Origin of the sequence: Streptococcus sp. SR4, from assembly GCF_000517725.1 — a bacterium.
GTDB classification, from domain to species: Bacteria; Bacillota; Bacilli; order Lactobacillales; family Streptococcaceae; genus Streptococcus; species Streptococcus salivarius_F.
Window position 1 is genome coordinate 1 of sequence record NZ_AZYW01000025.1, and the last position, 55609, is coordinate 55609.

A 55609-nucleotide genomic window follows, 5' to 3' on the forward strand; every position below is an offset into this window, starting at 1 on the left:
AAGTCGGTGTTAGCTTCGGAGAATATATGGGAAATGGTGGTCAATGGATGAATGCCCCTGGTTACCAAACAACTCATAGCCCTACCGAACACTCCGCACTATCTTTTAGCCCAGGACAAGCTGGTGCAGAACCAACCTATGGACACGTTGCCTTTGTAGAACAAGTCAAATCAGATGGCTCAATCCTTATCTCTGAATCAAATGTCAAAGGCCTAGGAGTCGTTAGCTACCGTACTTTTGATGCAGAAACAGCAAAACAATTTACTTATGTTATTGGAAAATAGAAAGGAGTTATTTATGCTAAAGCTTAAATACGTACCAGTTGAAAACTGCAAAGCCGAATGGGGTGATAAGTTAGCATTAATGAAAAGATTTGAAGGATTAAAATTGAAGACCTTAAACAATCTGCTAACTGAGATGAGAATGAATCCCCAATTCAAAGACTATGTGATTAATTCCGGTCACAGAACTGTTTGGATCAACTTCGAGGGTTTCTTAAATTTCTTACGCTATAGGCAAAATAAACGATTTAAGGAGGTGGGATAATGGAGCAAGTTAAAATAGCTAATATTACTCAAAAAACAACAAGACCTGCTGATAAAACTGGATATATTGAAGTAAAATTTAGAACCTACTTCAATAACCCGTTAACGAATAAACGCAGAGAAATTCTATCTGATTGGTATACTATCGCCAATAAAAAGGATATCACAGGAAAAATAAAACTGTCTCCGCAAATTAAAGCTATTATTCATAAAGAACTTCAAGAGAAGGGCAATAAAGTTTATGAAGAGCTGACTAGAACAATTCTTCTAGAAAAATCAGATATCACGCTTGATGAGGTCTGGAATGAATGGCATAATGAACGAGTTGAAAGACAACTAGTTGCTCCTAAAACATTAGCAGGTGAAGATGGTAGATACCGTAACCATATTACTAAGCAAATCCCTAAGGATTCGATTTTAAAAAATATTCCATCTAGTTTAATTAAAAACTTACTTGATAATCTTTATCCTATAGGAAACCATAAAAGACTCGCACAAGGTGTAAAATCCGATTTAACATCAATCTATAAGTTTGCCATTCTTCATGATTACATTTCTCCTGACCAAAATCCAATGCCCTATATAAGTATTGGTAGGAAAGGGCTTTCTGACGAATTAGATTGTTTAAAGAAATCGGATATAGAAGATCAATATCTTGAATCGTGGGAACTCAAAGAAGTATTATCCATTGTTCGTAAGTACAATGAACAGTATGCACGTATTTTTGAATTTCAAGCACTAACCGGAATGCGTATTGGTGAAGTGCTCGGTTTAAAGGAGGAAGCTATTGATTTTAATAAAAATATAGCCTCAGTTATTAGAACTCGTGCTACTCATGGAGGAGCCTCAGAAGATAGCTATGAAGGTAATGTAAAAAACTTACAAAGTTACCGAAATGTCCAATTATCTAAAAGGGCTATCGAAATTCTTAAAGAGGAAATTGAGTTAAATCACCAACATATAAGATTCAATCCTGATTATAAAGATAATGGATGGATTTTCACCTCTAAGAGCATCCATAAACCTGATTACAATGGTACTCCTCTTCATTACAGTGTCTTAAACAACTTCCTCAATTCTTCAGAAAATGGTAAACTAAACCGCAAGGGAAACCCGAGACGGGCAGGAATCGATATTGACAATAAGCTTAGTTTCAAGAAACATATTACAACTCATATCTTCCGACACACGCATATCAGCTTCTTGGCTGAACAAGGAGTACCTTTAGAGGCTATTCAAGATCGTGTTGGACATTCTAGAGGTAGTCGAGTAACAGAAATTTATTTGCATATCACTAAAAAAACAAAGGATCAAATTATACCTATCCTTGATACTCTTACACAATAAGTGTGGCAAATCTGTGGCAAAACATAAGAAAAAGGCTTGTCCACATTGGACAAACCCTTTATTTTCAAGCTTATATAGTCTAATTAAGCTTTGTTTGCTGAACCGAATACGTCGATACGTTCTTCAACAGCTTCTGTAATAGCTTCGAAACCTGGTTTCAAGAATTTACGTGGGTCGAAGAGTTTCTTCTTGTCGTATTCTGCTTCATTTGCTTCGTATTCAGCAACAAATTTACGTGTTGCGTTAGCAAATGCGATTTGACATTCAGTGTTAACGTTAACTTTAGCAACACCAAGTTTGATAGCTGCTTGGATTTGATCGTCAGGAATACCTGATCCACCGTGCAATACGATTGGGAAGTTAGGAACAGCTTCTGTCAATTTTTGCAAGTGGTCAAGGTGAAGTCCGCTCCAGTTTTCTGGGTAAGGACCATGGATGTTACCGATACCTGCTGCAAGGAAGTCGATACCAGTTGCAACCATAGCTTTAGCATCTTCGATTGGTGCCAATTCACCATCACCGATGATACCATCTTCTTCACCACCGATTGTACCAACTTCAGCTTCAACTGATACACCGTTAGCGTGTGCAAATTCAACAACTTTAGCTGCTTTTTCAAGGTTTTCTTCAACTGGAAGGTGTGAACCGTCAAACATAACTGAAGTGTAACCTACACGGATACATTCCAAAGCATCATTGTAGTGACCGTGGTCAAGGTGAATAGCAACTGGTACAGTAATACCCATTGATTCAACCAATTCTTCGATAAGAACTTTACACAATTTGTAACCACCCATGTACTTAGCTGCACCCATAGAAGTTTGGATAAGTACTGGAGCTTGTTTAGCTTCTGCTGCACGCAAGATAGCTTGAGTCCACTCAAGGTTGTTTGTGTTAAATCCACCAACTGCGTAACCATTATCACGAGCTGCTTGGACAAATTTTTCTGCTGAAACGATTGCCATTATAAAGGCCTCCTATATTTTTTTGGGTTTGAACCCGTTTACAAGTTTATTCTATCACAATTAGACTCAAAAAACTAGCTTTTCTACAATTTGTAAGCGTTTTGATTTTTTAATACAAAAAAACCAGTCATCTGACTGGTTACTCTGCGGAAAGAGGGACTTGAACCCTCACGACCTAAAGCGGTCACAGGATCCTTAGTCCTGCGCGTCTGCCAATTCCGCCATTTCCGCTAACAACATTAGTTATTATATCAAGATTGACAACTTGTGTCAATACTTTTTTTGAAAGTTTTTATAACTTTCTCTTGTCTCTTTCGAAACAACTACTATATAATACCATTTATTGTTTACTGACGTCAATACTTTTTTGCCTTTTTTTAAATTTTTTAGCAAAAGTTATCTATTATATCTTTTATCAAAGATTAACCTAAACTCTTATTCAGTTTATCTAATTTCTCTCTAAGGGGAGCTAAGTAGACTTCTTCTCCAAAACCACGCGATTTTAAGCCATCCTCAGCACAAGCCAATAACGATTCTGTCAAAGGTAAAATCATTTTGAGGTCTGTAGCAGAAATATCTTTTTTCGAAAATAAACGACGAATTCTAGGAAAATCATAGTCAAATGCTTCAAAAAAAGGTGAGTCATTCAAAATATTTTCCAGATTTTCCAAATTGACTAAAAGACCAAGGTGAAAGGCTACTGGTGCAAAGGTTAATGAGAAAGGTTGGGTACAAACACTGCGAAACTCAATCGTCCCTCGTGTCGTTAAATCTTGGAATTGATAAGAACGGTGAGTCTTAAAATCTTCCTCACTTGGCTCAATAGTGACTACTTTGCCATGAATAGAGTGTGCTTTGACAGATGACGTACTTAGATAGTCTTTAGCACGTATTGGTTCAAAATAGTAGGTTTCATCACCACGCTTGGCAGTAAAAATGGCTGTCTCAGACAAGTAAGAAAAATAGTCATCTTCGCTCTTAAACACCTTAGGAAATACCCCTGCATTTTCCTCAAACACACCATGCATGGAATTCTCCCAGAAAACATCACGGGAAAGCGCTAAATCCCAATCAGAACCCCAAAATTCAGAGTTTGCCAATAATACTGCCTTGGGTCCCTCTATTTGATTAAAAGCATTTAAAACCCTTAAATAGGACGTTTTTGAAACATCTAACTGTACCTGACTCCCACAGATGAAAGAACCATATTCTGGATAATCATGAAAGAAAGGATCCTTCTTTGCTTTAGATAACTCGAGAAAATCCATAAGCATCTCATAACGAGGAGATTTAACAGATCTGTTGTCATTTTTTACCCAGTTTGGATTCACTCCCCAACCTTGCAACTCATGATTATGATTCTGCAGATAAGGTTGGATTATACCGAGGTAAGTATCCAAACGTTCCTCAACCTCAGAGATTCTTTCAGCCTTTGCAAAAGCAAACTCAATCGTATTGTAGGAGACTTCAAAAAGAATCATATCTCCAGAAGCTTTATCAATAAGCTGAATAGGATTGTTATCAGAATCATACTTATCAGCTTGAAAATCAAAATTATCCAAGAGATAGACTAGTAACTGTTTTGTAAGAGAGACATCTGTAGCATTACCACTCAAATTAACAACTGGGTATTCCAACTCAATCCCCACAAATAATTCCGGTTGCTCCTTAATTGGCTCATAATACCTTTGCTTAAGCAGTTCCTTGGCTGTTGTCAAAATAATGTCCCCCTTTTTGAAATAAGCTTATTTCATTATATCAAAATATTCAGACGATTTATAGCCCAAAAAAACGCCTGCTTACGAAAAATAACAGTATTACCTTTCGTAAACAAGCGTTACATGCTTATTTATTCCCATTTTTATGATGAGTGTTCCCGCTAGGCGTTTGCCCAGCGGTAGACCAGAGCTAGACTAAGAAAAGCTAAGCTATTCCATCATCATAACACTCAACAAAATTGATAAAAATTAAACAAGTTCGATGATTGCCATTGGGGCAGCATCGCCACGACGTGGTTCTGTTTTAAGGATACGAGTGTATCCACCGTTACGTTCAGCATAACGAGGTGCGATTTCTGAGAAAAGTTTTTGAAGAGCAGTTGTTGATGTATATTTATCAGTTGCTTCATCATAGCTTTCAGATGCAATTTCGTTACGTACAAATGCAGCTGCTTGACGACGTGCGTGCAAATCACCACGTTTACCAAGAGTGATCATTTTTTCAACTGTTTTACGGATTTCTTTAGCACGTGCTTCAGTTGTAACGATTGCTTCGTTAATGATAAGATCTGTAGTCAAATCACGAAGAACCGCTTTACGTTGTGAGCTTGTGCGTCCAAGTTTACGGTAAGCCATGTTATCCTCCTATATTATTATTTATCGTTTTTGAGTCCAAGTCCAAGATCAGCCAACTTAACTTTGACTTCTTCAAGAGATTTACGACCTAGGTTACGGACTTTCATCATTTCAGGCTCAGTTTTTTCTGTCAAATCATGAACGGTATTAATACCGGCACGTTTCAAACAGTTATATGAGCGTACAGACAAATCAAGTTCTTCGATGGTACGGTCAAGCACCTTTTCATCGTTCACTTTTTCAGTTTCTTTCATTACATCAGTAGCTTTAGCAACGTCAGTAAGGTCAGTAAACAAGTTCAAGTGTTCAATCAAAACGCGAGCCGAGAGACCGAGGGCATCTTCAGGGATGATTGTTCCGTTTGTCATGATTTCGATTGTCAATTTATCAAAACCATCGTTGCTACCTACACGGGCAGGTTCAACTTGATAATTGACTTTTTTCACTGGTGTGTAGATTGAATCTACAGCCAATGTTCCCACTGGTGCATCATCTTTCTTGTTTTCATCTGCTGGAACATAACCACGGTTTGTAGCTACTGTCATAGTCGCTTTCAAAGAAGCTCCTTCAGCGATAGTGAAAAGATAATGATCAGGGTTAACAATTTCAATGTCGCTATCAGTCAAGATATCTCCAGCAGTAACTTCAGCTGGACCTTGGACATCAAGTTCAATTGTTTTTTCGTCTTCGACGTAAGATTTTACAGCAAGTCCTTTAATATTAAGGATGATTTGCATCACGTCTTCACGGACGCCTGGTACGGTATCAAATTCGTGGAGTACTCCATCAATCTTAATTGATGTTACGGCAGCACCTGGAAGTGATGACAAAAGTACACGACGAAGAGAGTTACCCAAAGTTGTACCATAACCACGTTCTAGTGGTTCGATGACAAATTTGCCGTAATCTTTATTTTCATCAATTTTTGTTATTATTGGTTTTTCAAACTCAATCATTTATTATACTCCCTCGAAACGAACCTTGTGTACTATTGTTATTAAAGATTACACACGACGACGTTTTGGAGGACGACAACCATTATGTGGTACAGGTGTTACATCACGGATTGCTGTTACTTCAAGACCTGCAGCAGCAAGAGCACGGATAGCAGACTCACGACCTGAACCAGGACCTTTAACAGTTACTTCAACTGTTTTAAGACCATGTTCTTGTGCAGATTTAGCAGCAGCTTCTGAAGCCATTTGTGCAGCAAATGGTGTAGATTTACGAGAACCTTTGAAACCAAGAGCACCAGCTGATGACCATGCTACAGCGTTACCATGCACATCTGTAATCATAACAATAGTGTTATTGAAAGTAGCGTGAATGTGAGCAATACCAGATTCGATATTCTTTTTCACACGACGTTTACGTGTTGGTTTAGCCAATGTTTTTACCTCCTATTTTATTTTAATTATTTTTTCTTACCTGCAATCGCAACAGCTTTACCTTTACGAGTGCGGGCATTGTTTTTAGTGTTTTGTCCACGGACAGGAAGTCCACGACGGTGACGGATACCACGGTATGAACCGATTTCCATCAAACGTTTGATGTTAAGGTTAACTTCACGACGAAGGTCACCTTCAACTTTGATTGCATCCACTTCGCGACGGATAGCGTCTTCTTGATCGTTTGTCAAATCTTTAACGCGGATGTCTTCAGAAACGCCTGCAGCAGCCAAGATTTTCTTAGATGTTGCAAGTCCGATACCGTATACGTAAGTAAGTGAAATTACTACACGTTTATCGTTTGGAATGTCAACTCCAGCAATACGAGCCATGATTTCTCCTTTCTATATTATCCTTGACGTTGTTTGTGTTTTGGATTTGTTGGACAAATTACCATAACACGACCGTTACGACGAATAACTTTACAGTATTCGCAAATTGGTTTAACCGATGGTCTTACCTTCATGTTTTAATCCCTCCAATTATTTCGATTATTTAAAGCGGTATGTGATGCGTCCACGTGTCAAATCATAAGGACTCATTTCAACAGTCACACGGTCACCGACCAAAATACGAATGTAGTTTTTACGGATTTTACCAGAAACTGTCGCCAAAATTTGGTGTCCATTTTCCAATTCAACAGTAAACATAGCATTAGGCATAGTTTCTACAACTTTACCTTCAATTTCAATCACGTCTTCTTTTGCCACGCAAAAGTACCCCCTAAAATTTCGATTTGATTTCCTCTGAGCACAGAGGTAACAATTATAAGTCAGACTAAAGTATTATAACATGCTTAAGTCTGATACGCAAGTAAGATTATATAATTATTTAATTGCTGCAATCGCTTTTTTAACATCAGCGAATACATCATCGATATCTTGGTTACCTTGAATATCTGATACAAGACCAAGCTCACGATAATGTGCAATAATTGGCTCACCTTGAGCAATGTTTACGTCAAGACGACGTTTAACAGTTTCAGGTTTGTCATCTTCACGTTGGAAGAATTCATGTTCGCCACAAACATCACATGTTCCTTCAACCTTAGTTGGGTTGAATACTTTATGATATGTTGCACCACATGAGCGACAAATGAAACGACCTGAAAGACGTTCAACCAAACTCTCTGGATTAACTTCAATATTGATTACACCGTCAAGTTTAATACCAAGTGCTTTCAATGTTTCATCCAATGCATGAGCTTGCTCAATAGTACGTGGATAACCATCTAGCAAGAAACCTTTTTCAGCAATATCAGATTCAGCCAAACGCTCTTTAACGATTCCGTTTGTCACTTCATCTGGTACCAATTCACCTTTATCGATGAATGATTTTGCCAAAGTTCCCATTTCTGTTTGGTTAGCCATAGCAGCACGGAACATATCACCAGTTGAGATGTGAGCTACACCAAATTCCTCAACAATTTTTGCAGCTTGAGTCCCTTTACCAGCACCTGGTAGACCCATAATTAAAAGATTCATCTTACGAACTCCTTATTTTTGTTTTCAAATAACTCTATCAAGGTTTTAACACATTGGTAGAGTTATCAAAAAACAAAAGAGAAGGGACAGAAAGTAACCTTTCTTTCCCTCTCAATTGTTCATGAGAAGACTTAGTCTTCAAGATTCATAAATCCAACGTACTGACGTTTCAATAGGTAACCTTCGAGTTGTTTCATACCTTCGATACCAGTTGAAATCAAGATCAAGAGAGATGTACCACCAAGCGCGATCGAGCTTGTAAGGTGCATAAACTGTTGAGCCGCAATTGGAGCCAATGAAATAAACGCGAGAAATACAGCCCCGATTGTTGCCAATCTCTTAAGCAATGAAGACATGTACTTTTCAGTCTCACGACCTGGACGAACACTAGGAATGTAAGATCCATTCTTTTGAAGATTTTCAGCAGTTTTTTCAGGATTTACTTGGACAAATGTGTAGAAGAATGAGAATAAGATAATCAATATCGCGTAAGTAATCATTCCACTAGGTGTATTATACGAGAGTAGTCCTTGTAAGTGTGATAACCATGTAACCTTCGAGAAGAATGGAAGAATAGTACTAGGAATTGTTGTAATCGAGCTAGCAAAGATAACGGGAATAACACCAGCTGGATTTACTTTCAATGGAAGGTAAGAACTCGTTGGAGCCCCCTGAACCAATTTAGTATATTGAATTGGAATTTGATATTCTGCCTGTTGAACAAATGTCGTAAAGAAGACAATCGCCAAACCTACCACAATTAGCAAAGCAACTATGATATATGAACGAGTCAATTCTCCTGAACGAACGTTGACAAAGAAATCCTCGTAAATTGTTGAGAACATTTTTGGAATAGAAGCAATGATCCCTGAAAAGATAATCATTGACACACCATTACCAAAACCTTTATCTGTGATTTGTTCACCAAGCCATGTCACAATTATGCTACCAGCAGTTAGAATTGTCCCAATCAATAGGTAGGTTGAAACATTTGGTGTTTTAACCAATGAAATTGATGAGAGAGTATTAAAACTTGCTGTAATACCAATCGATTGAACAAAGGCTAAAACAAGAGTGATGTAGCGAGTCGCTTGGTTCAATTTACGACGACCAACTTCCCCTTGTTTGCCCCACTCTACAAATTTTGGATAAATATCCATCTGCAAAAGTTGGACAATGATTGATGCTGTAATGTAAGGACTAACCCCCATCGAGAAGATAGAGAAGTTATTCATGGCATTACCAGACACCAAGTTAAGCATGTTCAAGAAAGGTAAATCACTTAATTGTTTCAAACTTTCCGCATTGATACCAGGAACTGTTACATGAGTCCCTACACGAAAAACGAAAATAATGAAGATTGTAAATAAAATCTTATTACGAACGTTTTTGACTTTCAATGCGTCTTTTAATAGTTTAAAGAACATAATGAGTTACCCCTCATTAGATGACTTCGATTGAACCACCTTTAGCAGTGATAGCTGCTTCAGCAGATTTTGAGAATTTAGCTGCTTTAACAGTCAATTTCTTAGTCAATTCGCCGTTACCAAGAACTTTAACGCCTGATTTTTCAGCACGAACGATTCCAGCTTCTTTAAGAACTGCTGGAGTTACTTCTGTACCATCTTCAAAGACGTTCAATTGATCAAGGTTTACAAGTGCGTATTCTTTAGCGTTGATGTTAGTGAATCCACGTTTTGGAAGACGACGGAACAATGGAGTTTGTCCACCTTCAAATCCTGGACGTACGCCACCACCGCTACGAGCTTTTTGACCTTTTTGACCACGGCCTGAAGTTTTACCGTTACCAGATGAAGTACCACGACCTACACGGTTACGGACTTTACGAGAACCTTCAGCAGGTTTCAATTCATGAAGTTTCATTATTATTTTCTCCTCTTTTTGTAAAATGCTAGCGCCTCTAACCAAGTAAGGTAGCTCAATTAGAAACTCGCCTATACATGAAATTCAGTTTAAGTCGCAAGGGAACCCTCACGACTTAAATCAATTTTTATTTAACGTCTTCCACAGTTACCAAGTGAGATACTGCGTTGACCATACCACGGATAGCAGCGTTGTCTTCTTTAACAACTGAGCTATTCAATTTACCAAGTCCAAGAGCAACAACTGTTTTACGTTGTTCTGGTTTGCGTCCGATTGGAGACTTAGTCAAAGTAATTTTAATTTGAGCCATTGTTATCTCCTTTCTTATGCCAAGTCAGATACTGAGATGCCACGAAGAGCCGCAACTTCTTCAGCACGTTTAAGTTGTTTCAATCCTTCAACAGTCGCACGAACGATGTTGATTGGAGTGTTTGAACCGAGTGATTTAGATGTTACATCAGCAACACCCGCCAATTCGATGACGGCACGAACTGCACCACCAGCGGCAACCCCAGCCCCTTCAACAGCTGGTTTCAACAATACTTTCGCTCCACCAAATTCTGAACGAACTTCGTGAGGAATAGTTGTACCAACCATAGGAACTTCGATAAGGTTTTTCTTAGCTGCTTCAACTGCTTTACGGATAGCTTCTGGAACCTCTTGAGATTTACCAGTACCAAATCCTACGCGACCATTACGGTCACCAACAACAACAAGAGCAGCAAAACGCATGTTGCGTCCACCTTTTACAACTTTAGTAACACGGTTGATAGCAACTACGCGTTCTTCAAGTTCTACTGCATTATCTTTAAATGCCATTATTAAGTGTCCTCCCTATTAGAATTTCAATCCGTTTTCACGAGCTGAGTCAGCCAAAGCTTTAACACGTCCGTGATAGAGATATCCACCGCGGTCAAACACCACTTCAGAAATACCTTTAGCTACTGCGCGTTCAGCAACAAGTTTACCGACAACAACGGCTTGTTCTGTTTTAGTTCCTTTAGAAACTTCTTTATCAAGAGTTGATGCACTTGCGAGCGTTACACCCGCTACGTCATCAATAACTTGAGCGTAGATGCCTGTATTAGAACGGAAAATGTTCAAACGTGGGCGATCAGCAGTTCCAGAGAGTTTTCCGCGAACGCGACGGTGGCGTTTTTGGCGGAGTTTGTTTTTATCTGGTTTCGAAATCACAATTTTCACCTCTTAATTATAATGCTTGCTCATGAGAGCTTTTGGTAAAGAGACAATCCAAAAAGAATTGCCAAAAGGATAAAATCCTATTATTTACCAGTTTTACCTTCTTTACGACGTACGTATTCACCAACGTAACGGATACCTTTACCTTTGTAAGGTTCTGGTGAACGAAGGCTACGGATGTAAGCAGCTGTTTGACCAACAACTTCTTTGTTAATACCACTTACAACGATTGAAGTTGCAGATGGTACTTCAAAAGTAATACCTTCTGGAGCTTCAACTTCGTCTTGGTGAGATTTACCAACTGAAAGAACAAGTTTTGTTCCTTGGAGTTGCGCACGATATCCGACACCGCGCATTTCAAGTTCTTTTTTGAAACCTTCAGAAACACCAACAACCATGTTGTTCAAGTTTGCACGTGAAGTACCGTGGATTGTTTTGTTTTCTTTTGAGTCGTTTGGACGGTGAAGTGTAACTTCGTTGCCTTCAACTTTGATTTCAATGTTTTTGTTAAACTCACGAGTGAGTTCGCCTTTAGGGCCTTTAACAGTAACAACGTTATCGTTGTTTGTTACTTCAACACCCGCAGGCAAAGTAATAACTTTATTACCAATACGTGACATAGTATTTAATTCTCCTGTTAGATTATCAAGCCACAAAGTGACTAGTTTTCACGGGGATAAGTCTCATCGAATATAATCAACGAAACTCGCACAAATCATTTGAGATAAGTGCTTAGGATCAGCTTCTTACCAAACGTAAGCGATAACTTCTCCACCAACGTTCTTTTGACGAGCTTCTTTGTCAGTCAAAAGACCTTCTGAAGTAGAGATGATCGCGATTCCGAGTCCGTTAAGAACTTTAGGAACATCTTCACGTTTAGAGTAAACACGAAGACCTGGTTTTGAGATACGTTTCAAGTTAGTGATAACACGTTCACCGTTTTGTCCGTATTTCAAGAATACGCGGATGATACCTTGTTTGTCATCTTCGATAACTTCAACGTTTTTAACGAAACCTTCACGTTTAAGGATTTCAGCGATACCTTTTTTAATGTTTGATGCAGGTACTTCAAGTACTTCGTGTTTAGCTTGGTTAGCGTTACGAATACGTGTCAAGAAATCTGCAATTGGGTCAGTCATAACCATTTTATATTTTCTCCTCTTACTAGTAGTTTGAATAATTCACTTGCTAGTTAATGATTGAGCTAGGCTCAGATTGTGTTTAATATATTCAAATTAGGTAAAACTAACTTGAATATATCATGTTTTTACCAAGAAGCTTTGGTAACACCTGGAATTTGACCTTTGTAAGCCAATTCACGGAAGCAAACACGGCAAAGTTTAAATTTGCGATAAACTGAGTGTGGACGTCCACAACGTTCGCAACGAGTGTAAGCTTGCGTAGAGAACTTCGCAGGGCGTTTGTTCTTAGCAATCATTGATTTTTTAGCCAATTTATTTACCTCCTAGATTATTTTGCAAAAGGCATTCCAAGGCCTTTAAGCAATTCACGACCTTCTTCGTCAGTGTTAGCAGTAGTTACGATAACGATATCCATACCACGTACTTTATCAACATCGTCGAAGTTGATTTCTGGGAAGATAAGTTGTTCTTTAACACCAAGTGTGTAGTTACCACGTCCATCAAATGATTTAGTTGGAACACCATGGAAGTCACGAACACGTGGAAGTGATACTGATACCAATTTATCCAAGAATTCGTACATGCGTTCACCACGAAGGGTAACTTTAGCACCGATCGCTACACCTTCACGAAGACGGAAGCCAGCGATTGATTTCTTAGCTTTAGTAATCAATGGTTTTTGACCTGAAATAAGTGCCAACTCAGCAGCAGCTTTTTCAAGAGTTTTAGCGTTGTTTACAGCTTCACCAACACCCATGTTGATAACGATTTTATCAACTTTTGGCACAGCCATAACTGAAGAATAGTTAAATTTTTCAGTCAAAGCTGGAATTACTTCGTTAGTGTATTTTTCTTTAAGACGGTTAGCCATTTAATACTTTCTCCTTTCCTTCGTGATTAGTCAAGCACTTCGCCTGATTTTTTGTTGTAACGAACTTTTTTGCCGTCAACAACTTTGTAACCTACACGTCCAGCTACACCGTTCTTGTCAAGAACTTGAACGTTTGAAGCGTGGATTGGTGCTTCTTTTTCCACGATAGCACCTTGAGGGTTTTCAGCTGATGGTTTTTGGTGTTTTTTGATGATTGCAACACCTTCAACAACAACTTTGTTTACTTTTGGAAGAGCTTTAAGAACTACTGCTTCAGTTCCTTTGTCTTTACCAGCAATAACGCGAACTTTATCGCCTTTTTTTACAAACATTTGAGTATTTCTCCTATTATTTCTTACGCCCTAATGGGCACCCTGAATATATCAGGGGACTAAGTTTGTGTTAATTCAGATTAAAGTACTTCTGGCGCCAAAGATACGATACGCATGTATCCACCTTCACGCAATTCACGTGCAACAGGGCCAAAGATACGAGTTCCACGAGGAGTTTTGTCATCGCGGATGATTACTGCAGCGTTGTCATCAAACTTGATGTATGAACCGTCTGGACGGCGAGCACCAGTTTTTGTACGAACGATAACAGCTTTAACAACATCACCTTTTTTAACAGCTCCACCTGGTGTAGCTTGTTTAACAGTTGCAACGATAACGTCGCCGATGTTAGCGAATTTACGTCCTGAACCACCAAGAACTTTGATAGTCAAGATTTCACGAGCACCGCTATTATCAGCAACTTTTAAGCGACTTTCTTGTTGAATCATTTCAATTGTCTCCTTTTAGTTTTATTAGATAATAACAGCTTCTTCCACAACTTCTACAAGACGGAAGCGTTTTGTAGCTGAAAGTGGGCGAGTTTCCATGATACGAACGATATCGCCTTCTTTAGCAACGTTGTTTTCATCATGTGCTTTGTATTTTTTAGAATAGTTGATACGTTTACCATAGACTGGGTGGTTACGTTTAGTTTCAACTACAACTGTGATTGTTTTATCCATCTTGTCAGATACTACGCGTCCAACAAGGGTTTTACGTTGATTACGTTCCATTATTAGAATTGCTCCTTTCCCAATCTATTATTTGATTTCAGATTGCACAGTTTTAACACGTGCAATTTGTTTTTTCACTTCGTTCAAACGGGCAGTTTGATCAAGTTGACCTGCTGCAGCTTGGAAACGAAGGTCGAAAAGTTCTTTCTTAAGTTCGTTTTCTTTTTTAGCAAGCTCTTCTTGAGACAAGCCACGAAGCTCAGCAACAAACTTTTTGATTTCTTCAAGTTTCATGTCTTCTCCTTATTCTGCTTCACGTTTCACGAATTTACATTTAACTGGCAATTTATGGCTAGCAAGACGAAGCGCTTCACGTGCAACTTCTTCAGAAACACCTGCGATTTCGAACATTACTTTACCACGTTTAACTGGTGCTACCCAACCTTCAGGTGCCCCTTTACCAGAACCCATACGTACACCGATAGCTTTAGCAGTGTATGATTTGTGTGGGAAGATCTTGATCCAAACCTTACCACCACGTTTCATGTAACGAGTCATGGCAATACGAGCAGCCTCGATTTGACGGTTTGTGATCCAGTGGCTAGTTGTAGCTTGAAGACCGTATTCACCGAATGATACTTCTTTACCACCTTTAGCCTCACCGCGCATTTTTCCACGGAATTCACGACGGTGTTTAACACGTTTAGGTACTAACATTTGTTATTTGCCTCCTTTAGTGTTTTTACGAGCTGGAAGAACTTCTCCACGGTAGATCCAAACTTTAACACCAAGTTTACCGTAAGTTGTGTCAGCTTCTTCCCAAGCGTAATCGATATCAGCGCGAAGTGTGTGAAGCGGAACTGTACCTTCAGAGTATCCTTCTGCACGGGCGATATCTGCACCGTTCAAACGACCTGATACTTGAGTTTTGATTCCTTTAGCTCCAGCACGCATTGCACGTTGGATAGCTTGTTTTTGTGCACGACGGAAAGCAACACGTTGCTCAAGTTGGCGAGCAATTGTTTCACCAACAAGGTGAGCGTCCAAATCAGGTTTCTTGATTTCAACGATGTTGATGTGTACTTGTTTTCCAGTCAATTTGTTAAGTTGAGCGCGAAGAGCGTCAACGTTTGATCCACCTTTACCGATAACCATACCTGGTTTAGCAGTGTGAAGTGAAACAATAACTTTGTTTACAGCACGTTCGATTTCAATAGTTGAAACTGAAGCGTCTGCAAGTTCTTTTTGAATGAATTTGCGGATTGCCAAATCTTCGTGAAGGTAATCTGCGTATTCTTTTTCAGCATACCATTTCGCATCCCAGTCACGGATGATCCCGACACGCATACCAATTGGATGTACTTTTTGACCCACGAGTTTACCTCCTTATTTTTCTGACACAACTACTGTTACGTGAGTTGTGCGTTTGTTGATTGGTGAAGCTGAACCTTTCGCACGTGGACGGAAACGTTTCATTGTTGGTCCTTCGTTTGCGAATGTTTCAGATACTACCAAGTTAGCTTTTTCCAAACCAAAGTTGTTTTCTGCGTTAGCGATAGCAGAGTTAAGAGTTTTCTCAACAATGCGAGCTGCTTTGTTTGGAGTGAATTTCAAGATTGCGATTGCATCAGCAACGTTCTTACCACGGATAAGATCAAGAACAAGACGTGTTTTACGAGGTGAAACACGCACTGTACGAGCCATTGCTTTAGCTGAAGTAATTTCTGCCATTGTGTCCTCCTCCTATTAACGACGTGTTTTCTTATCGTCAGCTGCGTGACCTTTGTAAGTACGAGTTGGTGCAAATTCACCAAGTTTGTGACCTACCATGTCTTCTTGGATGTAAACAGGAACGTGTTTACGTCCATCATAAACTGCGATAGTGTATCCGATGAAACTTGGGAAAATCGTTGAACGACGTGACCAAGTTTTAATTACTTTTTTCTTTTCGTCATTTGCTTGAGCTTCAACTTTTTTCATCAAATGCTCATCGACGAAAGGTCCTTTTTTAAGACTACGTCCCATTTTGTAGTTTTCTCCTTTAAATTAAATGTACCACAGCGGCTTGCACTAAGAAGTGCTACCGAGTTGGCGGATGTTATGTGCTAAGCGACTAAATTATTTTTCGTTACGACGACGAACAATAAGTTTGTCAGATTTAGCTTTCTTGTTACGAGTTTTAAGACCAAGCGCAGGTTTACCCCATGGAGTAGATGGCGCTTTACGTCCAACTGGTGCTTTACCTTCACCACCACCGTGTGGGTGATCGTTAGGGTTCATTACAGAACCACGAACTGTTGGGCGAACACCTTTCCAGCGATTACGGCCGGCTTTACCAAGGTTGATAAGTGATTGTTGTTCGTTACCTACAGTACCGATAGTTGCACGACATGTACCAAGAACCATACGAACTTCGCCTGATTGAAGACGAACAAGTACGTATTTACCTTCTTGACCCAAAACTTGAGCAGATGCACCAGCAGCACGGATAAGTTCAGCACCTTTACCTGGTTGAAGCTCAATGTTGTGGATAACTGTACCAACTGGGATGTTTGCAAGTGGAAGAGCGTTACCAACTTTGATATCCGCATCTGGACCTGAAACGATACGTTGACCTACTTCAAGACCTTTAGGTGCGATGATGTAAGCTTTAACCCCGTCAGTGTAGTGTACAAGAGCGATGTTTGCAGTACGGTTTGGATCATACTCAATTGTTTTAACAACTGCTTCAACGCCATCTTTGTTACGTTTGAAGTCAATCAAACGGTAGTGACGTTTGTGTCCGCCACCTTGGTGACGTACAGTGATACGACCGTTGTTGTTACGACCAGCTTTGTTCTTAAGAGAAACAAGCAATGATTTTTCAGGAGTGCTTGTAGTGATTTCTGCGAAATCCAAAGAAGTCATGTTACGACGGCCATTTGTCGTTGGTTTATAAACTTTAATACCCACGTTAATTTCTCCTTTGATTATTCAGCTTCAGCTGCAAACAACTCGATTGCTTTAGAATCAGCTGTAAGAGTGATGATAGCTTTTTTAGTTTTTGAAGTGAAACCAGTGTAACGTCCAACACGTTTTTGTTTTGGTTTAACAGTTACAGTGTTCACGCTAGCAACTTTAACACCTTCAAATGCAGCTTCAACTGCTTGTTTGATCAAGAGTTTGTGTGCACGTGTATCAACTTCGAAAGTGTATTTTCCTGCTTCAAGAGCAACCATAGATTTCTCAGTGATAACAGGTTTTTTGATTACGTCATACAAATTCATTATGCAAGAACCTCCTCGATTGATGAGATAGCTTCTTTAGTAACAAGAAGTTTATCTGCGTTTACGATGTCAAGTACACTTGCAGTTGCAGGAGTTGCAACAGTTACGTTTGCAAGGTTACGTGCTGAAAGTTCAGCGAATTTGTTTCCTTCTTCAACGATAACAAGTACTTTAGAATCGATGCTAAGAGCTGAAAGAACGTTTGCGAATTCAGCAGTTTTTGGAGCTGCAAATGAAAGAGCTTCAACCGCTACAAATTTATCTTCTGCAACTTTAGCTGAGTAAACAGATTTCAATGCAAGGCGACGAACTTTTTGAGGAAGTTTGTATCCGTAAGAACGTGGAGTTGGTCCGAAGACAACACCACCACCACGCCATTGTGGTGAGCGGATAGAACCTTGACGAGCACGTCCAGTTCCTTTTTGACGCCATGGTTTACGTCCACCACCTGATACTGCTGAACGGTTTTTAACCGCGTGAGTACCTTGGCGAAGGCTAGCACGTTGGCTGATTACGACATCAAATACTACTGATTCGTTTGGTTCGATACCGAAGATAGCGTCGTTAAGTTCAACTGTGCTAACTTCTTTACCAGTTTGGTCAAATAGTTTTACGTTTGCCATTTTTAACTGATTTCTCCTTTCTTATTATTTAGCAGCTTTAACTGCTGATTTGATAGTGATAAGAGATTTCTTAGCACCTGGTACGTTACCTTTGATAAGGATAACGTTTTTCTCTGGGATAACTTGTACAACTTCAAGATTTTGAATTGTCACACGGTTGCCACCCATACGTCCTGCCAAGTGTTTGTTTTTGAAAACACGGTTAGGCGCAACAGGTCCCATTGAACCTGGACGACGGTGGTAACGAGAACCGTGAGCCATAGGTCCGCGTGATTGACCGTGGCGTTTGATAACACCTTGGAAACCTTTACCTTTTGAAGTACCAGTTACATCAACAACATCTCCAGCTTCGAATGTGTCAACAGTGATTTCTGATCCAACTTCCAAGCCTTCAATGTTTTTGAATTCACGAATGAAGCGCTTAGGAGCTGTGTTAGCTTTCGCTACGTGGCCTTTGGCAGGTTTGTTGCTCAATACTTCGCGTTTGTCGTCAAAACCAACTTGAACTGCTTCGTAACCGTCTGTTTCAACAGTTTTAACTTGAAGCACAACGTTTGGAGTAGCTTCGATGACAGTAACAGGGATAAATTCACCTGCTTCAGTGAAGATTTGAGTCATTCCCACTTTTTTCCCTAAGATTCCTTTTGTCATGAGAAAATATTTCCTTTACTTTATTGTTTTTTCAAAAAGTTTTTTATGAGCGTTTTTTATGCTCAAAAAAGTTTTTAACGAGCGTTTTTTATGCTCATTGAATCAAACTTTAAATTAAAGTTTGATTTCTACGTTCACACCACTTGGAAGATCAAGTTTCATCAAAGCGTCAACTGTTTTTTGAGTTGGGTTGATGATGTCGATAAGACGTTTGTGTGTACGCATTTCAAATTGTTCGCGAGAATCTTTATATTTGTGAGTCGCACGAATAATTGTGTAGAGACTACGTTCAGTTGGAAGTGGAACTGGCCCAGCAACTGTCGCACCTGTGCGAGTTGCAGTTTCTACGATTTTTTCAGCCGCTGTATCAAGCGTACGGTGTTCGTAAGCTTTCAAACGGATACGGATTTTTTTGTTTGCCATTTTTTCTCCTCTTTCGTCTATTTAAGATAATAGGCTAGCTCCTCAAGAAAACCAACACGGATTGCGTGGCAGTGCAACCAGGCGTGTCGCAACCTCTTGTATCATAGCTAAGCGCTGTATTTACAGCACCATAATATAATAACAAAAGAACCTACTCATTGCAAGGGATTTTTTAAGTTTTTTTTCTTTTTCTTTATTTTCTTTTTTGCCTAAACAAAAAAATCCATCTTCGATGGATTTTTTATCAACTTTCTTGAGTGTAGTCGTACCCCATGTGTTCATAGGCTTTAACCGTTGCAACACGTCCTGTTCGTGTTCGCATAATAAATCCCTTTTGAATTAGATAGGGTTCGTACATATCTTCTACCGTTTCTCGCTCTTCTGCAATATTAACTGACAAGGTACCTAGACCAACTGGTCCCCCACCATACATTTCAATCATGGTGCGGAGAATTTTTTGGTCGACATAATCTAGTCCTTCATGGTCCACATCCAACATAGTCAACGCCTTGTCTGCAATCTTATCATCAATGATGCCATCACCCATGATTTGTGCATAGTCTCTCACGCGCTTAAGTAGGCGGTTAGCAATACGAGGGGTCCCACGGCTACGACGTGCTAGCTCTAGAGCAGCTTCAGGTGTTATAGTCATGTCAAAGATTTCTGAAGTACGTTCAATAATTTCCTTCAAATCTGGTAGCTCATAATATTCCATATGACCATTAATCCCAAAGCGAGCCCTCAATGGATTTGACAACATACCTGCTCGAGTAGTTGCACCTACTAATGTGAACGGTGGTAACTCTAGATGGACACTACGACTTGTTTCGCCTGCACCAATCATGATATCGATGTAGTAATCTTCCATAGCACTATAAAGAACTTCTTCAACTGCCATAGGCATCCGGTGAATCTCATCAATAAATAAGATATCACCTGGCTCCAAGTCATTGAGTATAGCAACTAAATCACCAGCCTTTTCAATTGCTGGCCCAGACGTCTGCTTTAAATTGACGCCCATCTCATTAGCTATCACAAAAGCCATAGTTGTTTTCCCCAAACCTGGAGGACCAAACAAAAGAGTATGATCTAGGGCTTCATCACGAAGTTTAGCTGCCTCTATAAAAATCTTTAATTGGTCTTTAACCTTATCTTGACCAATGTATTCCTTAAAGTACTGAGGACGAAGGGTACGCTCAACATACTCTTCATCTCCTAGTAAATCATTATCTAATATTCTTGCCATAGGCTTATTTTAGCACAAAACAAAAAATGCAGTCAAAATTTGTCCATAAAAAAGAAGACAAGACTTGTCTTCTCTCTTAATTATTTCTTACCACCCTTAACTGGTGCCTTATCAGCTTTCTCTATAGCTTCTTTAATTGTCTTAGTATAGAGTTTAGCGCCACGGTTAATTGAGTCGCTATCAGATCCAAAGTGAACCCCATCTGTACCATTCCAGATAGAAATATTTTCTTTAGCCACTTGATACCAGTCAGCAACTGTCACAAAGTCATATTTCTCCGCCATCTCTAACTCATACTTACGTAACTGAAGCAAAGATTGAGCCTCGTTACCAGATTTACTTCCATTATATGGTGTTACAAAGATAATATGGTGACCCTTAGGTAAATTCTTGATGATTTTATTAATAACGCCTTTATAGTCGTCAATCTCATTAACACCACCAGCAATGACAACATCCTTAGCAAGAGCATTACTATCCGCGTAATCTTTAAGCAAATCGTTGATTGTTGATAGGTTACGACTGACTACTGCATCTATAGCGACATTATCAATACTTGATTCCAGCTGATCTTTTGATCTAAGAGCTACGGAGTCCCCTAAAACTGTCACTCCCTTATTCACACCAAATGAAGTAGCCTGACTGTTCTCCGCATTTGTACGAGTTAATTTCATTTTAGTCTGAGCTTGCGACAACCCATTAGCTTCTAAATCTTTCTCAAAGTTCCCTACAGCCGGCGCAAAGAGAGAAATAAGCACTGTAATTAAGGTAAGACCACTAAATACATAAAGCACAATATGTCGGTACGGCGTCAAGTCTAAGTCTATTCCAAAGAGACTGGCCTTTCTTCCTGCAATAAATGGCTCTATTATATAGTAGGAAAGTGTCGCAAAAACAATTGACAGAATCGTTGTCAGAATGACTGCAATAATATTATTGGTCAATTGACTAAAGATAATATATAGTGGCCAGTGAAAAAGATAGACACTATAGCTGATCTCTGCCAGATAACTAATAAGAGCAGGCTCTGATTTTCCAGGCAATTTCTCATGAAGGACACGGGCAGAGTAAATCATAACAGCCGTGAACAAACTAGCCAAAACAAAACCAAATAGGTAGGTGATGCGTTCCTCAAAATGAAGGACTAAGCCCAACAATACGAGCAAAGCAAAACTTCCTGCCATATAAAGGACTGTCTTTTTCAGAGTCCAAAGACGTATATTTTTCTTGAACCTAGCGGTCGTTTCATACACACCTGAAAGTGTCGCAAAGAGCGAGCCTAGGAAGAATGGATAGGCATGCGTAATTGATGAGAAATATAAGCGAGAAAAACTATCAACAAAGAAAGCACTAATAAACATTGATAGGAAGCTCATCATAAAGCAGGCAAGAGATACCATAAAGACTAGGCCTCTAAATTGATTTTGGTGTTTGACACGCTTAGCTAGGAACCAAAGCAAGGCACCCCAAAGAATATAATAGTGAACCTCAATAGCCAGACTCCATGTATGGAGGTAAATATGCTGGTTAAACTGGTTCTCGTAATTTCCTCCAGTCAGAATCTCATAATAGTTAGTTACAAAACCGATAACAGAGGTAATTTGACGTCCAATACCTGCAATAAAATCATTTCGAACCAAGAGTGCTAAAGGGGTACAGATAAGCACCATCAACACAAGTGGTGGTACGATCCGGTAGAAGCGTCGTCGCATAAAACCAAGGTAATCAATGCGATGCGTCCGAGATACCTCATCAATCAAAAGTGCTGTAATCAAATACCCTGAGAAGGTAAAGAAGACATCAACACCGATGAAGCCCCCAGGAAGAACACTTGGGAAGAAATGATAGATCAGAACCAAAAATAGTCCTGTCACACGAATATAAGAAAACCAGTTAATTCTCATCCTTTAAAAATCCCCTGTTTAAATTTCCCTTTGTAGGTAACCTTATTTTCAGTAGTCAATTTTCCTTGGCCATCGGCTTGGCCAGACTTGAACTCACCTTGATAAATCCAACCCTCATGAGATTTGAAGGTTCCTTGACCATTAAAGGAACCATTCTTAAATTCTCCTGTGTAGGTATCACCATTGTCATAGGTCAAAGTTCCTTGACCATTCAAACGGTGGTTCTGCATCTGACCTTTATAGGTAATCTTAGTCCCATCAATCTTGATAGAATGTTGCGTTTTTATAGTCACCAAAAACAAGGACAGGGCACATAAAATAATAACCCCTACTGTGATACGCTCAAATTGATTTCGGTCAATATCAATATTTTTAAAATCAAAATCCTTTAGTTGTTTAAAATTCATTGTCTATCCTTAATCCACTGTAACCAGTCTCGACAACCTGCAGTTACCAATTTATATGTTTCTTCAAAGTCACCTGTGTACCATGGGTCCGGCACTCCACCAGGTCTGAAAAGCTTGATTTTATCGTCATAATGCCCTGCAGATATCTGTAGAAGATCCTCAACATTTGACTCATCCATTCCCACAACTAGATCAAAGAACTCAAAATCAGCCTGACTAATCTGCTGTGAGCCCTTGGAAGAGTCAAAAGAAATAGCATATTTCCTTAAAATCTTTTGGGTACCTTGATGAACTGGATTTCCATGCTCCCATGAAGATGTCGCGCGACTTTCGATATGCAAAGACTCTCCTTGGTCCAGCTCTTTCATCACAAATTCTGCCATTGGGCTACGACAAATATTCCCCAGACAAACAAATACAATCTTCTTCATTATTCACCTCTTGCCCAAAGCTATTAAGAGATATGCTCACTTATTTTCTTTGTCAAAATTACGAACACACTTTTAAATCATGAAAGTAGGTTCTCATTAATTTTTATTTAATCAATCCATATTATACCGAAAAACTAATCAAATAGAAAGGTTTCTCTCCTAATCATATCGAAAAATTAGTAACCTTTTTTAATAGTTGCAACATTCATATTAATCCATAAGTTTAAGGCGTGAGAAAAGAGAACCTAGTTTCCTAGATTCTCCTTTTGTTGGCTTTAGATATTTGACCAAACACTTTCAAGAATGTTTGTTTGTTCACGTCCTGGTCCTACAGAGAAAGTAGAGATACGTACACCTACCAATTCACCAACACGACGAACATAATTACGAGCATTTTCAGGAAGCTCATCTAAACTACGGCAACCTGTGATGTCTTCTTCCCAACCTGGCAATTCTTCATAGATTGGTTTACAGCGTTTCAATTGCTCAAGACTAGCTGGGTAGTAATCAATACGCTCACCATCAAGATCATAAGCTACACAAATTTTTACAGTGTCAAGACCTGAGAGAACATCGATACAGTTCAAGCTGAGGTTTGTGATACCTGATACACGACGGCTATGGCGCATCACCACTGAGTCAAACCATCCTACACGACGTGGACGTCCAGTTGTTGTTCCATATTCATGACCAACTTCACGGATGCGTTCACCCACTTCATCAAATAACTCAGTTGGGAAAGGACCATCACCAACACGACTCGTATAGGCCTTACATACACCAACGACCTTGTTGATTTTAGATGGACCAACACCTGAACCGATTGTAACACCACCCGCAACTGGGTTTGATGACGTTACAAATGGGTAAGTACCTTGGTCAATATCAAGCATAACCCCTTGAGCTCCTTCAAAGAGGACACGTTTGCCTGCATCAAGAGCGTCGTTCAAGATTACAGATGTATCTGTGACATATTGCTTAATTTGTTGTCCATAAGCATAGTACTCTTCAAAAATCTCTTCGAATGATAATTCTTCAGATTCATACATCTTACTGAAAAGACGGTTTTTCTCAGCTAAGTTTGTTTTCAAACGATCAGCAAAGATTTCTTTGTCCAAAAGGTCTGCAATACGGATACCTACACGCGCAGCCTTATCCATATAGGCAGGACCAATACCTTTGTTAGTTGTACCAATCTTATTATCACCTTTAGCAGCTTCTTGCAGTTGATCAAGTTTAATATGGTACGGCAAGATAACGTGCGCACGGTCAGAAATACGAAGGCTCTCTGTTGACACACCTTCGGCATGAAGATATTCCAACTCTTTGACAAGTGATTTAGGATTGACCACTACACCGTTCCCGATAACAGAGATTTTCTCTGGGAAGAAAATACCTGATGGAATCAAGTGCAATTTAAATTTCTTACCATCGATAACAATCGTGTGACCTGCATTGTCTCCACCTTGATAACGTGCGATCACTTCGGCATCTTGACTTAGGAAATCTGTAATTTTCCCTTTACCTTCATCACCCCACTGGGTACCCACAACAACTACTGATGTCATATTATTTTGATAACGGACAGCTCCACCTTTACGAGGCTGTCCCCACCTTTCTTGAAAAACTTCACGGTGGGAATTTCACCCACAAGTTTCGCGTTACAGTTTATTATAGCAGAAAAAAGGCTATTTGTTCAACGTTGAAAGCGCTTCTTACGAAATATTCTGACAGTTATGTCTCGGTTTGCGACTGGTTGCTTACTGTGTATTTTATGTAAAACTACCAGCTATTTTATGACTAAATAATTCTACTAGCTATTTAACCTGCTTCATATAATGATTTAACTGCCTTTGATTCTTTAAAATAATTGTCTTGTCAGAATAATTTTTAATAACTACATTATATTGCTCGACATATTTTTTAGAACGTCCGTCTAATAAAATCCATTTCACAAATGCAAAATCAAATTTTTCATTACAGTCTTCTGCCATGCTAGGACGTGTCTTTCCCCTATATGTTAAATAGCGCCTAAATGCCCGATAGAGACAATTAACTCTGTTAAAGTTGAAATAGACAATACAGTCAGCTTCCCTCATGCGTTCTTCATAAAGACAGGCCGAGTAATTCCCTTCAATAATCCAATCACGTTGTAGCATAAATGTTGATATATCGTCAGTCATTTCATCAACTGTTCGCTCTTGCCAATTTGATGTGAAATGAATTTTATCTAAATGAAGAACCTCACAATTGTAGTGTTGACCTAAAAAGTTTGCCAAAGTAGACTTTCCAGAGCCGCTATAGCCAATGATTGCAATTTTCAATACAGGTCTCCTTTTTCAATTCTGTTTCCTGACTAATATCATAACACAAAGCATATATCTTAGAAGGAATTATCATTTGGAACAACTCTCGTTTGGACAAACAAGCACGTAAAGTTCTGTTTAAAGTGAGTTCTTTCTTAGAAAAATAAAAAAAAAGAGACCTACAATCAAGTCTCTTTTCGATATTAAACTGCCCCCTACATGAATTTGTAAGAACTTTTCATATTGAAAATAAACAAAAATATTGAAATATAGCTGATTTTAGGGAAATACTTTTAGGTATTTTCAATGTCAGGATTTAAAAATGGGGCAAAAGTGGGGCAAAAACGAATGACTCACTTTTGGTTTGAAAACCTATAATAACTAATGATTATGCCATACTAGATATATAGTGTTGTTATAAATAAATGTCAGTGCGAGTTCAAATCGGAGGATAAAATGGAAAAACAAATTAATGAAAAAAATAAAGCCTTGGTTTCCAAAGCTTTTTTAATGTTATAAACTCATTAAAACAACCCCCAGTTAGAATTGGAATATTTTTTATTCTGTGTCACATAAAAATAAATAAAATGAGTGGCTATAGCTAGAGCTAAAATGGTTGTTATACTCACTACTATTATAGGATTAGAAGCAAAGATTAAAGAGAGAATCAAGGCAGCCAGATAGAGTGTCGCTTGGACACAGTAGTAACTTTTCGAATAGCTAAGATAGTGTTTGTTACAGGGCCCATTTACTAGGACAGCAGCTTGAAAGAGGCCAAATCCGATATAAGAGAAGCTGGTTGCAAAGAGACGATTAACTTCAGGATTCTGAAGAAAGCCAATCGATACAGTCATCATAATAAGTCCAATGAAAATAGGATAGTGACTGTAAATTAGAAATAGTCCCTTTTGATCAGATTTTTCATCAATAGCATGGTCGAATTGACCAAAATAAAACAAGAACAGAGAAAGCATAATAATGAAATAAAGAACCGAATAAATCGAGAAATTCTCGATTGTAAAGAAGTTAGCTAGCTCCATAATCATCTCTCCAAACATAATAATGACAAGAAGGGAGATGCGCTCGATTAAATGGGGGAGATTTACCTGGTAATGCTTATCTTTACTAAGCAAGATAATTGGCATAATAAATGTTAGCAGAATACTAGCAAATAAGATAGGGACTCCAACGTAAATAGGAAGAGGAGCTGCTAGATAGACTCCTAAACTTCCTAGACCTGTTATCCATAGAAAACCTTTGATACTTTCCCGATTAACATTATCGGTTGATTTTCTAAAAAATTCAACCAAATATTGTAAAAATAAGGTAAAGGTTAATGTACCAATAGCCCAACAGAGATAATGAAAATATTGTTGCCAATCAGGTCCAATCATATTGGCTATAAAGAGTAAAAGTCCCATTTTGATAAACATGATTACCATGTTAAATAAAGAGTTCTTTCCATAGCGATTGGTATAGACGGTTTGAATCATCCAGGAATCGGTGAGAATCAAGACAGCTATGAAAAAATCAAAGAAAGAATTCCAAGTCAAAATACCGTTATGAAGATGGTCAATTAAAGTAGTTACTTTTGAAATTGCAAAAACAAAAACTAGGTCATAAAAAAGTTCTGAAAATTCTACACGTTTATGTTTAATAAGAGTTGTCATCTTAAGTCCTTTCTATTCTAGAAGTACAATTTATTGTAACAGAAAATGGTAATGAGAGAAAAGGAGATGCTTAAATAACTTCATGTGACGCGAATTGTCAAAACCTTGGAGCACATTTACCTCATGTACCAACTCACAGGCAGAGTGTTTGATGATTGATAATGAAGAATAAGATTTTACAATAGAAAAGCGAGGATATCCTCGCTTTTTTTATTTAATCTAATAGCTCCTTATTTTCAATTAAGAGCTCTAGTGGAGATTTATCTCTTGCTTCAATAAAACCAGGTTCATATTGGGTATGAAGTGTTCTTTTCTGAGAAGTTGGATCAATATACAACTCTTTTCCATCTTCTGTGTATAGTTGGTTGCCTCTTGTTAGGTAAAGTAAATCCTCTAAGTACTGTCCATCAGTATGTAGGAAATGCTCGATGTATTTGACAGCTTTTAAGATTTCACTTACTTTATCAGAGTATTCATTAGATTCAAGAACACTCTTTTCTAACTCAATCTCTTTACTCGTTCCAAAGAGTTGGGTTGGAGTTGCATTAAAATATTCCGCTATCTTATCCAAATTTGCAAAGGTAGGATAGCTTTTTTGTTTTTCGTAATCAGAGATGGACTGTTTACCGATTCCTAATTACCTCAGTCTCTTCAGTCTGTTAATTTTTTTTCGAAAATTTCTCTTTAATATTAGCTTTCAATTTATCAAATTTTTCACGACGAGCTTCTTTTTTATCCGCAATTAAGCGAGCTTTAGCTTGATGCTCTAAATCTTCTTGAATTTTGAGAGCTGACTCTATTTCTGCCGCAACAGTAGCGACATCCCACCTAGCAATGTCAACCTGATACTTTTCAAAAATAGCATTTAAAACAGATTCATCATTTTCTTGTACAAGTGCAATAATAGCTACTTCGCCATTAGTCAACTTTTTACTAACGGTTGTAATTAATGCCGAATTGATCAATTCTTTGTCTGAACCAACGGAGGCGCCAATTGCTCCACCAGTAGCAAAACCAAAGAGAACACCTAGTGGTCCACCTAAAATTCCGATTAAACTACCAATTAATCCGCCTTCGAAATAATCATCTCCTAGGGAATTCATCAAGTCAAAGCTATCTTTGACGTTAATAACACCATTTTCAGCTTTTACAATTGAAGCCTGAGCTAATTTTGTATTTTCAGTTTGAACAAACTGTTTTAATTCTGAAAAGGCCTGAAAGGCTTCACTTTCAATATGAAAAATTGAGACAACAACATTTTCCATGGGCTTACACTCCTTTATTACTTTATAGAGATAGAATAAAATCTCCTATATTGTATAATAGTACAAAATACTGCTATACAAGGCGAATTGTAGCATACAATAATCTTTTATGTAATATACAATATATTACATAAAAGATTAAAGTTTTATTACAAAACTTATATTCTATAAATTAGGCAATTTTAAAATTTTGATTAAAAAGAAAGATTTAGATAGAGCTGTTGGTAGACTTAGGAAATTTTAAGAACATGCATTAGTTAAATTAAATGGTTCTTTTCAATTAAGTTTTAACTTCTATCTGGTAAGTAAAAGGAAAAATAATACCCGTGGTGCTAGTTAAACTCAAAATACAAGAAAAGCCTAAAAGGACTATACTGTAAATGATAAAACAAAACAGGAGGATAGTCCAAATGAGCCACTTACATTAGTCCTGTGAAATACAGAACTAAATCCTTCACTTAAATTACTTGTCTAACTTTTTGGGGTAAGTACCAACAGTGCTTTTTTTTTGTTGAAATCGCAAAGAATCTAAGCTTTCTTTTTGCAGATAACATTCGCTCTTTTATTTTCAGTATGATTGAGTCGATGCCCCGTTCTCGACCGGTTATTATTGCAACTTATCGAATGCTAGAGCACTATGCCATCACTTTTTGGAAGAATACTTAGAGCAATTCTACGTAGAATGGAATGCGAAAAAGTGATAATTAAAGAGACGAAAAAGCTGAGAATATGATTTCCCAGCTTTTTTGAATGCGATAGAAATAGCAACTAGACTATTTACGAAAGGCCTCAATAATGTAGGTGAAGCCAGTAACTAAAAATGAAAAGGCAATGACATAAACGACAAAGACACCTGTAGCCACTGGATTGAACAGAATCACTAGACCTAGTAAAAATACAAGCAAGGCTACCCACGTGATATTGCTACCAATAATAGGGAAAATCAATCCTAGACGTTTGCCTTTAAAGAAAGCAATAATGGCTTCTACAATTAACCAAATTCCTACAATGGTCGGAATGACGACCGGCAGGGTCACAAAGCCATAAGCAACGAGGTAAAGAGCTAAGAGAAGACTAACAAACCCTTGGAAAAGATAAACAGGTGAGCGAAGCTCTTTTGGTGCAGAGAAATAGCCTAAAATAGCTGCTATAGAAGAAACCAGTAAATCAAATGCAATCCACCAGCTGTAAGCAACAAGATTAGCTACTGGGTTTGTAAATAGGAAAAGTCCTAAAAGGACAAAAACAACTCCTGCAAGGAATAGCAGTAAACGATTAGAAAATTTCATTTCAATCCCCCCTATCTATATAGTATAGTCTGATAATAAAACTATTATATTTATTTTTATAGAAAATGTCAATAAAATAAATAAACAATTTGGAAGTTTCAGTCTGACTTACAAAAAGAAAAGGAGTTTCCACTCCTTTTCACAGATTGAAGACAAAGTCCTTATAAAAGTGTCTTCTAAAGATTTTAACTTCAATCTGAAGCGAGGTTATCCTCGCTTTTTCTATTTATCAAACAATTCCTTATTTTCAATCAAGAGTTCTAGTGGAGATTTTTCTCTTGCTACAATAAAACCAGGTTCATATTGAGTATGAAATGTTCTTTTCTGAGAAGTTGGATCAATATACAACTCATCTCCATCTTCTGTGTATAGTTGGTTGCCTTTTGTTAGATAAAGTAAATCCTCTAAGTGCTGTCCATAAGTATGTAGGAAATGTTCGATGTATTTGACAGCTTTTAAGATCTCACTTACTTTGTCAGAGTATTCATTCGATTCAAGAACACTCTTTTCTAACTCAATTTCTTTACTAGTTCCAAATAGTTGGGTTGGAGTTGCATTAAAATATTCTGCTATCTTATCCAAATTTGCAAAGGTAGGATAGCTTTTTTGTTTTTCGTAGTCAGAGATGGATTGTTTACCGATTCCTAAATCTTCCGCAAGTTGAGTTTGACTTACTCCTTTTTCTATGCGTAGGCGTGCCAAATTGGGTCCAAAATTTTGAATAATAAAGGTCATGGGAAACTCCTAATTTTATTTTTAACTTATTTTATCACCTATAAACTTACAAATCAAGTTTTTAGTTGACTATCCAAAATAATTTTTATAAAATATATTTATAACTTATAAACAAGTTATAAACTATACAAAATGGTTCGTAAGTTTAAGGACAGTGAGTGAGGAGGAAGTTGAGGGCGAGACTATGACTTATGACTATTCGAAGCCTTGGAGCTAGAAATTGTGTGGACAAGGTCAAGGGACGAGCCTGACGGGAAGTCAGGCGAAGTCCTGCAGACTGTCGTCCATACAATTTCTAGCCAAGCAAAAGCTGGCTATTCTAACAGCCAGCAAAAAGGGACACTTAGGACAACGTCCAAAGAACGACGGAACGAGCAAACGTTGATTTGACGGTGTTTCTGAGGCCTAAAAAATCTAAAAGAAGGGGGGACAATTTTGTTGGTTTCTATACAAGATTTAAGAAGCATTCAAGAACGATGTGATGTAGGAGAATTAGTACAGAGGTTAGATGTCAGTATCGATAGACTAACGGTTATCTGGGATACAGACACTGGTTCTCTAAGACGGATTTTCAAAAATCTGAAACAGGCAATAAGTACAAGAGTTGATTCATTTGAAATATATGATAATGTTCGAGATGATGTCTTTACTTTAGCTAAAGTTTTTAATGAGTATGATTCGATCAATATTATATTTTTTCAATTATCCATTTATGGAGGTGAACAATTAATTCGAATTGATTTCAATCCTAATACTTTAAAAGAATTTGATGGAATGAAAGTATGGAGGCAATTAATGTATTTTGCCAGATTGAATTCATTGATGGTACGTTTGTCTCGTTTTGATTTAGCATTTGACATTTTCAACAGGCCTGATATCGTTAATTTGCAACATATTAAAGGTGGTGTTACCCATAAGGTCTTCTATGGTCGAGGGGGCGAATTAGAGACGAAATATTGGGGTTCTAACGGTAGTAATGTACAAGTTAGGTTATATGATAAGAATAAAGAAATCATTGCTCACAAGCGCGAAGAGAAGCTAGATTTGGCTGTAAATCCGTTTTGGTGGAGACTGGAGTTCCAACTCAGAACCAAAGCGATTGGTGAGGAGATGGTCCAAGATATTATGAATCGACTTGATAATTTCGGATTTTATAAGCTAGAACATATTCGAGTAGAGCAAAGAGCATTTACAATTATCTTTCTCAACAATCCTGAACTGTTATCATTGGCTTTTCCAAATTTAAAATCAGACAGCATCAAAAAGAAAAAAACAAGAGTCCGCAAACTATTGAGAGAAGAAACGAACCAATTTGCGGAAGAATTAAAAGAAGTATTAATACAGAATCTCCCTAAATTAAATACAGAATTACAACTACTTGTAGGCGAGTTTCTGAATTTAGAAAATAAATAAGGAGGATAACTATGGACAATAATTTAATTAGTAACAAAGAATTAATTGAAATGGGCTATCGCCCTCATACAGCGAATGATATCATTCATCAGGCAAGAGAATTACTTGTATCACGAGGCTATACATTTTATAATCGCAAACGTTTGATGGTTGTTCCAAAAAGTGTTGTAAATGAGATTCTAGGAACAGAGGTGGCGTAATATGGCAAGTGTTCGTTATCGAAAGCGAGGAGATAGCAACTTATGGACCTATGAAATTCGTAACGAAGGAAAGACTGTTGCTCATAATAGCGGTTTTAAAACAAAAAAGCTTGCAGAGTCAGAAGCTGAACCGATTCTGCAAGAACTTCGTTTAGGGAAAAGAATTTCTAGAGATATTTCTCTTGTAGATCTATATCAAGAATGGCTTGAACTAAAAATTCTACCGAGTAGCAGGTCGGAAGAGACAAAGAAAAAATATCTTCTCCGTAAAAACACAATTGAAAGATTATTTGGAAATAAAAAAGTCACTCAAATTCGTGCGAGTGAATACCAAAGAATAATGAATAAGTATGGGCAAACAGTTGGTAGAAATTTTCTTGGTAGATTGAATACTGGAATCCATCAGAGCATCCAAATGGCAATTGCCGACAAAGTTCTAATAGATGATTTTACACAACATGTCGAGTTATTTTCATCCAAAGAACAACAGATGACCGAAGAGAAATATTTGCATACAGAAAAGGACTATCTGGATTTACTTTTAGCAGTAAAGAGAAAATTTGATTACCAACGATCAATTGTTCCTTATATCGTCTATTTTCTATTAAAAACAGGGATGAGGTTTGGAGAGTTAATAGCGTTAACTTGGAATGAAGTTGACTTTGACAGAGGACTGTTAAAAACATATAGAAGGTTTAATACCCTTTCTCATAAATTTGTCCCTCCAAAAAACAAAACGTCTATTCGTATGGTACCGATAGACGAAGAATGTATTAAGATATTACAAGTCCTAAAAATTGAACAAGAGAAGGCTAATAAAGAGCTAGGTATCAAGAACAGGTATAAAATGATTTTTCAGCATTATGGATATATTCATATGGTACCAGATATTGCTAGTGTCAATAAAGCTTTGAGTGTTCTTTTAAATGAATTAGATATTTATCCAATTATCACGACAAAAGGAGCACGTCATACCTATGGAAGTTACCTCTGGCACAAAGGATTTGACCTTGGGGTTATTGCAAAAATTCTAGGGCATAGAGATATTTCAATGTTAGTAGAAGTATATGGACACACTTTAGAGGAGAAAATTTTTGAGGAATTTAATCAAATCAAAGATGTCTGGAAAGATTGCTCATAAAAAAATATGGGGCAAATGATGGGGCAAATCAGTTATAGACAAGCAAAAAAGCCTTTTAAATCAAGGCTTTTTCTTCTGTATTTCTATGCCCCCTACAGGGCTCGAACCTGTGACCCATGGATTAAGAGTCCACTGCTCTACCAACTGAGCTAAGGAGGCTGGATGCTGTATTGGTACCGATGATCCACCGTTTGTATTGAACCCGCGACGTAAAAAAGCAGGTGGGCGACTCGCTACTAACTTCAGTTGCTTCTGGGTGAGCCAGCCTGCACACTGTTAATAGACCTCTGTCTCCCGATAATACAAAAATTAGTCGGTCAACACTTATATGTGGATTCGTATACCACAGCAATTTCTATGTTTTTATAATACCACTTTTGAAAATTATTGCAAGAGGAAAAATCAATTTTATTGCAATCGTTTTCGTTGATTCCTCTCGTATTACCTAGATAACTTATCGATCCGTTCTTTATTAGCTCCAAGAGCTCTTTCATATTTCCCGGTTTCATTGGGTTGGAAATAATTCACACCTCTTAATTTATCCGGAAGATATTGTTGTTTGACCCACTTTTCAGGATAAGCATGGGGATACTTGTAATCTTGTGCATTGCCCAGTTCCTTGCTTCCAGCATAGTGTCCATCTCTCAAATGACGAGGAATAGGTAAATTCCCTGATTTTCTAAGGTCTGCCAAGGCAGCATCCATAGCCATATAAGCCGAATTCGACTTAGGAGATAAAGCTAAGTCAACAACTACATTGGCAATCAAAATACGCGCCTCTGGGAAACCTACTTTCTGTGCAGCTTCCAAAGCTGTAACCGTGTGAACTTGCGCATCAGGATTAGCTAAACCAATATCCTCGTACGCAATCACAGTCAAGCGTCGTGCTAGACTAGGGAGATCTCCTGCTTCAACCAAACGTGCTGCATAGTGAAGACTGGCATTAACATCAGAGCCTCGAATAGATTTTTGCAAAGCAGAAAGTACATCATAGTGTCCATCACCGTCTTTATCCATGGTGATATAGCTACGTTGTAAACTATTTTCCACTGTATCTAAAGTAATATGGCGAAGCCCATCTTCTGAAGCTGGCGTCGACATGACAGCTAAATCTAAGGAATTATAAGCCGAACGTAAATCACCATTAGTAGCCGTAGCAATAAAATCTAGAGCATCCTCATCTAACTGGACATCAAAGTCAAAGCCACGCTCCTTGTCCTCTAGAACACCTAGTATAGCTTCCTTAATATCCTCGTTAGAGAGTGGTTCCAACTCAAATATTTGTACACGACTACGGATGGCTGGTGTGACAGAAAAAAACGGATTCTCCGTTGTAGCCCCAATCATGATAATATTACCATTCTCTAAGAGTGGCAATAAAAAGTCTTGTTTAGCTTTATCCAAACGATGAATCTCATCTAGAAGCAGAACTAAGCCACCTGAAAATTTAGCCTCTTCCGCAATTTCCTGTAGGCGTTTCTTGCTATCAACAGTAGCATTAAAGGTTCTAAAAGCAAATTTTGTTGTTCCTGCAATAGCACTAGCTATTGAGGTCTTCCCGATTCCTGGTGGCCCGTAGAGAATCATTGACGACAGCATATTCGCTTCTACCATACGGCGAATAATTTTACCTTCACCAACCAAATGCTTCTGACCAATCACCTCTGAAATTGTACGTGGACGCATGCGTAGAGCAAGATTATCTGGCATCTTCTCTCCTTTTTTAACTGATTTTTTCTTATTATAATAAGCATATACTATTTTGTTATAAAAAGAAATTATAAATAGTTCTTGTCAAACCTAAATTCTTATGATAGAATGTTTTGGTATGTGGTGCTAGCACATCCGTAATAAATTCTACCTAGGAGGAAAACACGAAATGGCTAAAGTATGTTACTTTACAGGACGTAAAACTGTTTCTGGAAACAACCGTTCACACGCTATGAACAAAACTAAACGTGCCGTTAAACCTAACCTTCAAAAAGTTACTATCCTTGTTGATGGTAAACCTAAAAAAGTTTGGGCTTCAGCTCGTGCGCTTAAATCTGGTAAAGTTGAACGCGTTTAATCTTATTGGATATTAAGAGAGATGGCTTCAGTCGTCTCTTTTTTTGTTCATCGTCTTTCCCTTTTGGCTATACTTATGTTATAATAAAGAACTAACAGATAATTCTTATAGAAAGAAGGTGTCAGTATGGGATTTACAGATGAAACTGTTCGTTTCAACCTAGACGACGGTAGCAAAGATGAAATCAGTAATACTTTGACAAATGTCTACCGTTCGTTAGCTGAGAAAGGTTATAATCCTATCAACCAAATCGTCGGTTATGTTCTGAGCGGTGACCCTGCTTATGTTCCGCGTTATAATGACGCCCGTAACCAGATTCGTAAATACGAACGTGATGAAATCGTTGAAGAACTCGTTCGCTATTATCTTAAAGGAAATGGAATTGACCTCTAATGCGAGTAATGGGACTTGATGTTGGCTCAAAAACAGTAGGAGTTGCGATTAGTGATCCCCTCGGTTTTACAGCCCAAGGCGTTGAAATTATTAAAATTGACGAGGAGGCTGAAGAGTTTGGTTTCGACCGACTAGGCGAGCTCGTTAAAGAATATAAGGTAGAAAAATTTGTTGTTGGTCTTCCTAAAAATATGAATAACACTGAAGGACCACGTGTTGAGGCAAGCAAAGCCTATGGTTACAAAATCAAGGAAATCTTTGGAATTCCTGTAGATTACCAAGACGAACGCTTGACAACTGTTCAAGCCGAGCGTATGTTGGTTGAACAAGCAGATATCAGCCGTGGTAAACGTAAAAAAGTTATTGATAAATTAGCTGCCCAACTTATTCTACAAAACTACCTCGATCGAATGTTTTAAGAAAGTGTAATAGAGACCTAATAGTCAAGTGACAATCTAGTAAACTGCCAAGCAATATACTAGATTTCCTCACTATTCAGTGCTCTCTACAAAAAGGAGAACAATATGTCACACAATCACGACCACAACCATGATCATGAAGTCATCACTTTAGTAGACGAACAAGGAAATGAAACACTTTTTGAAATCTTGTTGACTATTGATGGACGCGAAGAATTTGGTAAAAACTATGTTCTTTTGGTACCAGCTGGTGCTGAAGAAGATGCTAATGGAGAAATTGAAATCCAAGCATACTCATTCACTGAAAATGAAGACGGTACTGAAGGCGACCTTCAACCAATCCCTGAAGATTCAGATGCTGAATGGGATATGATTGAAGAAGTTTTCAATAGCTTCATCGATGAAAACTAAAAAATAATCAATGCCATAGGCAAAGAAATGACTTGTTAAAAAGAGATTGGGATATTGTATCTCAGTCTCTTTTTTAGATATTTTTTTCTTAAATGTAAGAAATTAGAGGAAAATTGACTAAATGGTATTATCTGATATACTTTAAATAAGACAATTAGGGGATAAGACCCTTTTATTTATAACTATCCAAATGTCAACAAAGGAGTTTAATTGTGAGTCCATACAACGAAGACAATACTTTAGATTCAAGTGGCTACCAAGGTTATCATCGAAGCCACCATCAATCTCATATACAAGATAATCAATCCGAAAAGATTGAAGTGACAATTCAGGGACATACAGAAGAATCAAATTCGTCTCAAATAGAGAAAAAAACTAAGATTTCACTTCCATGGAAGCATAGAGGCCATATCCTGATTCTCAGTTTGATTTTGAGTATTTTTAGTATATCAGTTCCCTGCTTTACAGACTTTGCCAATAATATACAGTCTCAAAACCTTTACATTGCAAAAATGTTTGCCAATGGTAGCTTACCCTACTCTGACTTTTTTGCGACAGGCGGCTTCTTTTATTACTTACTAGTTTCTCTGGCTTTCCGTTTAGGATCAACTCTTTGGCTGATTCCTATTCAATTCCTTACCTACTATCTTTCTGGAAGTTACCTTTACAAGACTGTCATGCACATGACAAACAAGAAGGAAATTGCCACTCTAATTAGTATTATTTTCTATGTCACTAATGGAACACTTGGTTTTGGTGGTCTCTACCCTATCCAATTTGCTATGCCTTTTGTCCTAGGTGCCATCTTCTTCTTAACTCGTTACTTTGCGGGTCACAGTCGTGATGAAGCCTTTATTCTTTACGGCTTCGCTGGCACTGCGGGAGCTCTTTTTGAAGCTCGAACTCTTATTTTCTGGATATTGTCACTTGTGACAATCTTCGTTTACAACCTTGTCAACAAACACTTTGCTCGTGGTTTTTATCAAGTTCTTTGTATTATTTTTGGTAACATTCTAGTATTGTATCTATGTCTTTACTTTATCCTAAATTTACAAATTACATCGGACTATATTAACCAAGTTTTGGTTTACAACTTTACACAACTTGCTGTAGAAAAAAATGACTTTCTACTTACGTTAGCTTACCAAAGTTTTGCTGTCATCGGCTCTGGATTACTTGTTGGTGCACTTACTACAAGCAACCACCTTCTTGGCGATGCTAAAGATAAGAGCATCAAGTGGGTACTACTCCTTAGTTTTATCTTTACAGTAGTTTACAGCTTGTTCTCTCAAAGTTTTGGACTTTACAGTATTCTCAACATCGTACCTTATGGTCTAGTCTTGACAGCACTTTCTTTAGATGATGCTATTAAAAAGAGAGCAGAGCGAACTTCTCACCGACGTCGTAATGGTAACCAGATTCACACACTTAAAGTTTTTGGTATATTCCTTAGTCGTAATTACTTCTTACCTATTGCAGTCTTTGCATTTGCTTTCGCGATGCCAATCATTATGTTCCTATTTAATTTAGGAAATAATACTGAACGTAGTACTGTTGCAAATTACCTCGCTAAAAATACTAAGAAGGATGAAACTATCTACGTTTACGATTCATCAGCAAAAATTTATTTGGAAAGCGGTCGTAAAGCAGCCTCACAATTTGTTCTTCCAGAACTTAACACAGCTAAATCTAGTCATCAGAAAGCTCTCTCAGATACTATTATCCAAGATTCAGCACAATATATCGTTGTCCAACAAGATACACAACTACCTTCTGATGTTAAATCTACACTTTCAAAAAACTATAAAAAAGCCCCTGTAAAAGGCGTTGAACGATACACTGTTTACGTCCTAAAATAGGTCGAAAAATCAATATATAGTGGTTGAGATAAAAATATACCACAATATATTGATTTTTTTTTGCCTAGTGCTATAATTAGTAGCGAGGTGATTTTTAGATGATTACATTAGAAAAAGAAAAGGTTACAATCAACCCTGATATCAAAGTCATCAAACGTGATGGTCGTATGGTTGTCTTTGATTCAAGTAAAATATATGAGGCTATCCTAAAAGCAAGTGAGGCTATTACACCTATCACACCCTTGATTGAAGCAAAGTTGGAGGGAATTGCCAACCGTATTGTTGCTGAAATCAATGACCGCTTCACTCAAAATATCAAAATATATGAAATCCAAAGCATAGTAGAGCACGAGTTACTCGAAGCTAACGAATATGCTATCGCTCAAGAATATATCAACTATCGTACCAAACGTGATTTTGAACGTTCTCAGGCTACTGACATCAATTTCACCATTAGTAAACTTGTTAATAAAGACCAGGCTGTTGTTCATGAAAATGCTAATAAAGATAGCGATCTTTACAATACACAACGTGATTTAACCGCAGGAATTGTCGGAAAATCTGTAGGACTTAAGATGCTTCCTCCACACGTGGCAAATGCTCATCAAAAGGGAGATATCCATTTCCACGATTTAGACTACAGCCCTTACACACCTATGACCAACTGTTGTTTGATTGACTTCAAAGGCATGTTGGCAAATGGTTTTAAAATTGGTAACGCTGAAGTTGAAAGTCCTAAATCCATTCAAACTGCAACAGCACAAATTTCACAAATCATCGCAAATGTTGCCTCTAGTCAATATGGTGGCTGTACTGCAGACCGTATCGATGAGTTTTTAGCTCCTTACGCAGAACTTAACTACAAAAAACACTTAGCTGATGCTAAAGAGTGGGTAGCTGAAGAAAAACGTGAAGACTATGCACGCGCCAAAACGCGTAAAGATATCTACGATGCTATGCAATCTCTTGAATACGAGATTAATACGCTTTTCACTTCGAATGGACAAACTCCCTTTACCTCTCTCGGTTTCGGTTTAGGGACAAACTGGTTTGAGCGTGAAATCCAAAAGGCTATCCTACAAGTTCGTATTTTAGGACTTGGCTCCGAACACCGTACAGCCATTTTCCCTAAACTCATTTTTACCTTAAAACGTGGACTTAACTTAGAGCCTAGCTCACCTAACTACGATATTAAGCAACTAGCTCTTGAATGTGCAACAAAGCGTATGTATCCAGATGTCTTATCATATGACAAAATCGTTGAATTGACAGGTTCCTTTAAGGCTCCTATGGGATGTCGTTCCTTCCTCCAGGGGTGGAACGATGAAAATGGTGTTGAAGTTAATTCTGGACGAATGAATCTGGGTGTTGTAACCCTTAATCTTCCTAGAATTGCCCTAGAATCTAAGGGAGACCAAGACAAATTTTGGGAAATTTTTGAAGAAAGAATGGGAATTGCCAAAGATGCACTCGTCTACCGAGTTGAACGTGTCAAAGAAGCTACACCTGCTAATGCACCTATCCTTTATCAGTATGGGGCATTTGGCCAACGTTTAGGTAAATTCGACAATGTAGATCAACTCTTCAAACATCGTCGTGCAACTGTATCACTTGGCTATATTGGGCTTTATGAAGTAGCATCTGTTTTTTATGGTAGTGACTGGGAGACTAATCCAGAAGCCAAAGCGTTCACGTTAGATATCGTTAAATCTATGAAAAATGCTTGTGAAAGTTGGTCTGACGAATATGATTATCATTTCTCTGTTTATTCAACACCATCAGAGAGTTTGACGGATCGTTTCTGTCGTTTGGATACTGAAAAGTTCGGTGTCGTGACTGATATCACAGATAAAGAGTATTACACCAACTCTTTCCACTACGATGTTCGTAAAAATCCAACACCATTTGAAAAATTAGAATTCGAAAAAGCATACCCAGAAGCTGGCGCAACTGGTGGATTCATCCATTACTGCGAATATCCAGTCCTCCAGCAAAATCCAAAGGCACTCGAGGCTGTCTGGGACTTTGCTTATGACCGTGTCGGTTACCTCGGAACGAATACTCCAATTGATAAATGCTACAAGTGTGACTTTGAAGGGGACTTCACCCCAACAGAACGTGGATTCATGTGTCCTAACTGTGGCAACACAGATCCTAAAACAGTTGATGTTGTCAAACGTACTTGCGGCTATCTAGGAAACCCACAGGCACGCCCAATGGTTAAAGGACGCCACAAAGAAATCTCTGCTCGGGTCAAACACATGAACGGTTCAACCATAAAATATGAAGGTAAACACCTTTAATAAGACCTAGAATACATTATAATAAACTAGAAGCAGCTGGATGATACCTTCCAACTGCTTTGCTTATTTCATTTTTAGAAAGGAATATAATGGGAAAATATCAATTAGATTATAAAGGTATGCAACAAGTGGAACGTTACCACGAAAAAAATGCAACCGTCAAAAACGATAAAAAAGCACGTGTCCAAGCCCTTTTGAAAAAAGCTGGAAAGAAGAAATAATATGATCTTACGCCGACCGAGTCAAACAGATAAAGAAGCTATCTTAGAGATGATGGCTGAATTTGAAAGGGAGCAATCTGCTCATGATGGTGGATTTTGGAACCCCGACAATTTTGTTTATGAAGAGTGGCTGGAAGAAAATATTCAAGCGGAAGCGGGACTCAATATTCCTGAAAACTGGGTTCCTGCTATCCAGCTGGTTAGTTTTGACGAAGCGGATCATGCTCTTGGTTTCCTCAACCTTCGTCTCCGATTAAATGACTACTTACTAGAAAAAGGGGGCCATATTGGCTACTCTATCCGTCCATCCAAACGAGGAAAGGGTTATGCGAAAGAATCACTCCGTCAAGGCTTACAAGTAGCTAAAGACAAGAATATTCATCGTGCTCTGCTCACTTGTAGTATCAAGAATCCTGCTAGTCGAGCTGTTATATTAGCCAACGGTGGCCAGTTGGAGGACATTCGCCATGAAACTGAGCGCTATTGGATAGATTTGGAGTAGAATCATGACATGGAATACACCAAAACCACAGGAATGGAAGTCTAAAGAACTTAGCCAAGGACGTATTATTGACTACAAAGCTTTTAATTTCGTTGATGGTGAAGGCGTGCGTAACTCCCTTTACGTCTCTGGTTGCATGTTTCATTGCGAGGGATGCTATAACGCTGCCACCTGGTCCTTTAAGGCAGGAATTCCCTATACTAAAGAACTTGAAGAACAAATCATGAGGGATCTAGCTCAACCTTACGTACAAGGTCTCACGCTACTTGGTGGTGAACCCTTCCTAAACACAGGAATTCTCATTCCCCTAGTCAAACGCATTCGTGAGGAACTCCCGGAAAAAGATATCTGGTCTTGGACTGGTTATACTTGGGAGGAGTTGATGCTTGAAACTCCTGATAAACTAGAACTTCTTCAACTCGTTGACATTCTCGTTGACGGCCGCTTTGACATCACTAAAAAGAACCTTATGCTCCAGTTTCGAGGATCATCTAATCAACGTATTATTGATGTCAAAAAATCTCTTAATCAAGGAGAAGTCGTTATTTGGGACAAGCTAAATGACGGTCAAACGAACTATGAACAAGTCGATCGTAAAGATATGCTATAAAAAAAGTCTGAGCTTATAACTCAGACTTTTTTATGCAATTTTAACAAAAACTAGCTCATTATTAGAGGATAAATCCTCACGATAATTAAACTCATCAAAAGACAATTTTCGTAAATCATTAATCGTTTGACAATTCTCCTCCATAACAGCTGTCAAAAAAGCCCCTCTTGCCTTTTTGGAAATCGTAGAGTGAGTCTTAAGAACCCCATTGCGGTCTTCCATAAAACTAACCGTGAATAACTGCTTACGAAGAGTTGGACTAAAAACATCCTCGAATTCACTCGAAAGCAAAGAAACAACTGGAACTTGACTCTCCTCTAAAAATTGGTCATATTCGGCACGCCAATAGTTTTTTAAGGACTGACCATCAACCTTTATCTTCGTATGAAAGTCATGACGATGTTCTTGAATAGGGTAAAAAGCGGGAATGATTCCATAAAAAGAAGATGTGATAAATACTTGTTGGTCTAAGAATTCTTTTTCACATGTGGATAAGTCACTACGTTTGATGTGACGATACATCAGTCCATTAAAAAGCTCGATAGCCGGATAGGTTTTCGCTTCTCCCGATAAAATCGCAGCCCAGCGCTGCTTTTCTTTCTCAGCCTGCTCAGGCTTTATTTTATAAGCTGTGGATAATTCATCTGTGGACAATTTTGCCATTTCAGTTAGGATAGCCGCACTCTTTTCGGATAATTTTTGAGACGAAACTTCCTTACTGGCCTTCATTTCTTTTGCGGTTGGAATTAAAAATCTAATCATACTGATATTGTAAAGTCAAGCAGGCATTTCGTCAAGAATTCTCTCCAACAAAAAAGAAGCTAACGTTCGTCAACTTCCTTTTTTTGTTAGTCATCTAAATCAACAAAACGACCTAGAATATGTACATTTTCTGCGATGGAGACAAAGGCTTTGGGATCTGCCTTTCTCATATAATGCTTGAAGTCAGTATACTCTTCACGCGTAATAATCGCCAGTAATACTGCTTTCTTTTCGTGATTATAAGTCCCTTCCGCATCATTAATCAGCGTTACTCCACGGTGGAGTTTCTTCTGAATCATCCTTACAACTGGGTCAGGATTACTTGTGACAATCATAGCCTGCATTTTCTTTTGTTTTGTGAAAATCGCATCTGTAACTCGACTAGAAACAAAAATAGTCACCATTGAATAAAGAGCATATTTCCAACCAAAAAGAATGCCCGCAAAAACCATGATAATTCCATTGACAATCAAGGAGATATTACCAACATCACGGCCTGTTTTCTTACGAATAGTGAGGCTAACGATATCCGTCCCTCCACTAGAGATACGTGATTTTAAACCGAAACCAATTCCCGTTCCCATGACCAAACCACCAAAGATAGCATTGATCAAAGGATCCTCTGTCAAGGTTACATGTGGCATCACCTGAATAAAAAGGGAGCTCATCGTTACTGTAATAAAGGTAAAGATTGTAAATTTATGGCCAATCTTATACCAAGCCATAATCAAGAGAGGGATATTAATCGCATAGAAAGTCAATGATACTGGTATCTCAAAGCCTAAAGTTCTAACACTCAATGCCGATAAAACCTGTGCCAAACCTGTCGCTCCACTGGAGTAAACATGTCCAGGTTGAAAAAAGAAATTAACGGCGATTGACGATAAGAGCCCGTAAAGTAAAGAAGCTGAAACTTTTTCAGTATATTTTTCACGGGAAATACTACGTGCAGCCTGCAAAACGCCCATTTTCTTCGCAGACTTTTTCGCTACAAATTTAACATGTTTATGAAGAGGTGCTTTATTCATTTTCTAAATCTACATGAAGGGCAAGTTCTTCTAACTGTTTATCAGCCACAAGACTTGGAGCCTGAGTCATAGGATCTGATGCCTTATTATTTTTAGGGAAGGCAATCACTTCACGGATATTATCTTTACCTGCAAGAAGCATGACGAAGCGGTCAAGACCGATAGCCAAACCACCATGTGGTGGGAAACCATAGTCCATAGCTTCAAGAAGGAATCCAAATTGCTCATAGGCTGATTCTTCAGAGAAACCAAGAGCTTTCAACATACGTTCCTGTAGGTCTTTATGATTGATACGTAGACTACCTCCACCAAGCTCATAACCATTCAAGACAATATCATAAGCTACAGCACGTACCTTGGAAAGATCTCCTTCAAGCTCTGCTGCAGAATCTTCTGTTGGCAAAGTAAATGGGTGGTGAGCAGACATATAGCGCCCTTCTTCTTCAGACCACTCAAACATTGGCCAATCGACAACCCAAAGGAAGTTAAACTTAGTGTTGTCAATCATGTCAAGTTCTTTAGCAATTTGATTACGCAAAGCACCAAGTGTGCTATTAGCGATTTCAAGTGTATCTGCTACAAAAAGAACTAGATCATTCTCTTCAAGGTGTAAAGCATCTGTCAACTTATCTTCAATACTTGTCAAGAATTTAGCAACTGGACCTGCTAGAGCTCCGTCAGTCATCTTAACCCAAGCAAGACCTTTTGCGCCAAATTGTTTGGCAAACTCTGTCAACTTGTCAATACTTTTACGTGAGTATTTGTCTGCATTTCCTTTGACAACAATTGCCTTAACAGCTGGTGCCTCAGCAAATACTTTGAAGTCTACACCCTTGACAACTTCTGTCAAGTCTTGTAAAAGCATGTCAAAGCGTGTATCTGGCTTGTCAGAACCATAGTTATTCATGGCATCATCATAAGACATGCGGGGGAATGGTAATGTAACTTCAATCCCTTTAGTTTCTTTCATAACCTTAGCAATCAATCCCTCTGTAATATCTTGGATTTCTTGCTCATTAAGGAATGACGTTTCCAAGTCAACTTGTGTAAACTCAGGTTGACGGTCTCCACGCAAATCTTCATCACGGAAACACTTAACAATTTGATAATAACGGTCAAAACCAGCATTCATCAATAATTGTTTAGTGATTTGAGGACTTTGCGGAAGAGCATAAAAGTGACCTTGGCTAACACGGCTTGGAACCAAGTAATCACGAGCACCTTCTGGTGTAGATTTTGTCAACATTGGTGTTTCAACATCGATAAATTCCAAGTCATCAAGATAATTACGGATGGCGTGAGTTACTTTTGCACGGAGCTTAAAGTTTTCCAACATCTCTGGACGACGAAGATCCAAATAGCGGTAACGCATACGTGTATCATCACTAGCCTCAACACCATCTTTGATTTCAAATGGTGTTGTTTTGGCAGTATTAAGGACTTTAAGGTCTTCAACTTTAAGTTCGACAGCACCTGTAGGCAAGTTATCATTAGCTTGTTCACGCGCTTCAACAGTTCCTGTTACTTCAATAACAAATTCGCTACGCAAGCTTTCAGCTGTTTCAACAACATTAGCATCCGCATTTTCAGGGTTAACAACCAACTGCATCAAACCTTCACGGTCACGAAGATCGATGAAAATCAAACCTCCGAGGTTACGACGGCGAGATACCCAACCTTTCAAAGTAATAGTAGTTCCGATGTGTTCACTACGAACACGTCCGGCATACATAGAACGTTCCATAAATACACTTCTTTCGTTAATTTTTTAGTCTTAACTATTATAGCAAAAAGCCCATCAAAACCCCACCCATTTCAGGTTAGAATTTTAATAGACTTTCTTTTTTATAAAACTATTTGCCAAATTGTTTCAACAAATCACTAGTATCCACGTAATCCTCAGCAAACTCTTCAAAATCTTCAAAACGATAATCGGCTGTTTCTAAGTCAAGTAAACTATTCCAACGGAATCCGTAAACATCTTCAATGATAACACTAAGTTCATCAGTTTCCTCGTCTACCTGCCATCCCAAATAACGTTCCTGGGTTTCAAAACTCAAGACCACATCTTGACAATCCTGACGCCAAACTTGACCAAGTAATTGCTGACACATCGCATGATCACTTGCAGGCTCATCATTAAACCAAGTAATATCATGTTTATCAAGAAAGGCAATCAACTGCCAAAACTGTTGTTGGAAACGAATGGGCATACTGCGATCAAAAGCCAAACTGAACTTTTCACTCCGTTTGAGCATATCAACTATACTAACCATACGCCCCCTACTTTTCTAACTGTTCGAGGACTGCAGCAAAGTTTTTAGTTAGCTCTTCGAAACTTACAGTAACTTCCTCACGAGTAGCATTATTTTTGACATTAACCTGACCTGACTCCACTTCACTCTCACCTAATGTGATAACCGTCTTGGCCTTGAAGGTATCTGCTGACTTAAATTGTGCCTTAATCTTACGTCCAAGATAATCACGTTCAGCCTTAAATCCTTGATAGCGGATAGCTTGAACTAACTCAAGAGCTTTGCCATTGGCACCTGAACCAAGTACTGCAATGTAAACATCCAGATTTTCTTCCACCGGAAGCTCAATACCTTGTTTATCAAGAACCAAAAGCAAGCGTTCTAAACCAAGTCCAAAACCAAAACCAGCTGTTTCTGGACCACCGAAGTATTCAACCAAACTATCGTAACGACCGCCTGCACAAATTGTCAATTCAGACTTATCAATAGTGGTAATAAATTCAAAAATCGTGTGGTTGTAGTAATCAAGACCACGTACCATATTAGTATCAATCACGTAAGGAATGTTAAGACTATCAAGCATGGTACGTACTTCGTCAAAGTGCGCTTGACTTTCTTCATCTAAATAATCAAGGATAGATGGAGCATTTTCAACGGCAACCTTATCTTCTTTTTCTTTTGAATCGAGTACTCGCAAAGGATTTTCATCCAAACGACGTTGACTATCTTTTGACAAACTTTCACGCATTGGTGTCAAATAGTCAATCAAGGCCTGACGATAAGCCAGACGACTCTCAGTATTTCCAAGGCTATTCAAATGAAGGGTAACATCCTTAATGCCAAGCGTATTAAAGAGTTGGTAGGCCATAGCAATGGTTTCAACATCTGTTGCAGGATTTTTTGATCCAAAGCACTCTACACCTAGTTGGTGGAACTCGCGCAAGCGTCCTGCTTGAGGACGTTCATAACGGAACATTGATCCAATATAATAAACTTTAACAGGTTTTTGGACCTCTGGCGCAAAGAGTTTGTTTTCTACATAAGAGCGTACAACCGGTGCTGTTCCTTCTGGACGAAGTGTAATATGACGGTCTCCCTTATCATGAAAATCATACATTTCCTTAGTAACGATGTCAGTTGTATCACCTACTGAACGTGAAATGACCTCGTAATGTTCAAACATAGGTGTACGAATTTCACCATAATTGTATTTCTTAAATGTTTCACGTGCAACATTTTCTACGTACTGCCATTTGGCACTATCCGCAGGTAAAATATCCTGCGTTCCCTTAGGTTTTTGAAGTTTCATAATGATGATACAGGCCTCAGATAGACCTGCCCTCCTTTTCCGTTATTACAGATATAATCACTCTATTCTATCATAATTTATATAGCTTTTGGGAAATGGTGGAGGATTTTTCAACGTCAGAAAGAAACAGACCTCTCGGCCTGCCACAATCATTAATCTTCCTTATAAAGAATGAAGGTCACAATGAAAGATACCACAACAGAAATTACAAGACCTGCAATAGCTGTGTAAAAATATTTAAGTGTATCTTCACCAATATACGCAGCAATCGTCAAGAGACCTGGGGAACCACCCGCAAAATTTCTCGCACCTAAAATACCAAGGAAGAAGCCACCTACTCCCCCGGCAACAATAGATCCTATAAGGGCTGCTTTATTTTGTAAAGTTACCCCATAAAGAGCCGGTTCCGTAATTCCACAAATCGCAGTAATCCCAGCAGATGAAGCCAGAGCTTTTTTATTGGTATCCTTAGTTTTTAAAGCAATAGCAAGGGCTGCTCCACCCTGAGCCACATTTGAAGCCAAAGCACCTGGCTGTGCAATCGTATCATAACCAATAGTCATACGGTTATTGATTCCAATGGATACTAAGCCATAGTGAGTTCCTGTTGTAACCATTAACGGGAAGGTTGCTCCTACAATTGTCGGAACAACCCATGGGCCAAAGTTTTCCAACCACTTAAAGAAGTCACCCAACCAGTTACCAATGACAGCACCAATTGGACCTAAAATCTAAAGTGTTACGATTGCAGTAATTAAGGTCGTAATCATAGGAACCAAGAAAAACTTCACAGCTTTTGGTGAAATTTTAATCGTAAAGCGCTCCACGTAACTCATAAACCAAACTGCCAAAATAACAGGGATAACCGTTGATGAGTAAGAAGTTAATGTAAGAGGAATACTAAAGAAAGAGACGCCATGACCTGATTCCTTGGCAGTTGTCACAATCTGAGTAAAAGTTGGGTGTAATAAAATAGCACCAATCAACATCCCCAATTGAGCATTCGTCTTAAACTGTCGAGCTGCTGAGGCACCTAAAAATACAGGTAAGAAATAAAATCCAGCATCGCCAATAAAATTAAGAACTTGATAGTTAACATCATCTACAGCTACTACCTTAAAGACAACCAAAAGGGACAAAACGGCCTTGATCATCCCTGCTGCTGTAATTACTGGTAAGATTGGGGTGAAAATCCCAGAAATAAGAGCTAAAAAGCTTTGAAGAGGAGTTCTATCTTGTTTTTCCGATGATTCCTTAGATACTTCATCCAGATCCAATAAACCTTCTAAAGCGCGGTATACATTTGGTACATCACTCCCAACAACAACTTGATACTGGCCACCACTCTTAGCCAAACTCACCACACCATCGATAGCTTTAACAGCCTCATCATCAGCTTTAGAATCATCTGCTAAGGTAAAACGTAAACGTGTAGCACAGTGTGTTAGATTCTGAACGTTCTCCTTTCCTCCTACAGCTTCTAAAATCTTCTGACCTGTCTCTTTATAATTCATGACACTTCCTTTCTATATTCATAAAAAGAGAGAACAGGCTGAGCCCGTCCTCTGCATTTTTTCTATTATGACCAAACTTTATCAGTAATTGTTTTAATCAATTTCAATTTATTCCACTCATCTTGCTCAGTCAAGATATTACCTTCTTCAGTTGAGGCAAAACCACATTGAGTTGAGATACCAAGGTTCTTAAGTGGTACAAGTTCAGCCGCTTCATGGATACGAGCAATAACAGCATCTACATCTTCCAAAGCTGGATCCTTAGAAGTAATCACACCAAGTACCAATTCAACATGATCACGGTTATTCCAAATCGTTGGAAGTGGTGCGAAGCTACCTGAACGCGCATCATCGTATTCCAAGAAGAAGATATCATAGTTCAATTGACCAAGATATTTAGCGACTGAATCATAGCCACCTTCAAAAAGATAAGTTGACTTAAAGTTCCCACGACAAATGTGAGTAGCCAAAGTCAAATCTTCTGGAAGACCTTCCAAAGCTTTATTGATAGTATATACATCATCCTCAGCAATTTTTGCCAACTCAGCTGTTTTCTCAGGATTATTTTTTTCATTCTCAAACTGTTGAATCAAATAACCCCAAGTCGTATCATCCAATTGTACATAACGTGCACCCAAATCGTAGAAATGTTGGATGGTATCATGGTAAGCTTTAGCCAAATCATCAAGGAAATCTGTCCATGAATCATAGTAATCAGCATAAAGATCACTACGGTGGTCACGGTTAATGATGAGTGATGGACTTGGAATAGTTACTTTTGGAGTAATTCCTTCAGGAGTCACTGATTTAAGATATTCAAAGTCACGATAGAAAGGATGATTAGGATTTTCAGCAATTTTACCATTGATACGAACGTTAGTTGTACGTGTCTTAGCTCCATGGAATTTATATGAATCCTCTTGTTGGTAAGCTTCAAAACCAGTTAGGTTCCATAGGAAGTCAAGGTGCCACCAAGAACGACCAAATTCACCATCAGAAACGACTTGAAGGCCATTTTCTACCTCATGATGAACCAATTCCTTAACCAATTCATCTTGTACTTTCAACAATTCCTCTTGCGAAATCTCACCATTGGCAAATTTTTCACGTGCTTCTTTTAAAGCTTGTGGACGAAGGTAAGAACCAACATGATCAAAATGATAATGAACTTTACTCATAGTTATTTACTCCTTTTTATTCTTTCATTTAATGTAATAATAAGCCTATTCTAGCACTTGCTGTTATAGCTGTGAAATATGTATTTACTATCAAATTGTATAGTTTTTAACTATATGTTTTCTTGAGAAGTTTTTTGTCAAGTAACTTTACTTTACAAAAAAGATATGTTATTCTGTTATAGTTGATTTAAAATCAAGAACATAAATATTAATTCGGAGGAAATAAAGAAATGGCAGTACCTGCACGTCACACTTCAAAAGCGAAGAAAAACAAACGTCGTACACACTACAAATTGACTGCTCCATCAGTACAATTTGACGAAACAACTGGAGATTACTCACGTTCACACCGTGTATCACTTAAAGGATACTACAAAGGACGTAAAATCGCTAAAGCTAACGCAGCTAAATAATAGAAGGGAGATACCATGCGCGTAAATATTACACTTGAACACAAAGAATCTGGTGAACGCTTGTACCTTACTTCAAAAAACAAACGTAACACTCCAGACCGTCTTCAATTGAAAAAATACTCACCAAAATTGCGTAAACACGTAATCTTTACTGAGGTAAAATAAGGATTCAATACGAATCAATACAAAAGAAAAACGCTGATTTCAAGCGTTTTTTCTTTTTGTCAATTGCAGTTTATTGCACTGTATTTCAATTCAAACTCTACCTTTTTCTCTACCTTTTTATCGTAAAATCTGATTGGACACGGTTTGTGTCCAAGTTATTTATAAATAGCTTTATATCAACCTTTAGCAAGGTTGTACAACTTATTCATAAAAAATAAATAGATCTGATTGAAGACAAAGTCCTCAGAAGTTATACTTCTGGGGACTTTTCTTGCTTCGAAGGAGTATAATAAAAGAAAAGGTATTTGATGAGGTACTCCTATGTTTCACAAAGATAATCCTGAATATAATCGTCGTCAAATAGGTTTCTATACACTTGATGAACTTGTGCCTAAAGACCATTTTCTAAGAAAAGTTGAAGAAACGATTGATTTTTCTTTTATTTATGATGTTGTTGAGGATAGTTATTCTTCAGATAATGGTCGCCCTAGTCTAGCCCCTGTTTTGTTAGTTAAGATTCCTTTGATTCAATGTTTTTATGGCATTCGTTCTATGCACCAAACCATCAAGGATATCGAGGTGAATACGGCTTATCGTTGGTTTCTTGGCTTATCTCTGGATGATAAGGTACCACATTTTACAACTTACGGTAAGAACTATAGCTGACGCTTTCAAAATAAAGAATTGTTAGCACACATTTTTAGTCATGTGCTTCATCACGTTTTGGAGGCGGGGCTCATTGATCCCTCAGAAATCTTCATCGATGGGACACATATCAAGGCAGCTGCTAATAATCATAAGTACAAAAATGTTGTTGTTGATCAAAAAGCTAAATTCATGAGTGAACAACTGGATGTTGAGATTAATTTAGACAGGAAGAAGCATGCAAAAAAGTTCTTAAAGCCCGCCAAAAAAGGCGAAGCTAAATCTAAGAAACAATCAACGACTGATCCAGATAGTGGTTGGTTTCACAAGGGAGAACACAAGGAAGTCTTCGCTTATAATGCTCAGGTAGCTTGTGATAAACATGGTTGGGCCTTGGCTTATACAGTTGAAGCAGGTAACATCCATGATAGTCAGGCCTTTCCTGTTCTTTTCGCCAAGTTAGAACCCTTCTCCCCTGAATTCATTATTGCGGATTCAGGCTACAAAACACCTAGTATTGCCAAGTTTCTTTTAGAAAAAGAGATTACGCCAGTATTCCCTTACACTAGGCCAAGAGTAAGAGAGGCTTTCTACGTCCTAAAGACTTTGTCTATGACGAGCATTTTGACTGCTATCTTTGTCCAGAGAACCAGGTATTAACTTACCGTACAACGACACGTGAAGGTTATAGAGAATATAAAAGTAATCCCGAAATTTGTAAGACCTGTCCCTTGTTAGCGATTTGTACTGAAAGTCGCCAGCACCAAAAAGTTGTTGTGCGTCATATTTGGAAAGATGCCTTAGAAATCTGTGAAGATATCCGTCATCAAAGTGGGATGAAGGAACGGTACCAACACCGGAAAGAAACGATAGAACGTTTATTCGGAACAGCTAAAGAATATCATAACTTGCGTTATACCAGAGAAAAAGGAAAGTCCAAAATGGAAGATAAGGTTGGGCTTACTTTGGCATGTCTAAATATCAAAAAATTGGTAAAAATGATGGTAGGGAAGACCTGTTATTTTATCCAAATACCTCAATATTATTGGATTATGGGAGAATTAAGTGTGAATATAAAAAAAGACAAACATCAAAAACGATGTTTGTCTTCATTCTGAATCAGAATTTTAATAGGAATTCTGATTTTTTTATGCAAATCCATTTAAAAGCCAAAGGGTGTTTAATTATTATTTATTAAAATATAGATAAATATCATTTGATTAGTATTTGTTAAGTAGGAGTGCTTAATTCAAACGACCTCATTATAATGCTTATCACATACATTAAAATAATAAAAAATTGAAAGAAGGTTGAAAAATAAAAATAACATGCTATAATTATAGCGTCTATATGAATAGGGAACATGGGTAGTAGTAACTCGAAGCCAACCTGTTTGTAATATTTTGACTCTTTTGGGGAGAGTTGAATGATTACTTGTTGGTACTTGGTGCTATGTGATATGGTATTGGGATAGGGTTATCATACCGATGTTTTGATTTGTAAGATGGGGATAGAGCGTAAGTAAAGGGGACGCTCTTTAAAATGGGGAGAAGTTTTTATGAAATATATGTAAATTAGCAATACTGCTGGATTCAAAAACACTTTTATTAGCAAAGCGTTTTTTCTCCTGCAGTTTTTTTATTTATTAAATAGTGTATTTTTAAATTCGGGGGAGAAGACTAGAAAATCTCAAAACAATTGATATCCTTGGATGATATGACTTAGTTTTCTTGTCTTACTTCTTGAATTTTATACGTAATGATAGTCTTTTTATTGAGACCTTTTTCTTTATCTACTTTACATCATTTGCAAAACAAGACCAATAGCGAGGGCATTCCCTTTAATGCTTTTGGAGAAAGGATAACTCATTTTCCTTTTTATTGGGGATAATAAAGTGATAATGTAGAGTCTTATTTGTCAATATTATATTGATTTCGTATAGGTCATAGGGGGGGATCTTATGGGAAAATTAAATATTATGGTTGTCTTTGGGACAAGACCAGAGGCAATTAAGATGGCGCCGTTAATTCTTGAGTTGAAAAAAACATCAAGAAACCATTAATACTATTACAGTAGTCACAGCTCAACACCGTCAAATGCTTGACCAGGTTTTGGAGACTTTTGAAATAGTTCCTGATTATGATTTGGATATCATGGGAAAAAAATCAATCACTTCAGGAAATTACTTCTAAAATTTTGGCTAATTTTGATCCAGTTGTTAAGAAAGAACAACCTGATTTGGTTTTAGTTCATAGTGATACTACAACAACTTTTGCTGCTGGATTGGTTGCATTTTACAATAAAGTAAGTATTGGTCACGTTGAGGCTGGGCTTAGAACTTATGACAAATATTCACCATATCCAGAGGAAATGAATCGTCAGGTGACGGTTGTGACTAATTCTATCCATCATGCTGTTAAGCTGGTAGATCTCGGTATTAGTACTAGGATTATTGGTGGTAAGGTTAAACATTCAACAGATGCCTCTATTGGAAGTACAGCTCTGGAACAAATCAGACAACTGAATTTTGATTGTGCTTTCATTGGTGCTAATGGAGTTGATGCCAATTATTTCACAACGCCAGATATGGAAGAGGCGGTCATTAAACGAACAGTGATAGCTAATGCGCAAAAAGCCTATGTTCTAGCTGATGCTTCTAAACTTTCTCAACCTATGCTAAGGTAGCCGAGGTTGAGAAAGTAACCATAATCACAAATGCTTCGGAAGAAGGGCTCCTTAAATAATTAAAAGAGAAAACGAGGGTTATTGAAGTATGATTTATACTGTGACGCTAAACCCATCAATCGACTTCATTGTTCGTATCGACAAGGTAGAGATTGGTGAAGTTAACCGTATAGAGAGTGATGATAAATTCGCTGGCGGTAAGGGTATTAATGTCAGCCGTATTCTACAACGTTTAGGAATTGACAATACTGCTACGGGCTTCATCGGTGGTTTTACAGGACGTTTTGTTACAGACAGTTTGGATGCTGAAGGTATTAAAACTACTTAGAATGGTGAGACTGTAATGGTATTAGGAAAAGTAAGTGATTTTTTAATCAAGCATCAAAGATTGTTAACATACTTAAGTATTTTTGCTGCGTTAATGTTATTAATGCGCTTAGTGTATGATGATGTTTTGATTGACCATGATAATCCCATCGTTTTAGCAATCTTTATAGGAATACTAGTTCTTTGGACCCTAGCATCTTACCTTAATCGAAGACAGCATATGCTATCCCACTTTATCTTACAGAGTTCGAAACTTATTAACGTCTATGCTGTAGACTTAGATTATCGTTTTATTGCGGTTAATAAGAATGATATTCGGCTCATGGAAGAAATCTTTTATTTCACTCCCAAAATTGGTGACTTTCCAATGAATTATCTTAATAGTGAAGATGCTGCGCGTTTAAAAGCAAATGTTGATCGTGCGAAAAAGGGTGAAACATTTATATTTATGGATACTATTAAGACAGGCGACAAAACGCTTTACTGGCAAAATATGTATTCTCCCATTTATAACAATCGCCAAAAAGTGATTGGTGTTTTTTGTTTTGTTCTTGATGTTACAGAGCAGAGACTTCATGAACTTGAAATACAGAGGATGGCATACGAAGATGTTTTAACACGGGTTCATAATCGACGATATATTGAGCTTGCTTTTGAGGAATGTCTGACACGTAAAGAAGAACAAATTACGGTTATTATATCTGATTTGGATAAATTCAAGGAAGCAAATGATACCTTTGGACATGCTACGGGAGATAAGATTCTAATTGAATTTGGTGATATTTTAACGAAGATAATGCCTGAAAGTGCTGTAATAGCAAGGTTAGGTGGAGATGAATTTGCGGTTTTACTCCCTGGAGTTTCTGAAAATCAAGCTGAATTTTTAATAAAACTTGTTCAAGCAGAAATGACTCTCAAAGATATGGGGATTACAGCATCTTTAGGTGCTTATACGGACTCTTATCAATCAGATAAAAGCTTCGTTGATTTTTTTGCAATAGCTGATAAGAAAATGTACGAAAATAAAAGTCAGAAAGGAGAACGTCGATGATGTTTCAAGATGTTGTTATTGTCATTCCTGCCTATGAACCTGATGACCGTTTGTTGGAACTTTTGAAAAATATTCGGGATAAGGAAAATCAAATGTTTGACATTATTCTAGTCGATGACGGTAGTGGAGCTGATTTTGCACCGTTATTTGCAATAGCGCAGAGTAACTATGCTTGTCATTTGCAAAGACACGCTGATAATAAAGGAAAAGGTCGTGCTTTAAAAACGGCTATTTCATATATTTTGGACAATTTTCCTAATGCCAAAGGAATTGTG

Annotated in this window: 69 protein-coding genes, 2 tRNA genes, 1 other RNA gene and 5 pseudogenes (1 of these 77 cut by a window edge); 24 read left to right on the forward strand and 53 right to left on the reverse strand. The window is 38.0% G+C overall.

From position 1 onward, the window contains the following. The 3 genes from HMPREF1519_RS02805 to HMPREF1519_RS10655 form a co-directional block, all read left to right on the forward strand. Positions 1-284 (forward strand): CHAP domain-containing protein (locus HMPREF1519_RS02805; RefSeq protein WP_156024869.1); only part of this gene is annotated, 284 nt, incomplete at its 5' end. A 13-nt stretch (positions 285-297) separates the two neighbouring features. Then, positions 298-546: a hypothetical protein gene (locus tag HMPREF1519_RS02810; protein ID WP_037611155.1), complete on the forward strand. Its 249-nt coding sequence runs from the start codon at positions 298-300 to the stop codon at positions 544-546. Beyond that, the gene (locus tag HMPREF1519_RS10655) at positions 546-1892 is read left to right on the forward strand and encodes a tyrosine-type recombinase/integrase (RefSeq protein WP_051413950.1); all 1347 of its coding nucleotides are present in this window, start codon (positions 546-548) and stop codon (positions 1890-1892) included. The genes HMPREF1519_RS02810 and HMPREF1519_RS10655 overlap by 1 nt, the downstream gene beginning before the upstream one ends. A gap of 83 nt (positions 1893-1975) precedes the next feature. Here the strand turns inward: HMPREF1519_RS10655 and HMPREF1519_RS02820 are convergent, their stop codons facing one another. From HMPREF1519_RS02820 to HMPREF1519_RS03025, 43 genes are all read right to left on the reverse strand, one after another. Further along, entirely contained in the window at positions 1976-2857 is an 882-nt protein-coding gene (locus HMPREF1519_RS02820; protein ID WP_002887043.1) for a class II fructose-bisphosphate aldolase, read from the reverse strand. Between the two features lie 145 nt (positions 2858-3002). Next, a tRNA-Leu gene (locus HMPREF1519_RS02825) sits at positions 3003-3088 on the reverse strand. Positions 3089-3279: 191 nt separating this feature from the next. Continuing rightward, a complete protein-coding gene (locus tag HMPREF1519_RS02830) occupies positions 3280-4575 on the reverse strand; it encodes a hypothetical protein (protein WP_021144708.1) in 1296 nt (431 codons plus the stop codon). Positions 4576-4824: 249 nt separating this feature from the next. Further along, positions 4825-5211, reverse strand: a complete 387-nt coding sequence (rplQ, locus tag HMPREF1519_RS02835; RefSeq protein WP_002885709.1) for a 50S ribosomal protein L17 — start codon at positions 5209-5211, stop codon at positions 4825-4827. Between the two features lie 17 nt (positions 5212-5228). Further along, positions 5229-6167: a DNA-directed RNA polymerase subunit alpha gene (locus HMPREF1519_RS02840; protein ID WP_002887046.1), complete on the reverse strand. Its 939-nt coding sequence runs from the start codon at positions 6165-6167 to the stop codon at positions 5229-5231. A gap of 48 nt (positions 6168-6215) precedes the next feature. Next, positions 6216-6599, reverse strand: coding sequence for a 30S ribosomal protein S11 (rpsK, locus tag HMPREF1519_RS02845; protein ID WP_002885718.1), 384 nt, complete (start codon positions 6597-6599; stop codon positions 6216-6218). Between the two features lie 26 nt (positions 6600-6625). Further along, positions 6626-6991 (reverse strand): 30S ribosomal protein S13, encoded by a 366-nt coding sequence (rpsM, locus tag HMPREF1519_RS02850; protein ID WP_002885820.1) that lies wholly within the window; start codon positions 6989-6991, stop codon positions 6626-6628. 17 nt (positions 6992-7008) lie between these two features. Continuing rightward, positions 7009-7125: a 50S ribosomal protein L36 gene (gene rpmJ / locus HMPREF1519_RS10245; RefSeq protein WP_000868345.1), complete on the reverse strand. Its 117-nt coding sequence runs from the start codon at positions 7123-7125 to the stop codon at positions 7009-7011. A 25-nt stretch (positions 7126-7150) separates the two neighbouring features. Continuing rightward, positions 7151-7369, reverse strand: coding sequence for a translation initiation factor IF-1 (gene infA / locus HMPREF1519_RS02855; RefSeq protein ID WP_001040189.1), 219 nt, complete (start codon positions 7367-7369; stop codon positions 7151-7153). Positions 7370-7486: 117 nt separating this feature from the next. After that, positions 7487-8143, reverse strand: a complete 657-nt coding sequence (locus HMPREF1519_RS02860; protein WP_002885632.1) for an adenylate kinase — start codon at positions 8141-8143, stop codon at positions 7487-7489. A 131-nt stretch (positions 8144-8274) separates the two neighbouring features. After that, complete coding sequence (secY, locus tag HMPREF1519_RS02865) at positions 8275-9570, reverse strand: preprotein translocase subunit SecY (protein WP_002892081.1); 1296 nt, start codon at positions 9568-9570, stop codon at positions 8275-8277. 16 nt (positions 9571-9586) lie between these two features. Beyond that, positions 9587-10027, reverse strand: a complete 441-nt coding sequence (gene rplO, locus HMPREF1519_RS02870) for a 50S ribosomal protein L15 (protein ID WP_002885849.1) — start codon at positions 10025-10027, stop codon at positions 9587-9589. A gap of 127 nt (positions 10028-10154) precedes the next feature. Further along, the gene (rpmD, locus tag HMPREF1519_RS02875) at positions 10155-10337 is read right to left on the reverse strand and encodes a 50S ribosomal protein L30 (protein WP_002885773.1); all 183 of its coding nucleotides are present in this window, start codon (positions 10335-10337) and stop codon (positions 10155-10157) included. 14 nt (positions 10338-10351) lie between these two features. Next, the gene (gene rpsE / locus HMPREF1519_RS02880; protein ID WP_002885626.1) at positions 10352-10846 is read right to left on the reverse strand and encodes a 30S ribosomal protein S5; all 495 of its coding nucleotides are present in this window, start codon (positions 10844-10846) and stop codon (positions 10352-10354) included. 18 nt (positions 10847-10864) lie between these two features. Continuing rightward, positions 10865-11221 (reverse strand): 50S ribosomal protein L18, encoded by a 357-nt coding sequence (gene rplR / locus HMPREF1519_RS02885; protein WP_002885810.1) that lies wholly within the window; start codon positions 11219-11221, stop codon positions 10865-10867. 89 nt (positions 11222-11310) lie between these two features. Beyond that, positions 11311-11847 carry a 50S ribosomal protein L6 gene (rplF, locus tag HMPREF1519_RS02890; protein WP_002887056.1) on the reverse strand — a complete coding sequence of 179 codons (537 nt, stop codon included), beginning with the start codon at positions 11845-11847 and terminating at the stop codon, positions 11311-11313. A gap of 126 nt (positions 11848-11973) precedes the next feature. Then, positions 11974-12372 (reverse strand): 30S ribosomal protein S8, encoded by a 399-nt coding sequence (gene rpsH / locus HMPREF1519_RS02895; RefSeq protein WP_002885642.1) that lies wholly within the window; start codon positions 12370-12372, stop codon positions 11974-11976. Positions 12373-12494: 122 nt separating this feature from the next. After that, positions 12495-12680 carry a type Z 30S ribosomal protein S14 gene (locus HMPREF1519_RS02900; protein WP_001085699.1) on the reverse strand — a complete coding sequence of 62 codons (186 nt, stop codon included), beginning with the start codon at positions 12678-12680 and terminating at the stop codon, positions 12495-12497. A gap of 17 nt (positions 12681-12697) precedes the next feature. Continuing rightward, entirely contained in the window at positions 12698-13240 is a 543-nt protein-coding gene (rplE, locus tag HMPREF1519_RS02905) for a 50S ribosomal protein L5 (RefSeq protein WP_002887058.1), read from the reverse strand. A gap of 26 nt (positions 13241-13266) precedes the next feature. Then, a complete protein-coding gene (gene rplX / locus HMPREF1519_RS02910) occupies positions 13267-13572 on the reverse strand; it encodes a 50S ribosomal protein L24 (protein WP_002885874.1) in 306 nt (101 codons plus the stop codon). A gap of 80 nt (positions 13573-13652) precedes the next feature. Next, the gene (rplN, locus tag HMPREF1519_RS02915; protein ID WP_002885711.1) at positions 13653-14021 is read right to left on the reverse strand and encodes a 50S ribosomal protein L14; all 369 of its coding nucleotides are present in this window, start codon (positions 14019-14021) and stop codon (positions 13653-13655) included. 24 nt (positions 14022-14045) lie between these two features. Continuing rightward, entirely contained in the window at positions 14046-14306 is a 261-nt protein-coding gene (gene rpsQ, locus HMPREF1519_RS02920; protein ID WP_002885836.1) for a 30S ribosomal protein S17, read from the reverse strand. A gap of 27 nt (positions 14307-14333) precedes the next feature. Beyond that, positions 14334-14540: a 50S ribosomal protein L29 gene (gene rpmC / locus HMPREF1519_RS02925; protein WP_002885754.1), complete on the reverse strand. Its 207-nt coding sequence runs from the start codon at positions 14538-14540 to the stop codon at positions 14334-14336. Positions 14541-14549: 9 nt separating this feature from the next. Next, positions 14550-14963, reverse strand: a complete 414-nt coding sequence (gene rplP / locus HMPREF1519_RS02930; RefSeq protein ID WP_000960950.1) for a 50S ribosomal protein L16 — start codon at positions 14961-14963, stop codon at positions 14550-14552. 3 nt (positions 14964-14966) lie between these two features. Then, a complete protein-coding gene (rpsC, locus tag HMPREF1519_RS02935; protein WP_002885727.1) occupies positions 14967-15620 on the reverse strand; it encodes a 30S ribosomal protein S3 in 654 nt (217 codons plus the stop codon). A 12-nt stretch (positions 15621-15632) separates the two neighbouring features. Beyond that, complete coding sequence (rplV, locus tag HMPREF1519_RS02940; protein ID WP_002887063.1) at positions 15633-15977, reverse strand: 50S ribosomal protein L22; 345 nt, start codon at positions 15975-15977, stop codon at positions 15633-15635. 15 nt (positions 15978-15992) lie between these two features. Beyond that, entirely contained in the window at positions 15993-16271 is a 279-nt protein-coding gene (gene rpsS, locus HMPREF1519_RS02945) for a 30S ribosomal protein S19 (protein ID WP_000533765.1), read from the reverse strand. 93 nt (positions 16272-16364) lie between these two features. Further along, positions 16365-17198, reverse strand: a complete 834-nt coding sequence (gene rplB / locus HMPREF1519_RS02950) for a 50S ribosomal protein L2 (RefSeq protein ID WP_002885867.1) — start codon at positions 17196-17198, stop codon at positions 16365-16367. Positions 17199-17215: 17 nt separating this feature from the next. Then, on the reverse strand, positions 17216-17512 hold the full coding sequence (locus tag HMPREF1519_RS02955; RefSeq protein ID WP_002885771.1) for a 50S ribosomal protein L23: 297 nt from the start codon (positions 17510-17512) through the stop codon (positions 17216-17218). After that, the gene (gene rplD / locus HMPREF1519_RS02960) at positions 17512-18135 is read right to left on the reverse strand and encodes a 50S ribosomal protein L4 (RefSeq protein ID WP_002885795.1); all 624 of its coding nucleotides are present in this window, start codon (positions 18133-18135) and stop codon (positions 17512-17514) included. The genes HMPREF1519_RS02955 and rplD overlap by 1 nt, the downstream gene beginning before the upstream one ends. A 24-nt stretch (positions 18136-18159) precedes the next feature. Beyond that, the gene (gene rplC, locus HMPREF1519_RS02965; RefSeq protein WP_002885755.1) at positions 18160-18786 is read right to left on the reverse strand and encodes a 50S ribosomal protein L3; all 627 of its coding nucleotides are present in this window, start codon (positions 18784-18786) and stop codon (positions 18160-18162) included. Positions 18787-18900: 114 nt separating this feature from the next. Beyond that, positions 18901-19209: a 30S ribosomal protein S10 gene (gene rpsJ / locus HMPREF1519_RS02970; protein ID WP_002885653.1), complete on the reverse strand. Its 309-nt coding sequence runs from the start codon at positions 19207-19209 to the stop codon at positions 18901-18903. Between the two features lie 244 nt (positions 19210-19453). Continuing rightward, positions 19454-20455 carry a Holliday junction branch migration DNA helicase RuvB gene (gene ruvB, locus HMPREF1519_RS02975; protein ID WP_002887068.1) on the reverse strand — a complete coding sequence of 334 codons (1002 nt, stop codon included), beginning with the start codon at positions 20453-20455 and terminating at the stop codon, positions 19454-19456. Positions 20456-20535: 80 nt separating this feature from the next. Continuing rightward, positions 20536-22359 carry an acyltransferase family protein gene (locus HMPREF1519_RS02980; protein ID WP_037611156.1) on the reverse strand — a complete coding sequence of 608 codons (1824 nt, stop codon included), beginning with the start codon at positions 22357-22359 and terminating at the stop codon, positions 20536-20538. Then, the gene (locus HMPREF1519_RS02985; RefSeq protein ID WP_002885750.1) at positions 22356-22766 is read right to left on the reverse strand and encodes a membrane protein; all 411 of its coding nucleotides are present in this window, start codon (positions 22764-22766) and stop codon (positions 22356-22358) included. The genes HMPREF1519_RS02980 and HMPREF1519_RS02985 overlap by 4 nt, the downstream gene beginning before the upstream one ends. Beyond that, the gene (locus HMPREF1519_RS02990) at positions 22763-23197 is read right to left on the reverse strand and encodes a low molecular weight protein-tyrosine-phosphatase (RefSeq protein WP_022496078.1); all 435 of its coding nucleotides are present in this window, start codon (positions 23195-23197) and stop codon (positions 22763-22765) included. Before HMPREF1519_RS02990 ends, HMPREF1519_RS02985 begins: the two co-directional genes overlap by 4 nt. A 275-nt stretch (positions 23198-23472) precedes the next feature. Continuing rightward, the gene (locus HMPREF1519_RS02995) at positions 23473-24765 is read right to left on the reverse strand and encodes an adenylosuccinate synthase (protein ID WP_037601293.1); all 1293 of its coding nucleotides are present in this window, start codon (positions 24763-24765) and stop codon (positions 23473-23475) included. Positions 24766-25014: 249 nt separating this feature from the next. Beyond that, a complete protein-coding gene (locus HMPREF1519_RS03000) occupies positions 25015-25521 on the reverse strand; it encodes a DNA topology modulation protein (RefSeq protein ID WP_022495839.1) in 507 nt (168 codons plus the stop codon). Positions 25522-26027: 506 nt separating this feature from the next. Next, the gene (locus HMPREF1519_RS03005; RefSeq protein WP_037611157.1) at positions 26028-27173 is read right to left on the reverse strand and encodes a low temperature requirement protein A; all 1146 of its coding nucleotides are present in this window, start codon (positions 27171-27173) and stop codon (positions 26028-26030) included. 214 nt (positions 27174-27387) lie between these two features. Then, positions 27388-27804, reverse strand: coding sequence for a helix-turn-helix domain-containing protein (locus HMPREF1519_RS03010; protein WP_071788307.1), 417 nt, complete (start codon positions 27802-27804; stop codon positions 27388-27390). A gap of 28 nt (positions 27805-27832) precedes the next feature. Next, positions 27833-28438, reverse strand: a complete 606-nt coding sequence (locus HMPREF1519_RS03015) for a DUF1269 domain-containing protein (RefSeq protein ID WP_037611158.1) — start codon at positions 28436-28438, stop codon at positions 27833-27835. Between the two features lie 773 nt (positions 28439-29211). Then, positions 29212-29727 (reverse strand): DUF308 domain-containing protein, encoded by a 516-nt coding sequence (locus tag HMPREF1519_RS03020; protein WP_037611159.1) that lies wholly within the window; start codon positions 29725-29727, stop codon positions 29212-29214. A 222-nt stretch (positions 29728-29949) separates the two neighbouring features. Then, positions 29950-30462 (reverse strand): helix-turn-helix domain-containing protein, encoded by a 513-nt coding sequence (locus HMPREF1519_RS03025; RefSeq protein ID WP_024052628.1) that lies wholly within the window; start codon positions 30460-30462, stop codon positions 29950-29952. A gap of 207 nt (positions 30463-30669) precedes the next feature. Between HMPREF1519_RS03025 and HMPREF1519_RS10760 the strand changes: the two genes are divergently transcribed. Genes HMPREF1519_RS10760 through HMPREF1519_RS03040 form a run of 4 tightly spaced genes read left to right on the forward strand, consistent with a single transcriptional unit; the run spans position 30670 to position 33216 of the window. Continuing rightward, on the forward strand, positions 30670-30852 hold the full coding sequence (locus tag HMPREF1519_RS10760; RefSeq protein WP_082901105.1) for a hypothetical protein: 183 nt from the start codon (positions 30670-30672) through the stop codon (positions 30850-30852). A gap of 45 nt (positions 30853-30897) precedes the next feature. Then, entirely contained in the window at positions 30898-31875 is a 978-nt protein-coding gene (locus tag HMPREF1519_RS03030) for a replication initiation protein (protein ID WP_037611160.1), read from the forward strand. A gap of 11 nt (positions 31876-31886) precedes the next feature. Next, positions 31887-32075 (forward strand): DUF3173 domain-containing protein, encoded by a 189-nt coding sequence (locus HMPREF1519_RS03035; protein WP_000369785.1) that lies wholly within the window; start codon positions 31887-31889, stop codon positions 32073-32075. A gap of 1 nt (position 32076) precedes the next feature. Then, the gene (locus HMPREF1519_RS03040) at positions 32077-33216 is read left to right on the forward strand and encodes a tyrosine-type recombinase/integrase (protein ID WP_003091984.1); all 1140 of its coding nucleotides are present in this window, start codon (positions 32077-32079) and stop codon (positions 33214-33216) included. 86 nt (positions 33217-33302) lie between these two features. Here HMPREF1519_RS03040 and HMPREF1519_RS03045 read toward each other — a convergent pair. The 3 genes from HMPREF1519_RS03045 to HMPREF1519_RS03050 all read right to left on the reverse strand — a co-directional run bounded on the left by HMPREF1519_RS03045 (position 33303) and on the right by HMPREF1519_RS03050 (position 34926). Then, positions 33303-33375, reverse strand: a tRNA-Lys gene (locus HMPREF1519_RS03045). A 1-nt stretch (position 33376) separates the two neighbouring features. Beyond that, positions 33377-33571, reverse strand: a non-coding RNA gene (gene ssrS / locus HMPREF1519_RS10255) — 6S RNA. Positions 33572-33657: 86 nt separating this feature from the next. Then, a complete protein-coding gene (locus tag HMPREF1519_RS03050) occupies positions 33658-34926 on the reverse strand; it encodes a replication-associated recombination protein A (RefSeq protein ID WP_002885641.1) in 1269 nt (422 codons plus the stop codon). Between the two features lie 169 nt (positions 34927-35095). Here HMPREF1519_RS03050 and rpmB point away from each other — a divergent pair, with 169 nt between their 5' ends. The 9 genes from rpmB (at position 35096) to nrdG (ending at position 42002) form a co-directional block, all read left to right on the forward strand. Continuing rightward, entirely contained in the window at positions 35096-35284 is a 189-nt protein-coding gene (gene rpmB / locus HMPREF1519_RS03055; RefSeq protein WP_002885786.1) for a 50S ribosomal protein L28, read from the forward strand. Between the two features lie 126 nt (positions 35285-35410). After that, positions 35411-35677, forward strand: coding sequence for an IreB family regulatory phosphoprotein (locus HMPREF1519_RS03060; protein WP_002885737.1), 267 nt, complete (start codon positions 35411-35413; stop codon positions 35675-35677). Then, the gene (ruvX, locus tag HMPREF1519_RS03065; protein WP_022496180.1) at positions 35677-36096 is read left to right on the forward strand and encodes a Holliday junction resolvase RuvX; all 420 of its coding nucleotides are present in this window, start codon (positions 35677-35679) and stop codon (positions 36094-36096) included. Before HMPREF1519_RS03060 ends, ruvX begins: the two co-directional genes overlap by 1 nt. 105 nt (positions 36097-36201) lie before the next feature. Then, positions 36202-36507 carry a DUF1292 domain-containing protein gene (locus HMPREF1519_RS03070; RefSeq protein ID WP_002887079.1) on the forward strand — a complete coding sequence of 102 codons (306 nt, stop codon included), beginning with the start codon at positions 36202-36204 and terminating at the stop codon, positions 36505-36507. A 212-nt stretch (positions 36508-36719) separates the two neighbouring features. Further along, complete coding sequence (locus HMPREF1519_RS03075) at positions 36720-38366, forward strand: hypothetical protein (RefSeq protein WP_022496179.1); 1647 nt, start codon at positions 36720-36722, stop codon at positions 38364-38366. A 98-nt stretch (positions 38367-38464) separates the two neighbouring features. Beyond that, positions 38465-40669, forward strand: a complete 2205-nt coding sequence (nrdD, locus tag HMPREF1519_RS03080) for an anaerobic ribonucleoside-triphosphate reductase (RefSeq protein WP_022496178.1) — start codon at positions 38465-38467, stop codon at positions 40667-40669. Between the two features lie 89 nt (positions 40670-40758). Continuing rightward, entirely contained in the window at positions 40759-40890 is a 132-nt protein-coding gene (locus HMPREF1519_RS10740) for a hypothetical protein (protein WP_002885877.1), read from the forward strand. A 1-nt stretch (position 40891) separates the two neighbouring features. Then, complete coding sequence (locus HMPREF1519_RS03085; RefSeq protein WP_022496177.1) at positions 40892-41392, forward strand: GNAT family N-acetyltransferase; 501 nt, start codon at positions 40892-40894, stop codon at positions 41390-41392. Positions 41393-41396: 4 nt separating this feature from the next. Next, a complete protein-coding gene (gene nrdG / locus HMPREF1519_RS03090) occupies positions 41397-42002 on the forward strand; it encodes an anaerobic ribonucleoside-triphosphate reductase activating protein (RefSeq protein ID WP_022496176.1) in 606 nt (201 codons plus the stop codon). Positions 42003-42032: 30 nt separating this feature from the next. On the opposite strand, the gene yaaA is transcribed toward nrdG, so the two are convergent. From yaaA to HMPREF1519_RS03125, 7 genes and pseudogenes are all read right to left on the reverse strand, one after another. Further along, a complete protein-coding gene (gene yaaA, locus HMPREF1519_RS03095; RefSeq protein ID WP_002885850.1) occupies positions 42033-42764 on the reverse strand; it encodes a peroxide stress protein YaaA in 732 nt (243 codons plus the stop codon). An 86-nt stretch (positions 42765-42850) separates the two neighbouring features. Continuing rightward, on the reverse strand, positions 42851-43792 hold the full coding sequence (locus HMPREF1519_RS03100) for a YitT family protein (protein WP_022496174.1): 942 nt from the start codon (positions 43790-43792) through the stop codon (positions 42851-42853). Continuing rightward, positions 43785-45536: an aspartate--tRNA ligase gene (gene aspS / locus HMPREF1519_RS03105; RefSeq protein ID WP_037611161.1), complete on the reverse strand. Its 1752-nt coding sequence runs from the start codon at positions 45534-45536 to the stop codon at positions 43785-43787. Before aspS ends, HMPREF1519_RS03100 begins: the two co-directional genes overlap by 8 nt. 109 nt (positions 45537-45645) lie before the next feature. Continuing rightward, positions 45646-46068, reverse strand: a complete 423-nt coding sequence (locus HMPREF1519_RS03110) for a hypothetical protein (RefSeq protein ID WP_002885776.1) — start codon at positions 46066-46068, stop codon at positions 45646-45648. A 7-nt stretch (positions 46069-46075) separates the two neighbouring features. Then, positions 46076-47356 (reverse strand): histidine--tRNA ligase, encoded by a 1281-nt coding sequence (gene hisS, locus HMPREF1519_RS03115; RefSeq protein ID WP_002885861.1) that lies wholly within the window; start codon positions 47354-47356, stop codon positions 46076-46078. A gap of 152 nt (positions 47357-47508) precedes the next feature. Then, positions 47509-48870: pseudogene (locus tag HMPREF1519_RS03120) on the reverse strand (PTS transporter subunit EIIC). Between the two features lie 65 nt (positions 48871-48935). Then, positions 48936-50048 (reverse strand): vitamin B12 independent methionine synthase, encoded by a 1113-nt coding sequence (locus HMPREF1519_RS03125; protein WP_022496170.1) that lies wholly within the window; start codon positions 50046-50048, stop codon positions 48936-48938. A 230-nt stretch (positions 50049-50278) separates the two neighbouring features. On the opposite strand from HMPREF1519_RS03125, the gene rpmF reads away from it, so the two are divergent. The 8 genes and pseudogenes from rpmF to HMPREF1519_RS03165 form a co-directional block, all read left to right on the forward strand. Continuing rightward, a complete protein-coding gene (gene rpmF, locus HMPREF1519_RS03130) occupies positions 50279-50461 on the forward strand; it encodes a 50S ribosomal protein L32 (RefSeq protein WP_002885630.1) in 183 nt (60 codons plus the stop codon). 15 nt (positions 50462-50476) lie between these two features. Beyond that, positions 50477-50626, forward strand: a complete 150-nt coding sequence (gene rpmG / locus HMPREF1519_RS03135; RefSeq protein ID WP_002262412.1) for a 50S ribosomal protein L33 — start codon at positions 50477-50479, stop codon at positions 50624-50626. Positions 50627-50947: 321 nt separating this feature from the next. Continuing rightward, positions 50948-52402: pseudogene (locus tag HMPREF1519_RS10265) on the forward strand (IS1182 family transposase). An 829-nt stretch (positions 52403-53231) separates the two neighbouring features. Continuing rightward, positions 53232-53659, forward strand: a pseudogene (locus tag HMPREF1519_RS10660) (UDP-N-acetylglucosamine 2-epimerase); the annotation flags it as partial. Continuing rightward, positions 53633-54015, forward strand: a pseudogene (locus HMPREF1519_RS03150) (UDP-N-acetylglucosamine 2-epimerase); the annotation flags it as partial. The pseudogenes HMPREF1519_RS10660 and HMPREF1519_RS03150, both read left to right, overlap by 27 nt. Positions 54016-54044: 29 nt before the next feature. Next, positions 54045-54278, forward strand: a pseudogene (locus tag HMPREF1519_RS03155) (PfkB family carbohydrate kinase); the annotation flags it as partial. Between the two features lie 21 nt (positions 54279-54299). Next, positions 54300-55334, forward strand: a complete 1035-nt coding sequence (locus tag HMPREF1519_RS03160) for a sensor domain-containing diguanylate cyclase (protein ID WP_022496166.1) — start codon at positions 54300-54302, stop codon at positions 55332-55334. Next, a protein-coding gene (locus tag HMPREF1519_RS03165; protein ID WP_037601258.1) for a bifunctional glycosyltransferase family 2/GtrA family protein crosses the window boundary here: on the forward strand, positions 55331-55609 show its start. It continues 786 nt past the right edge of the window; only the first 279 of its 1065 coding nucleotides appear in the window; it begins with the start codon at positions 55331-55333; its stop codon lies off the right edge, out of view. The genes HMPREF1519_RS03160 and HMPREF1519_RS03165 overlap by 4 nt, the downstream gene beginning before the upstream one ends.

What these genes read in the sequence shown, in the direction of transcription:
- HMPREF1519_RS03110 (WP_002885776.1), bottom strand. Translation starts at nt 46,068, where the DNA reads ATGGTTAGTATAGTTGATATGCTCAAACGGAGTGAAAAGTTCAGTTTG.
- rplQ (WP_002885709.1), bottom strand. Translation starts at nt 5,211, where the DNA reads ATGGCTTACCGTAAACTTGGACGCACAAGCTCACAACGTAAAGCGGTT.
- HMPREF1519_RS02985 (WP_002885750.1), bottom strand. Translation starts at nt 22,766, where the DNA reads ATGAATTTTAAACAACTAAAGGATTTTGATTTTAAAAATATTGATATT.
- secY (WP_002892081.1), bottom strand. Translation starts at nt 9,570, where the DNA reads ATGTTCTTTAAACTATTAAAAGACGCATTGAAAGTCAAAAACGTTCGT.
- HMPREF1519_RS02980 (WP_037611156.1), bottom strand. Translation starts at nt 22,359, where the DNA reads ATGAGAATTAACTGGTTTTCTTATATTCGTGTGACAGGACTATTTTTG.
- HMPREF1519_RS03020 (WP_037611159.1), bottom strand. Translation starts at nt 29,727, where the DNA reads ATGAAATTTTCTAATCGTTTACTGCTATTCCTTGCAGGAGTTGTTTTT.
- rplN (WP_002885711.1), bottom strand. Translation starts at nt 14,021, where the DNA reads ATGATTCAACAAGAAAGTCGCTTAAAAGTTGCTGATAATAGCGGTGCT.
- HMPREF1519_RS02820 (WP_002887043.1), bottom strand. Translation starts at nt 2,857, where the DNA reads ATGGCAATCGTTTCAGCAGAAAAATTTGTCCAAGCAGCTCGTGATAAT.
- nrdG (WP_022496176.1), top strand. Translation starts at nt 41,397, where the DNA reads ATGACATGGAATACACCAAAACCACAGGAATGGAAGTCTAAAGAACTT.
- HMPREF1519_RS03040 (WP_003091984.1), top strand. Translation starts at nt 32,077, where the DNA reads ATGGCAAGTGTTCGTTATCGAAAGCGAGGAGATAGCAACTTATGGACC.
- HMPREF1519_RS03005 (WP_037611157.1), bottom strand. Translation starts at nt 27,173, where the DNA reads ATGACAACTCTTATTAAACATAAACGTGTAGAATTTTCAGAACTTTTT.
- HMPREF1519_RS03125 (WP_022496170.1), bottom strand. Translation starts at nt 50,048, where the DNA reads ATGAGTAAAGTTCATTATCATTTTGATCATGTTGGTTCTTACCTTCGT.
- ruvX (WP_022496180.1), top strand. Translation starts at nt 35,677, where the DNA reads ATGCGAGTAATGGGACTTGATGTTGGCTCAAAAACAGTAGGAGTTGCG.
- rplX (WP_002885874.1), bottom strand. Translation starts at nt 13,572, where the DNA reads ATGTTTGTAAAAAAAGGCGATAAAGTTCGCGTTATTGCTGGTAAAGAC.
- rplF (WP_002887056.1), bottom strand. Translation starts at nt 11,847, where the DNA reads ATGTCACGTATTGGTAATAAAGTTATTACTTTGCCTGCGGGTGTTGAA.
- HMPREF1519_RS03050 (WP_002885641.1), bottom strand. Translation starts at nt 34,926, where the DNA reads ATGCCAGATAATCTTGCTCTACGCATGCGTCCACGTACAATTTCAGAG.
- HMPREF1519_RS02995 (WP_037601293.1), bottom strand. Translation starts at nt 24,765, where the DNA reads ATGACATCAGTAGTTGTTGTGGGTACCCAGTGGGGTGATGAAGGTAAA.
- HMPREF1519_RS10655 (WP_051413950.1), top strand. Translation starts at nt 546, where the DNA reads ATGGAGCAAGTTAAAATAGCTAATATTACTCAAAAAACAACAAGACCT.
- rpmC (WP_002885754.1), bottom strand. Translation starts at nt 14,540, where the DNA reads ATGAAACTTGAAGAAATCAAAAAGTTTGTTGCTGAGCTTCGTGGCTTG.
- rpsQ (WP_002885836.1), bottom strand. Translation starts at nt 14,306, where the DNA reads ATGGAACGTAATCAACGTAAAACCCTTGTTGGACGCGTAGTATCTGAC.
- HMPREF1519_RS03085 (WP_022496177.1), top strand. Translation starts at nt 40,892, where the DNA reads ATGATCTTACGCCGACCGAGTCAAACAGATAAAGAAGCTATCTTAGAG.
- HMPREF1519_RS03060 (WP_002885737.1), top strand. Translation starts at nt 35,411, where the DNA reads ATGGGATTTACAGATGAAACTGTTCGTTTCAACCTAGACGACGGTAGC.
- aspS (WP_037611161.1), bottom strand. Translation starts at nt 45,536, where the DNA reads ATGGAACGTTCTATGTATGCCGGACGTGTTCGTAGTGAACACATCGGA.
- rplE (WP_002887058.1), bottom strand. Translation starts at nt 13,240, where the DNA reads ATGGCTAACCGTCTTAAAGAAAAATACACTAACGAAGTAATTCCAGCT.
- HMPREF1519_RS02990 (WP_022496078.1), bottom strand. Translation starts at nt 23,197, where the DNA reads ATGAAGAAGATTGTATTTGTTTGTCTGGGGAATATTTGTCGTAGCCCA.
- rpsM (WP_002885820.1), bottom strand. Translation starts at nt 6,991, where the DNA reads ATGGCTCGTATTGCTGGAGTTGACATTCCAAACGATAAACGTGTAGTA.
- rpmB (WP_002885786.1), top strand. Translation starts at nt 35,096, where the DNA reads ATGGCTAAAGTATGTTACTTTACAGGACGTAAAACTGTTTCTGGAAAC.
- HMPREF1519_RS02840 (WP_002887046.1), bottom strand. Translation starts at nt 6,167, where the DNA reads ATGATTGAGTTTGAAAAACCAATAATAACAAAAATTGATGAAAATAAA.
- rplV (WP_002887063.1), bottom strand. Translation starts at nt 15,977, where the DNA reads ATGGCAGAAATTACTTCAGCTAAAGCAATGGCTCGTACAGTGCGTGTT.
- HMPREF1519_RS03035 (WP_000369785.1), top strand. Translation starts at nt 31,887, where the DNA reads ATGGACAATAATTTAATTAGTAACAAAGAATTAATTGAAATGGGCTAT.
- hisS (WP_002885861.1), bottom strand. Translation starts at nt 47,356, where the DNA reads ATGAAACTTCAAAAACCTAAGGGAACGCAGGATATTTTACCTGCGGAT.
- HMPREF1519_RS03160 (WP_022496166.1), top strand. Translation starts at nt 54,300, where the DNA reads ATGGTATTAGGAAAAGTAAGTGATTTTTTAATCAAGCATCAAAGATTG.
- rplC (WP_002885755.1), bottom strand. Translation starts at nt 18,786, where the DNA reads ATGACAAAAGGAATCTTAGGGAAAAAAGTGGGAATGACTCAAATCTTC.
- rpsE (WP_002885626.1), bottom strand. Translation starts at nt 10,846, where the DNA reads ATGGCATTTAAAGATAATGCAGTAGAACTTGAAGAACGCGTAGTTGCT.
- nrdD (WP_022496178.1), top strand. Translation starts at nt 38,465, where the DNA reads ATGATTACATTAGAAAAAGAAAAGGTTACAATCAACCCTGATATCAAA.
- rpmG (WP_002262412.1), top strand. Translation starts at nt 50,477, where the DNA reads ATGCGCGTAAATATTACACTTGAACACAAAGAATCTGGTGAACGCTTG.
- rplD (WP_002885795.1), bottom strand. Translation starts at nt 18,135, where the DNA reads ATGGCAAACGTAAAACTATTTGACCAAACTGGTAAAGAAGTTAGCACA.
- rpmJ (WP_000868345.1), bottom strand. Translation starts at nt 7,125, where the DNA reads ATGAAGGTAAGACCATCGGTTAAACCAATTTGCGAATACTGTAAAGTT.
- rplP (WP_000960950.1), bottom strand. Translation starts at nt 14,963, where the DNA reads ATGTTAGTACCTAAACGTGTTAAACACCGTCGTGAATTCCGTGGAAAA.
- HMPREF1519_RS03015 (WP_037611158.1), bottom strand. Translation starts at nt 28,438, where the DNA reads ATGGAAAATGTTGTTGTCTCAATTTTTCATATTGAAAGTGAAGCCTTT.
- HMPREF1519_RS03025 (WP_024052628.1), bottom strand. Translation starts at nt 30,462, where the DNA reads ATGACCTTTATTATTCAAAATTTTGGACCCAATTTGGCACGCCTACGC.
- HMPREF1519_RS02955 (WP_002885771.1), bottom strand. Translation starts at nt 17,512, where the DNA reads ATGAATTTGTATGACGTAATCAAAAAACCTGTTATCACTGAGAAATCT.
- HMPREF1519_RS02810 (WP_037611155.1), top strand. Translation starts at nt 298, where the DNA reads ATGCTAAAGCTTAAATACGTACCAGTTGAAAACTGCAAAGCCGAATGG.
- rpsS (WP_000533765.1), bottom strand. Translation starts at nt 16,271, where the DNA reads ATGGGACGTAGTCTTAAAAAAGGACCTTTCGTCGATGAGCATTTGATG.
- ruvB (WP_002887068.1), bottom strand. Translation starts at nt 20,455, where the DNA reads ATGGCAAGAATATTAGATAATGATTTACTAGGAGATGAAGAGTATGTT.
- rpmD (WP_002885773.1), bottom strand. Translation starts at nt 10,337, where the DNA reads ATGGCTCAAATTAAAATTACTTTGACTAAGTCTCCAATCGGACGCAAA.
- HMPREF1519_RS02860 (WP_002885632.1), bottom strand. Translation starts at nt 8,143, where the DNA reads ATGAATCTTTTAATTATGGGTCTACCAGGTGCTGGTAAAGGGACTCAA.
- rpsJ (WP_002885653.1), bottom strand. Translation starts at nt 19,209, where the DNA reads ATGGCAAACAAAAAAATCCGTATCCGTTTGAAAGCTTACGAACACCGT.
- HMPREF1519_RS03100 (WP_022496174.1), bottom strand. Translation starts at nt 43,792, where the DNA reads ATGAATAAAGCACCTCTTCATAAACATGTTAAATTTGTAGCGAAAAAG.
- rplO (WP_002885849.1), bottom strand. Translation starts at nt 10,027, where the DNA reads ATGAAACTTCATGAATTGAAACCTGCTGAAGGTTCTCGTAAAGTCCGT.
- rpsH (WP_002885642.1), bottom strand. Translation starts at nt 12,372, where the DNA reads ATGGTTATGACTGACCCAATTGCAGATTTCTTGACACGTATTCGTAAC.
- rpmF (WP_002885630.1), top strand. Translation starts at nt 50,279, where the DNA reads ATGGCAGTACCTGCACGTCACACTTCAAAAGCGAAGAAAAACAAACGT.
- HMPREF1519_RS03070 (WP_002887079.1), top strand. Translation starts at nt 36,202, where the DNA reads ATGTCACACAATCACGACCACAACCATGATCATGAAGTCATCACTTTA.
- HMPREF1519_RS10740 (WP_002885877.1), top strand. Translation starts at nt 40,759, where the DNA reads ATGGGAAAATATCAATTAGATTATAAAGGTATGCAACAAGTGGAACGT.
- yaaA (WP_002885850.1), bottom strand. Translation starts at nt 42,764, where the DNA reads ATGATTAGATTTTTAATTCCAACCGCAAAAGAAATGAAGGCCAGTAAG.